56 protein-coding genes and 2 tRNA genes (1 of these 58 only partly in view) are annotated in these 54,786 nt (G+C 70.1%); 26 read left to right on the top strand and 32 right to left on the bottom strand.

Translation table 11 applies throughout. The features are described 5' to 3' along the window. Nucleotides 1-22 carry the 3' end of a PEPxxWA-CTERM sorting domain-containing protein gene (locus tag A2790_RS17770; RefSeq protein WP_293394298.1) on the top strand. The gene continues 878 nt to the left of window position 1, outside the view, so only the last 22 of its 900 coding nucleotides appear in the window; the start codon falls outside the window, past its left edge; the stop codon is at nucleotides 20-22. Between the two features lie 101 nt (nucleotides 23-123). Then, on the top strand, nucleotides 124-573 hold the full coding sequence (locus A2790_RS17765) for a MaoC family dehydratase (RefSeq protein ID WP_293394295.1): 450 nt from the start codon (nucleotides 124-126) through the stop codon (nucleotides 571-573). A 98-nt stretch (nucleotides 574-671) separates the two neighbouring features. Here A2790_RS17765 and A2790_RS17760 read toward each other — a convergent pair whose 3' ends face one another. Both A2790_RS17760 and A2790_RS17755 read right to left on the bottom strand, forming a co-directional pair. Further along, a complete protein-coding gene (locus A2790_RS17760; RefSeq protein WP_293394292.1) occupies nucleotides 672-1,364 on the bottom strand; it encodes a PEPxxWA-CTERM sorting domain-containing protein in 693 nt (230 codons plus the stop codon). A gap of 131 nt (nucleotides 1,365-1,495) precedes the next feature. After that, the gene (locus A2790_RS17755; RefSeq protein WP_363081204.1) at nucleotides 1,496-2,329 is read right to left on the bottom strand and encodes a serine protease; all 834 of its coding nucleotides are present in this window, start codon (nucleotides 2,327-2,329) and stop codon (nucleotides 1,496-1,498) included. A gap of 198 nt (nucleotides 2,330-2,527) precedes the next feature. Here A2790_RS17755 and A2790_RS17750 point away from each other — a divergent pair, with 198 nt between their 5' ends. The 4 genes from A2790_RS17750 (at nucleotide 2,528) to fixJ (A2790_RS17735) (ending at nucleotide 7,418) form a co-directional block, all read left to right on the top strand. Beyond that, nucleotides 2,528-4,612, top strand: a complete 2,085-nt coding sequence (locus tag A2790_RS17750; protein ID WP_293394286.1) for a S9 family peptidase — start codon at nucleotides 2,528-2,530, stop codon at nucleotides 4,610-4,612. Continuing rightward, complete coding sequence (locus A2790_RS17745) at nucleotides 4,609-5,154, top strand: GNAT family N-acetyltransferase (RefSeq protein ID WP_293394641.1); 546 nt, start codon at nucleotides 4,609-4,611, stop codon at nucleotides 5,152-5,154. The genes A2790_RS17750 and A2790_RS17745 overlap by 4 nt, the downstream gene beginning before the upstream one ends. A gap of 199 nt (nucleotides 5,155-5,353) precedes the next feature. Beyond that, on the top strand, nucleotides 5,354-6,841 hold the full coding sequence (locus A2790_RS17740; protein ID WP_293394283.1) for an ATP-binding protein: 1,488 nt from the start codon (nucleotides 5,354-5,356) through the stop codon (nucleotides 6,839-6,841). Further along, on the top strand, nucleotides 6,825-7,418 hold the full coding sequence (fixJ, locus tag A2790_RS17735) for a response regulator FixJ (protein ID WP_293394280.1): 594 nt from the start codon (nucleotides 6,825-6,827) through the stop codon (nucleotides 7,416-7,418). Before A2790_RS17740 ends, fixJ (A2790_RS17735) begins: the two co-directional genes overlap by 17 nt. A 15-nt stretch (nucleotides 7,419-7,433) precedes the next feature. Here fixJ (A2790_RS17735) and A2790_RS17730 read toward each other — a convergent pair whose 3' ends face one another. The 5 genes from A2790_RS17730 to A2790_RS17710 form a co-directional block, all read right to left on the bottom strand. Continuing rightward, nucleotides 7,434-8,768, bottom strand: a complete 1,335-nt coding sequence (locus A2790_RS17730; protein ID WP_293394277.1) for an MFS transporter — start codon at nucleotides 8,766-8,768, stop codon at nucleotides 7,434-7,436. A 113-nt stretch (nucleotides 8,769-8,881) separates the two neighbouring features. Then, nucleotides 8,882-9,715, bottom strand: a complete 834-nt coding sequence (locus A2790_RS17725) for an ATP-binding protein (protein ID WP_293394274.1) — start codon at nucleotides 9,713-9,715, stop codon at nucleotides 8,882-8,884. 196 nt (nucleotides 9,716-9,911) lie between these two features. Next, the gene (locus A2790_RS17720; protein ID WP_293394271.1) at nucleotides 9,912-10,619 is read right to left on the bottom strand and encodes a response regulator transcription factor; all 708 of its coding nucleotides are present in this window, start codon (nucleotides 10,617-10,619) and stop codon (nucleotides 9,912-9,914) included. Nucleotides 10,620-10,624: 5 nt separating this feature from the next. Then, nucleotides 10,625-11,026, bottom strand: a complete 402-nt coding sequence (locus A2790_RS17715; RefSeq protein WP_293394268.1) for a response regulator — start codon at nucleotides 11,024-11,026, stop codon at nucleotides 10,625-10,627. A gap of 278 nt (nucleotides 11,027-11,304) precedes the next feature. Continuing rightward, a tRNA-Gln gene (locus A2790_RS17710) sits at nucleotides 11,305-11,378 on the bottom strand. Between the two features lie 142 nt (nucleotides 11,379-11,520). Here A2790_RS17710 and A2790_RS17705 point away from each other — a divergent pair. Beyond that, nucleotides 11,521-11,597: transfer RNA gene (locus A2790_RS17705), tRNA-Pro, on the top strand. A gap of 110 nt (nucleotides 11,598-11,707) precedes the next feature. Next, on the top strand, nucleotides 11,708-13,489 hold the full coding sequence (gene sppA / locus A2790_RS17700; protein WP_293394265.1) for a signal peptide peptidase SppA: 1,782 nt from the start codon (nucleotides 11,708-11,710) through the stop codon (nucleotides 13,487-13,489). 6 nt (nucleotides 13,490-13,495) lie between these two features. Here the strand turns inward: sppA and A2790_RS17695 are convergent, their stop codons facing one another. The 4 genes from A2790_RS17695 to A2790_RS17680 form a co-directional block, all read right to left on the bottom strand. Then, nucleotides 13,496-14,530: a retroviral-like aspartic protease family protein gene (locus A2790_RS17695; protein WP_293394262.1), complete on the bottom strand. Its 1,035-nt coding sequence runs from the start codon at nucleotides 14,528-14,530 to the stop codon at nucleotides 13,496-13,498. Continuing rightward, nucleotides 14,527-16,245: a tetratricopeptide repeat-containing sulfotransferase family protein gene (locus tag A2790_RS17690; RefSeq protein WP_293394259.1), complete on the bottom strand. Its 1,719-nt coding sequence runs from the start codon at nucleotides 16,243-16,245 to the stop codon at nucleotides 14,527-14,529. The genes A2790_RS17695 and A2790_RS17690 overlap by 4 nt, the downstream gene beginning before the upstream one ends. A 63-nt stretch (nucleotides 16,246-16,308) precedes the next feature. Then, nucleotides 16,309-17,910, bottom strand: a complete 1,602-nt coding sequence (locus A2790_RS17685) for a sulfotransferase (protein ID WP_293394638.1) — start codon at nucleotides 17,908-17,910, stop codon at nucleotides 16,309-16,311. A gap of 262 nt (nucleotides 17,911-18,172) precedes the next feature. Next, the gene (locus A2790_RS17680; RefSeq protein ID WP_293394256.1) at nucleotides 18,173-21,187 is read right to left on the bottom strand and encodes a TonB-dependent receptor; all 3,015 of its coding nucleotides are present in this window, start codon (nucleotides 21,185-21,187) and stop codon (nucleotides 18,173-18,175) included. Nucleotides 21,188-21,546: 359 nt separating this feature from the next. Between A2790_RS17680 and A2790_RS17675 the strand changes: the two genes are divergently transcribed. Beyond that, nucleotides 21,547-22,080 (top strand): hypothetical protein, encoded by a 534-nt coding sequence (locus A2790_RS17675; RefSeq protein WP_293394253.1) that lies wholly within the window; start codon nucleotides 21,547-21,549, stop codon nucleotides 22,078-22,080. On the opposite strand, the gene A2790_RS17670 is transcribed toward A2790_RS17675, so the two are convergent. After that, nucleotides 22,081-23,256, bottom strand: a complete 1,176-nt coding sequence (locus A2790_RS17670; RefSeq protein WP_293394250.1) for an aspartyl/asparaginyl beta-hydroxylase domain-containing protein — start codon at nucleotides 23,254-23,256, stop codon at nucleotides 22,081-22,083. Nucleotides 23,257-23,415: 159 nt separating this feature from the next. On the opposite strand from A2790_RS17670, the gene A2790_RS17665 reads away from it, so the two are divergent. Both A2790_RS17665 and A2790_RS17660 read left to right on the top strand, forming a co-directional pair. Continuing rightward, nucleotides 23,416-23,826: a TIGR01244 family sulfur transferase gene (locus A2790_RS17665; RefSeq protein ID WP_293394247.1), complete on the top strand. Its 411-nt coding sequence runs from the start codon at nucleotides 23,416-23,418 to the stop codon at nucleotides 23,824-23,826. Beyond that, complete coding sequence (locus A2790_RS17660) at nucleotides 23,823-24,722, top strand: MBL fold metallo-hydrolase (protein WP_293394244.1); 900 nt, start codon at nucleotides 23,823-23,825, stop codon at nucleotides 24,720-24,722. Before A2790_RS17665 ends, A2790_RS17660 begins: the two co-directional genes overlap by 4 nt. Here the strand turns inward: A2790_RS17660 and A2790_RS17655 are convergent. After that, the gene (locus A2790_RS17655; protein WP_293394241.1) at nucleotides 24,719-26,101 is read right to left on the bottom strand and encodes a PLP-dependent aminotransferase family protein; all 1,383 of its coding nucleotides are present in this window, start codon (nucleotides 26,099-26,101) and stop codon (nucleotides 24,719-24,721) included. The two genes, A2790_RS17660 and A2790_RS17655, sit on opposite strands and share 4 nt — an antisense overlap. 77 nt (nucleotides 26,102-26,178) lie before the next feature. On the opposite strand from A2790_RS17655, the gene A2790_RS17650 reads away from it, so the two are divergent. Next, nucleotides 26,179-26,607, top strand: a complete 429-nt coding sequence (locus tag A2790_RS17650) for a DUF983 domain-containing protein (RefSeq protein ID WP_293394238.1) — start codon at nucleotides 26,179-26,181, stop codon at nucleotides 26,605-26,607. Here the strand turns inward: A2790_RS17650 and A2790_RS17645 are convergent. From A2790_RS17645 to pdxH, 4 genes are all read right to left on the bottom strand, one after another. Next, nucleotides 26,604-27,005 (bottom strand): DOPA 4,5-dioxygenase family protein, encoded by a 402-nt coding sequence (locus A2790_RS17645; protein ID WP_293394235.1) that lies wholly within the window; start codon nucleotides 27,003-27,005, stop codon nucleotides 26,604-26,606. The two genes, A2790_RS17650 and A2790_RS17645, sit on opposite strands and share 4 nt — an antisense overlap. A gap of 74 nt (nucleotides 27,006-27,079) precedes the next feature. Beyond that, nucleotides 27,080-28,726, bottom strand: a complete 1,647-nt coding sequence (locus A2790_RS17640; protein WP_293394232.1) for a long-chain-fatty-acid--CoA ligase — start codon at nucleotides 28,724-28,726, stop codon at nucleotides 27,080-27,082. A gap of 82 nt (nucleotides 28,727-28,808) precedes the next feature. Further along, complete coding sequence (locus A2790_RS17635; protein ID WP_293394229.1) at nucleotides 28,809-30,305, bottom strand: bifunctional aminoglycoside phosphotransferase/ATP-binding protein; 1,497 nt, start codon at nucleotides 30,303-30,305, stop codon at nucleotides 28,809-28,811. Further along, nucleotides 30,302-30,967, bottom strand: coding sequence for a pyridoxamine 5'-phosphate oxidase (gene pdxH, locus A2790_RS17630; protein ID WP_293394227.1), 666 nt, complete (start codon nucleotides 30,965-30,967; stop codon nucleotides 30,302-30,304). The genes A2790_RS17635 and pdxH overlap by 4 nt, the downstream gene beginning before the upstream one ends. Nucleotides 30,968-31,048: 81 nt before the next feature. Here pdxH and A2790_RS17625 point away from each other — a divergent pair, with 81 nt between their 5' ends. Then, the gene (locus tag A2790_RS17625) at nucleotides 31,049-31,741 is read left to right on the top strand and encodes a DnaJ domain-containing protein (protein ID WP_293394224.1); all 693 of its coding nucleotides are present in this window, start codon (nucleotides 31,049-31,051) and stop codon (nucleotides 31,739-31,741) included. Between the two features lie 45 nt (nucleotides 31,742-31,786). Further along, nucleotides 31,787-32,218 carry a hypothetical protein gene (locus A2790_RS17620; RefSeq protein WP_293394221.1) on the top strand — a complete coding sequence of 144 codons (432 nt, stop codon included), beginning with the start codon at nucleotides 31,787-31,789 and terminating at the stop codon, nucleotides 32,216-32,218. A gap of 6 nt (nucleotides 32,219-32,224) precedes the next feature. On the opposite strand, the gene A2790_RS17615 is transcribed toward A2790_RS17620, so the two are convergent. From A2790_RS17615 to trxC, 7 genes are all read right to left on the bottom strand, one after another. After that, on the bottom strand, nucleotides 32,225-32,839 hold the full coding sequence (locus A2790_RS17615) for a GNAT family protein (RefSeq protein ID WP_293394218.1): 615 nt from the start codon (nucleotides 32,837-32,839) through the stop codon (nucleotides 32,225-32,227). Further along, on the bottom strand, nucleotides 32,836-33,315 hold the full coding sequence (locus A2790_RS17610; RefSeq protein WP_293394215.1) for a GNAT family N-acetyltransferase: 480 nt from the start codon (nucleotides 33,313-33,315) through the stop codon (nucleotides 32,836-32,838). The genes A2790_RS17615 and A2790_RS17610 overlap by 4 nt, the downstream gene beginning before the upstream one ends. Before the next feature lie 45 nt (nucleotides 33,316-33,360). Continuing rightward, nucleotides 33,361-34,326 (bottom strand): oxidoreductase, encoded by a 966-nt coding sequence (locus tag A2790_RS17605; RefSeq protein ID WP_293394212.1) that lies wholly within the window; start codon nucleotides 34,324-34,326, stop codon nucleotides 33,361-33,363. Nucleotides 34,327-34,331: 5 nt separating this feature from the next. Then, the gene (locus A2790_RS17600) at nucleotides 34,332-35,111 is read right to left on the bottom strand and encodes an enoyl-CoA hydratase-related protein (RefSeq protein ID WP_068877609.1); all 780 of its coding nucleotides are present in this window, start codon (nucleotides 35,109-35,111) and stop codon (nucleotides 34,332-34,334) included. Nucleotides 35,112-35,167: 56 nt separating this feature from the next. Next, on the bottom strand, nucleotides 35,168-36,253 hold the full coding sequence (locus tag A2790_RS17595; protein WP_293394208.1) for an MBL fold metallo-hydrolase: 1,086 nt from the start codon (nucleotides 36,251-36,253) through the stop codon (nucleotides 35,168-35,170). A gap of 81 nt (nucleotides 36,254-36,334) precedes the next feature. Continuing rightward, nucleotides 36,335-37,108 carry a calcium-binding protein gene (locus A2790_RS17590; RefSeq protein WP_293394205.1) on the bottom strand — a complete coding sequence of 258 codons (774 nt, stop codon included), beginning with the start codon at nucleotides 37,106-37,108 and terminating at the stop codon, nucleotides 36,335-36,337. Nucleotides 37,109-37,203: 95 nt separating this feature from the next. Continuing rightward, complete coding sequence (gene trxC, locus A2790_RS17585; protein ID WP_293394202.1) at nucleotides 37,204-37,650, bottom strand: thioredoxin TrxC; 447 nt, start codon at nucleotides 37,648-37,650, stop codon at nucleotides 37,204-37,206. Between the two features lie 98 nt (nucleotides 37,651-37,748). On the opposite strand from trxC, the gene A2790_RS17580 reads away from it, so the two are divergent. From A2790_RS17580 to A2790_RS17570, 3 genes are all read left to right on the top strand, one after another. Further along, nucleotides 37,749-38,903, top strand: coding sequence for a serine hydrolase domain-containing protein (locus tag A2790_RS17580; protein ID WP_293394199.1), 1,155 nt, complete (start codon nucleotides 37,749-37,751; stop codon nucleotides 38,901-38,903). A gap of 65 nt (nucleotides 38,904-38,968) precedes the next feature. Next, nucleotides 38,969-40,378, top strand: coding sequence for a M20/M25/M40 family metallo-hydrolase (locus tag A2790_RS17575; RefSeq protein ID WP_293394196.1), 1,410 nt, complete (start codon nucleotides 38,969-38,971; stop codon nucleotides 40,376-40,378). Beyond that, nucleotides 40,375-40,839 (top strand): hypothetical protein, encoded by a 465-nt coding sequence (locus tag A2790_RS17570; protein WP_293394193.1) that lies wholly within the window; start codon nucleotides 40,375-40,377, stop codon nucleotides 40,837-40,839. The genes A2790_RS17575 and A2790_RS17570 overlap by 4 nt, the downstream gene beginning before the upstream one ends. Here the strand turns inward: A2790_RS17570 and A2790_RS17565 are convergent. The 7 genes from A2790_RS17565 to A2790_RS17535 form a co-directional block, all read right to left on the bottom strand. Then, nucleotides 40,836-42,197 (bottom strand): amino acid permease, encoded by a 1,362-nt coding sequence (locus A2790_RS17565; RefSeq protein WP_293394190.1) that lies wholly within the window; start codon nucleotides 42,195-42,197, stop codon nucleotides 40,836-40,838. The two genes, A2790_RS17570 and A2790_RS17565, sit on opposite strands and share 4 nt — an antisense overlap. Before the next feature lie 44 nt (nucleotides 42,198-42,241). Beyond that, nucleotides 42,242-42,688 (bottom strand): MarR family transcriptional regulator, encoded by a 447-nt coding sequence (locus A2790_RS17560; RefSeq protein ID WP_293394187.1) that lies wholly within the window; start codon nucleotides 42,686-42,688, stop codon nucleotides 42,242-42,244. Between the two features lie 237 nt (nucleotides 42,689-42,925). Continuing rightward, nucleotides 42,926-44,185, bottom strand: coding sequence for a DUF4010 domain-containing protein (locus tag A2790_RS17555; RefSeq protein WP_293394185.1), 1,260 nt, complete (start codon nucleotides 44,183-44,185; stop codon nucleotides 42,926-42,928). Nucleotides 44,186-44,256: 71 nt separating this feature from the next. Next, the gene (locus A2790_RS17550; protein WP_293394182.1) at nucleotides 44,257-44,571 is read right to left on the bottom strand and encodes a hypothetical protein; all 315 of its coding nucleotides are present in this window, start codon (nucleotides 44,569-44,571) and stop codon (nucleotides 44,257-44,259) included. 28 nt (nucleotides 44,572-44,599) lie between these two features. After that, nucleotides 44,600-46,231, bottom strand: a complete 1,632-nt coding sequence (locus tag A2790_RS17545; RefSeq protein WP_293394179.1) for an MBL fold metallo-hydrolase — start codon at nucleotides 46,229-46,231, stop codon at nucleotides 44,600-44,602. Between the two features lie 12 nt (nucleotides 46,232-46,243). Beyond that, entirely contained in the window at nucleotides 46,244-46,567 is a 324-nt protein-coding gene (locus tag A2790_RS17540; protein ID WP_293394176.1) for a helix-turn-helix transcriptional regulator, read from the bottom strand. A gap of 7 nt (nucleotides 46,568-46,574) precedes the next feature. Further along, nucleotides 46,575-47,048 (bottom strand): host attachment protein, encoded by a 474-nt coding sequence (locus tag A2790_RS17535; protein WP_293394173.1) that lies wholly within the window; start codon nucleotides 47,046-47,048, stop codon nucleotides 46,575-46,577. 164 nt (nucleotides 47,049-47,212) lie between these two features. Between A2790_RS17535 and A2790_RS17530 the strand changes: the two genes are divergently transcribed. The 9 genes from A2790_RS17530 to A2790_RS17490 all read left to right on the top strand — a co-directional run bounded on the left by A2790_RS17530 (nucleotide 47,213) and on the right by A2790_RS17490 (nucleotide 54,336). Further along, nucleotides 47,213-47,866: a helix-turn-helix domain-containing protein gene (locus tag A2790_RS17530; protein WP_293394170.1), complete on the top strand. Its 654-nt coding sequence runs from the start codon at nucleotides 47,213-47,215 to the stop codon at nucleotides 47,864-47,866. Nucleotides 47,867-47,929: 63 nt separating this feature from the next. Next, nucleotides 47,930-48,799 (top strand): universal stress protein, encoded by an 870-nt coding sequence (locus A2790_RS17525; RefSeq protein ID WP_293394167.1) that lies wholly within the window; start codon nucleotides 47,930-47,932, stop codon nucleotides 48,797-48,799. A 52-nt stretch (nucleotides 48,800-48,851) separates the two neighbouring features. Then, entirely contained in the window at nucleotides 48,852-49,214 is a 363-nt protein-coding gene (locus A2790_RS17520) for a c-type cytochrome (RefSeq protein WP_293394164.1), read from the top strand. A gap of 18 nt (nucleotides 49,215-49,232) precedes the next feature. After that, a complete protein-coding gene (locus A2790_RS17515) occupies nucleotides 49,233-50,081 on the top strand; it encodes a universal stress protein (protein WP_293394161.1) in 849 nt (282 codons plus the stop codon). Then, entirely contained in the window at nucleotides 50,057-51,160 is a 1,104-nt protein-coding gene (locus tag A2790_RS17510; RefSeq protein WP_293394158.1) for an AI-2E family transporter, read from the top strand. The genes A2790_RS17515 and A2790_RS17510 overlap by 25 nt, the downstream gene beginning before the upstream one ends. Then, entirely contained in the window at nucleotides 51,157-51,723 is a 567-nt protein-coding gene (locus A2790_RS17505; RefSeq protein WP_293394155.1) for a DUF308 domain-containing protein, read from the top strand. The genes A2790_RS17510 and A2790_RS17505 overlap by 4 nt, the downstream gene beginning before the upstream one ends. A gap of 32 nt (nucleotides 51,724-51,755) precedes the next feature. Further along, a complete protein-coding gene (locus A2790_RS17500; protein ID WP_293394152.1) occupies nucleotides 51,756-53,291 on the top strand; it encodes a PAS domain-containing sensor histidine kinase in 1,536 nt (511 codons plus the stop codon). Next, on the top strand, nucleotides 53,284-53,889 hold the full coding sequence (gene fixJ / locus A2790_RS17495) for a response regulator FixJ (protein WP_293394149.1): 606 nt from the start codon (nucleotides 53,284-53,286) through the stop codon (nucleotides 53,887-53,889). The genes A2790_RS17500 and fixJ (A2790_RS17495) overlap by 8 nt, the downstream gene beginning before the upstream one ends. A 54-nt stretch (nucleotides 53,890-53,943) precedes the next feature. Beyond that, nucleotides 53,944-54,336: a response regulator gene (locus A2790_RS17490; protein WP_293394146.1), complete on the top strand. Its 393-nt coding sequence runs from the start codon at nucleotides 53,944-53,946 to the stop codon at nucleotides 54,334-54,336. A gap of 20 nt (nucleotides 54,337-54,356) precedes the next feature. Here the strand turns inward: A2790_RS17490 and A2790_RS17485 are convergent. Then, nucleotides 54,357-54,786 (bottom strand): aminotransferase class I/II-fold pyridoxal phosphate-dependent enzyme (locus A2790_RS17485; RefSeq protein ID WP_293394143.1); only part of this gene is annotated, 430 nt, incomplete at its 5' end.

The following is a 54,786-nucleotide window of genomic DNA, read 5'->3' as shown; positions in this document are numbered from 1 at the left end:
GCTGGCCGCGGTCGCCGCCTGACGCGGCGCGGCGGGCGCCCGCTGACGTCGCGGGCGCCTTGCCCTCATCCGAACAGATGTTAGAGGCTCTTGGTCGAACGCAAACGCGAGGGAGCCAAGAGAATGAACCCGGTCGAGATCAAGGACCTGCCCGGACTGGTGGGCCAGGAAGTGGGCGTGTCGGACTGGATCGAGATCACCCAGGAGCGCGTGAACCAGTTCGCCGAGGCCACCGGCGACCACCAGTGGATCCACGTGGACGTCGAGCGCGCCACGCGTGAGATCGGCGGCCCGATCGCCCACGGCTATCTCACTCTGTCGCTGATCCCGTTCCTGGGCCAGGGCATGCTGCCGGTGAAGGGCGTGACCCGCGGCATCAACTACGGCTCGGACAAGGTCCGCTTCATCAACATGGTGCGCGTCGGCAAGCGCGTGCGGATGCGCCAGAAGCTGATCGGCGCCGAGCCCAAGGCCGGCGGCATGCAACTGAAGAACGAGTGCACTATCGAGATCGAGGGCGAGACCAAGCCCGCCTGCATCGCCGAGACGATTTCGGTCCTCTACGGCGCCTGAGCCAGCTTCATCCGGGGCGGCGCCCGCCCCGGACTATGGCGCAAGAAAAAGGCCCCGGCATCGCCGGGGCCTTTACGTTTCGTGGGACGCAGCGGCCGTCAGGCGGCGGCGAGACGGCGACGGCGGATCATGGCGCCGGCGCCGCCGAAGCCCATGATCATCAGGGCCCAGGTGGTCGGCTCGGGGACCGCGGCCGTAGTGACGTAGACCCGGTCGACCAGCACATCGACGGCCGGATAGCCATTGGCCTTGAAGGTGAAGGTGCTGGGCACATTGGCCTGGGCCGGGTTCACGTAGACCTTGGCCGAATAGTGGGTCCAGACCTGGGGCGCGCCGGCTCCCGACTTCAGCAGAACGGGCGTCCAGGTGTAGGTGCCGACCGTGGCCGTGAAGGTGGCGTCGTTCGGGTTGTTGTAGCCGTTCAGCGGGAGGTAGGCGTCGAAGCCGACCTCATACCAGCCGGCGGCGAGCGCGATGGACTGCGAGAGCGTCTCATCCGGCACGTCCGAAGAGAAATAGGCCGCATAGCCGCCGCCGTCCCCGGCAAACGGGCCAGGCGCGTTGTCGGCGGGCACGCCTTCACCGAACGCACCATTCGGATAGCCGCGTCCGACACCATCGGTGGCGATGACGACGGTCGGCGAATAGCCCTGGCCGGCGCCGGTCGAGCTGAGCGTCCAGCCCGAAAGGCCGCTTTCGAAGCTGCCGTTGGTCAGCAGATTGGTGGCCGCATCCGCACTGCCGGCGAACGCCAGGCCCGCCGCGACCGCGGCGACGGCAAGCGTCTTCATGAGAGATCCCCCTAAATTCCCCGAGCGGTCAGGCTCGTCGAGGCCCTACGACATATCGACGTTCGAAAAACGATGATTCTCCCGACGCGGGAGTCGGGCGCCCGGCGATCTCGGAAGAGGCGCCGGGAAGATCAGTTGCGGGCGGCTTCTTCCGCGGAAGCCGTCCGGCCGCCGCTGACGGCGGTCATGCCCTCGGCGACCGTCGCGGGCGCCAGCGGGTTCTGCAGCAGGGCCAGGGTCTCGCGCACGTACTTGGCGTGGGTGACGATGCCGATCTCCAGCCGCTCGCTGTTGAGCTCGACCTGCTGGGTGAGCAGGCCGGCGATGAAGCCGGTGTCGCCGCCCGGCTTGTCGGCCACCTGGGTCATGCCATCGGACTTGGCCGGATGGCTGACGAACACCGGGCCGCCCGAGTTGCCCGGAAACACCGAGAAATCGAGCAGGAAGGTCGGGAAGATCTTGGCCGGGGCCACCGGATAGGAGGCCACCTTGCCCGAGCGCAGGATCGGGAAGCCCGCGGAGTTGGCCGACAGGCCGCGCGGGAAGCCAAGGGCCATCATCTCGTCGCCGGCGCTGACCTCCTCCTTGTCGAAGGTGTCGTCGGCCGCCAGGTAGTTCAGCGGCAGGGCCGCGCGGGCGAACTCCGGCGGCGCCTTGATCGAGATGGCGGCGACGTCGCGGCTCGGGTGATGGGTCCAGAGCTCGCCGCCGTCCTTGTCGCGGATCTTCACCTGCTGGGGCGAGTAGCTCCACGAGCCGTCGGCGTTGGCGATGCGGTAGCCGATACGGGCGGTGGCGCCCGGCATCTTCTGGAGCACGTGGTTGGCGGTCACCAGCACGGTGCGCGGCTGGCCATCCGGGCCGGGCGCGGAAATGAGGAAGCCCGTCCCCACCGTACGCGTCCCGTCGCCGAGCGGTTGCTCAAGCTGAACAGTCGCGTGGATCAGCTCAACAGCAAGATCCATGACCATGATGGTTTCCTAAACTCGATGCGGCACTCGCGTCTTTGATGCGCGATGTGGATGCACAAGTAGTGAATCACGGAAAGCGGTCGGCCAACAAGTCGCCACAATCGCCTGCGGTGGAAGGTCGCGCGCGCTGACGCACAGGCGCCACAGGTCTCGGCGCTTGAGTGCGCCCCGCAGGCGTCGCATCTAGCGGCCATGAGCCTTCCCGAACCGCCCGTCGCCGCCAAGGCGCCCCACCGCATCGAACAGCTGGGCCGCGTCCGCATGGACGACTACGCCTGGATGAAGGACGACAACTGGCAACAGGTGCTTCGCGACCCGAAGGCCCTGCGCGCCGATGTCCGCCAGCATCTCGAAGCGGAGAACGCCTACACGAAGTCGGTCCTGGCCGGGACCGAAGCCCTGCAGGCGACGATGTTCGCCGAGATGAAGGGGCGGATCAAAGAGGACGATAGCTCCGTCCCCACCCCGGACGGGCCCTGGGACTACTACTCCCGCTACGCGATCGGCGCGGAGCATCCGATCCACGCGCGGCGGCCACGGGGCCGCGAGGACGGCGAAGAGACCCTGCTGGACGAAGACGCCCTCTCCAAGGGCAAGGCCTATTTCCACGTGGGCGGCGCGAGCCACAGCCCGGACCACGCGCTTTACGGCTGGGCCGCCGACGAGCAGGGCTCGGAGTACTATCAGATCCGCGTGAAGGACCTCGCCACCGGCCGCGAGGTGGGGCCGCCCATCGAAAGCGCCTACGGCGACTTCTGCTTCTCGCCCGACAGCGCCTGGATCTTCTGGATCTGGCGCGACGAAAACGCCCGGCCCGCCAAGGTCTTCCGCCGCCCGGCCAGGGGCGGCGACGACGTCCTGGTCTATGAGGAAGCGGACGACGGCATGTTCCTGGGCGTCGGGGTGGCGGCCGACGACAGCCACATCCTGATCCACGTGGGCAATCAGGAGACGACCGAGATCTGGCTGATCCCGGCGGCCGATCCGACCGCCGCGCCCGTGGTGGCCGAGCCTCGCCGGGTGGGGGTGAAGTACGGCCTCGACCACTGGACCGACCGCTGGGTGATCCGCACCAACGATGACGGGGCGGTCGACTTCAAGCTCTGCGTCTCCGAGGCCGCGGTTCCGGCCAAGGCCAGCTGGCGCGACTGGATCGCCCACCAGCCGGGCCGCTACATCACCGGCTTCGCAGCCTATGCGGGCCACCTTGTGCGCGCCGAGCGGGTGGACGCGCTGGACCGGCTGGTGGTCACCGCGCGCAACGGGGCCGAGCACGTGGTGGCGTTCGACGAGGAAGCCTATGCGCTGAACCTCGAGGGCGGGTACGAGTACGAGACGACGCTGTCCCGCTTCGTCTACCAGTCGCCGACGACGCCGCGACAGTGGTTCGACTACGACCTCGCCAGCCGCCAGCGCACCCTGCGCAAGACCCAGGAGGTCCCGTCCGGCCACGACCCTTCACGCTATGTGGCGCGGCGCCTCTACGCCCGCGCGGCCGACGGCGCCGAGGTTCCGATCACGTTGCTGATGCTGAAGGACACGCCGCAGGACGGCTCGGCGCCGGTGCTGCTGTACGGCTACGGCAGCTACGGCCACGCCATGGAGCCCAGCTTCTCGATCCGCAACCTGAGCCTGGTGGACCGGGGCTGGATCTGGGCCACGGCGCACATTCGCGGCGGCTCGGACAAGGGCTGGGGCTGGTTCCTGGACGGGCGCAAGGAGAAAAAGCCGAACACGTTCACCGACTTCATCGCCTGCGCCGAGCACCTGGTCGGCGAGGGTTATGCCGCAAAGGGCCGGATCGCGGCCTATGGCGGCTCGGCCGGCGGGATGCTGATGGGGGCGGTGGCCAACCTACGGCCGGACCTGTGGGGCGCGATCATCGCCGCGGTGCCGTTCGTGGACGTGCTGAACACCATGAGCGACACCACCCTGCCCCTCACCCCTCCCGAGTGGCCCGAGTGGGGCAATCCCATCGAGGACGCCGCCGCCTACGACCTGATCGCCAGCTACAGCCCCTACGACCAGGTCGGCGCGAAGGCCTATCCGCCGATCCTCGCCACCGGCGGCCTTTCCGATCCGCGCGTGACCTACTGGGAGCCGGCCAAGTGGGTGGCGAAGCTGCGCGAATCCACGACAGGCGACGCCCCGATCCTGCTCAAGATCAACATGGAGGCCGGGCACGGCGGCGCATCGGGCCGTTTCGACTTCCTGAAGGAGATCGCCCTGGATTACGCGTTCGCGGTCTGGGCGCTGGAGAAGGGGTGGGCCAAGTGATCATCCGGGCGGCGGAGGCGGACGATGCGCAGGCGCTGGCGGCCATCTACGGCCACCACGTGCTGCACGGCTTCGGCACCTTCGAGACGGAGCCGCCGGACGCGGCCTGGATGGACGGGCGACGGCGGGAAATCCAGGGCTACGGCCTGCCCTTCTTCGTGGCCGAGGACGGCGGACGGGTGCTGGGGTACGCCTACGCCGGGCCCTTCCGCCCGCGGCCGGGATACCGCTTCACCGCCGAGGACAGCGTCTATGTGGCGCCGGACGCGGTGGGCCGGGGCGTCGGGCGCGCGGTCCTCTCGCGCGTCATGGAGGCCTGCGAGGCGTTCGGCCTGCGCCAGGTGGTGGCCGTGATCGGCGACAGCGGCAATGCGGCCTCCATTGGACTGCACCGCTCGCTGGGCTTCACCGACGCGGGCGTCGGCCGCAGCTTCGGGTTCAAGCACGGGCGGTGGGTGGACATCGTCTGGATGCAGAAGTCCCTGAACGGCGGAGATGAGACACCGCCAACCGGGCTAGGCGTCAAATTGTCGGGTAGCTGACCAAAGTCGTCGCCCCAACAGTGAAAGGTGTCGCGGGAATTCGCCCGAAACGCGAACTTCCCTGCATGTACCTACCCTTATGTAGTTGTACGTAATTGCTTAGCTCGCAATTTTTCCGCACAACACGTTTGTCGGAACGGGGCCGACACGGAATGTAGAATACATGTTCAGGTTGTGGACGGGAAATCGCACAACCGGGATGGCGCGTTCGAACCCTGGCCTCCTCTTTCTCAGGGGCCAGCTTCTGGCGATAGGCGTTTCGGCGGCCGCGCTGGCGGTCCTCTTCGCCCTGCGCCCGATGTTCAGCCACTCGGTCTATCTGCTCGGCGCGCCGGTCCTGCTGGTCTGCGCCGCGTATGGCGGCGCCTGGCCGTCCCTGACGGCGGCGCTGTTGATGACGGCGGGCGGCGTCTATCTTGAAAGCCAGACCGACCTGACGCTCATGGAGCGCGTGGTCCGGGCCGGCCTGTTCCTAGCCTTGGGCCTTGGGATCGCCGGCTGGGTCCGCTCGCTGATGGCCCAGCGCCTGGCGGCGGCGGAGATCATCGCCGACCAGGCCGAGCGCGAGGAACTGCTCCAGGCCAGCCTCGAGATCGTCGCCGACGCCCTGGTGCTGATCGACGACCGCGGCGTCATCCAGAGCTTCAGCCACCCGGCCGAGCGCCTCTTCGGCTGGAACGACCACGAGGTGATCGGTCAGAATGTCAGCCTGCTGATGCCCCCGGGCGAAGACGGCGCCCTCACCGGCGACGGGACCGCGGGCGACGGCGCGGACGTGAGCGGCAGCTACCGCAAGCTGACCGGCCTCAGGAAAGACGGCGCCACCTTCCCCATGGAGGTCCGGATCGGCGAGGTGACCATCGCCTCGCGCCGCCTGCTGACCATGGTGGTGCGCGACATGACCTCGATCCGGGAGGCCGAGCGCAGGTCCGAGGAACTGCGCGAACAGCTCACCCAGGTGTGGAGTGCGAACTCCATGGGCGAGATGGCCTCGGTGCTCGCCCACGAACTCAACCAGCCGTTGTCGGCCGTGGCCAACTACCTGCGCGCCGCGCGCAACCTGATCGCCCGGATGGAGCTGGAGGACGACGACCTGATCGACGCCGTGGCCCGCGCCGGCGACCAGGCGGTGCGCGCCGGCGAGATCATCCGGACCATGCGCGACCTGGCCAACCGCGGCGGCACGCTGCAGAAGCCTGAGAGCCTCTCGGGGATGATCGGCGAGGTCGACTTCATCATCGCCCTGATGGCGCGCGATGCGAACGTCCGGCTGGTCTACGATCTCTACAAGGGCGACGACACCGTGATCGCCGACCGCATCCAGATCCAGCAACTCGTTGTCAATCTCGCACGCAACGCGATTGAAGCTGTGACCAAGTACCCGAACCGCCAGATCAACATCTCGACCCGGCTGGAACCTGGGGACAAGCTGGTCACCACTGTCGAGGACAGTGGTCCTGGAATTGACGAAAGCGTGATGGACCGACTCTTTCAGCCGTTGGCCAGCACAAAGCCAGAAGGCATGGGGCTAGGCCTCTCCATTTCCAGTGCTATAGTCGAAAATCACAGGGGACGGATCTGGGTGGAACCCAGCCGCCTGGGTGGCGCCGCTTTTAGTTTTGTTCTGGCGCGGGCAGGGGAAGATGGCGAGCGGAGCGGCGGATCGAACGGTGTTCGTCGTCGATGATGACGACGCTGCTCGCGATTCCCTGCTCATGCTGCTGAAGTCGGACGGCCTGCCCGTCCGCGGCTTCGCCTCCGCCCACGAGTTCCTCGCCACCTTCGACCCGGCCGCGCGGGGCTGCATCATCACCGACCTGCGCATGCCCAGCATGGACGGCATCGAGCTGATCCGGGCGCTGAAGGGCGTCGGCTGCATACTACCGGTGATAGTGATAACCGGCCACGCGGACGTCGGCCGCGCCGTGGACGCCATGAAGGCCGGCGCCATCGACTTCATCGAGAAGCCCTACGAGAGCGAGGTCATCCTCAAGGCGGTCCGGCACTGCCTGGAGGAGAACGACGCGGCGGTCGACGCCGGGGCGGCGCGCACGCGCATCCTGCGCCGCCTGGAAAGCCTGACGCCGCGCGAGCGCCAGGTGCTGGATCTCATCGTGGACGGCGCCAGCAACAAGGTGATCGCCGCCACCCTCACCATCAGCCCGCGCACGGTCGAGATCTATCGCGCCAACGTCATGTCGAAGATGCGGGCCGAGAGCCTGTCCGACCTCATCCGCTCGACCATCACCGCCGGGGCGGCGTAGGCCGGCGACCGCGTCTCAGCTGACGATTTCCTCGCGCATGGTCTTGCGCGCGCTCCAGAAGAGGTAGGCGCAGGGCGCGGCGAGGAGCGCGAAGGTCGTCAACGACCACTTGATGGCGTCGGCCTCGGAGTGGCCCTGGGCGGACAGGACGTCCGACAGGATACCGACGAAGAGCGGGCCGAGACCAAGGCCGATGAGGTTGGCCACGAACAGCAGCACCGCGGTGGCGGTCGCCCGCGTCTCGGGCCGCACAAGGCTCTGCACGACGCCGTACGCCGGGCCGAGCCACATCGAGCCGAGCAGGCCGGGCGCGAGCAGGAACGCGAGAGCCAGGATCAGGGAGTCGGAGTTGAGCGCCGCCAGCGAGAACGGCAGGCCGGCGATCGCGCCGACGGCCGGGATCATGGCATAGGCCCGCGCATCCTTGCGGGCGAGGTGGTCCGCGATCCGCCCGCCCAGCAGCGTGCCGATCATCGCCATGACGCCCGAGGTCACCCCCAGCGCGAGCCCCAGGAACCCCGCGCTCTTCAGGCCGAACATCGCAGCGTACTGGGCCAGCTCGGCCGGGAAGTTGCGGAAGAAGAAGGATCCGGTGAAGGCCAGCGCGCCGTACGAGGCGAAGGACTTGATCGTCACCCCGCCCACCACGCGCCAGTATGTCCGCTTCCCGGCAAGCTCCTTGAGCGCCTCGCGGAAGCTGGGCACGCCATCGTCCGCCCGCGCGAGGACGGGCCGGCCACGGCGGGGCTCGCGCAGCGTCAGGGCCGCAAGCCCGGCCAGCAGCAGGCCGGGCAGGCCGACCAGGACGAACGCCATGCGCCAGCCCAAGGCATCCGCGATGAGCCCGCCGAGGGCGAGGCCGAGCAGGCTGCCCACGGGCGCGCCCAGCATATAGACCGAGACGGCGGACGCCCGCTGCTCCCGGGGCACGGTGTCGGCGATCAGCGACAGCGCGGGCGGCGTGCAGCCCGCCTCGCCGACCCCCACGCCGATCCGCGCAAGCACGAGGTGGGTGAACGTCTGCGCCAGGCCCGAAATGGTGGTGAAGCCGCTCCAGACAGCCACCGCCACGGCGATGATCAGCGGCCGGTCCCCACGCTCGGCCAGCCGGGCGATCGGCAAGCCCAGCACCGTGTAGAGCACGGCGAAGGCGAGACCCGTCATCAGACCCAGCTGCCAGTCGGCAAGGTGGAGATCCTGCTTGATCGGCTCGGCCAGGATCGAGACCACCTGGCGATCCACGAAATTGACCACGTAGATCAGCATCAGCAGGCCGAGCGCATAGCTGCGGTACGCGCGGCCGGGTAGCGCAGTGGGGGCGGCGATCGGCTCCTGCGCCGAGACGGTCATGGCCGATCCTCCCGCGTTACGTGAACCGCGGTCGCGCGGCTTGCGATCACGCTATGGGCGGCAGGAGGCGAGTCAATGCCGCCGCCACGTAAGGCAGGACAGGTAAATCCGATCTAGGCCCGCGGCAGATAGATCGTGGCGGTGGTCCCGCGGCCGGGTTGCGAGACCAGGCGCAGAGCGCCACCGGAGCGTCGGGCGAAGTCGCGGACGCCGGCCAGGCCCAGGCCCGTACCCCCGCGGCCCGCGCGGGTGGTGAAATAGGGGTCGGTCGCGCGGGCCAGGACCTCGGGCGACATGCCGACGCCAGGATCGGTGACCGAGAACGTCACATAGCGGCCGGGGTCGAGATCGAGGGTCGCGGCCGCCTCGCCATCGAGGCGCGCGGGCGCCGCGGCGATCTGCACCGCGCCGCCGTCCGGCATCGCGTGGCCGGCGTTGACGCAGAGATTGAGCAGCGCCGATTCCAGGCCTCCGCGGTCGGCGCGGCAGGACAGGGCGTGAGGCTGGGCCATCGCCACCACGGTCACGCCGGGGCGCGTCGAGACCTGGGCCAGGCGCGCGGTCGTCAGGGCGACCTCTGCGGCATCGATCACCACGGGCTCTGCCGCATCGGGACACGAAAGCTCGACCATGCGGGCGAGCAGGTCCGCGCCCTTCTCGGCGGCCTCCTGGCTGATGCGGGCCAGTTCGTAACCGTCCGAGCCCGGCGGCAACTGGGCGGCCAACGCCTCGTTCGCCGCGAGGATGACGCCGAGCAGGTTGTTGAAGTCGTGGGCAAGTACGCCGGCCCGGCGGTGCAGCGCCTCGAGGCGCTGGTCGGCGGCGGCGCTGCGGGCCTCGCTGCGCCTCACCGGGCGCTTGACCTGGCGGCGGGCCGCCAGCGCGCCCTTGCGGTTCGCCTGCCGGGCGCCCTGCCCCTTGGAAGCCTTGAAACCGTCGGTGCTCATGGCGCGCCGCGATCCTGCCTCATCCATGGCCAAAATGTGGCCGAGCGAATCAAAAGCACACAGCCGGGCCGCAGGCATCCCGAGGTCTCTACCTAGGTACTCCTACGTAGCGGCGGCTCGCCGCGGCCGGGTGCGCACGGGGAAACGGCCGGCCCCCGAAGGTCCGGCCGCTCTGTCAGCCTCCGGAGCCCCTGGATCAGGCCGCCAGGGCCTGCGGCTTGGCGTCGGCCTTGGCGTCGCGCAGCATGTAGCCGCCGCCCCAGACGGTCTCGATCTGGCTGTCGCCGCCGGCCGCCGCAGCGATCTTCTTGCGCAGCTTGCAGATAAAGACGTCGATGATCTTGATCTCGGGCTCGCTCATGCCGTTGTAGAGGTGGTTCAGGCACGCCTCCTTGGTGAGGACCGTGTTCTTCCTGAGCGAGAGCAGCTCCAGCATCTTGTATTCGCTGGGCGTCAGGTGGATCGGCTGGCCGGCCACCTCGGCGCTGCGGGTGTTCAGATTCAGCGCGATCACGCCGGTGCGGATGATCGAGTCCGTATGGCCGCGCGAGCGGCGCACCACGGCGTTGATGCGCGCGGTCAGCTCGGACTTGTGGAACGGCTTGGTCATGTAGTCGTCCGCGCCGGCGGCCAGGCTCGCGACCTTGGTTTCCACGTCGACCGTGCCCGACAGGATGATGACGGGCGTGGCGTTCTTCTTCAGCCGCAGCTCACGCAGGGCCTCGATCCCGGTGATGTCCTCCAGGTCGATATCCATGAGGACGGCGTCGTATTCGTAGATCTCGGCCAGCTCGACGGCTTCCTCGCCCGAGGCCGTCATCGAGACGTTGTGGCCCTCGGCGCCCAGGATGAGCTTGACGCTCTTGGCGGTGGCTTCGTTGTCTTCCACGAGAAGGATGTGCATCGGATCTAACCCCTGAGATCTGTCGCGTTGACGGTTTGCTTGGCGATGACGGACTTGGAAATCTTCATGAGCTCGGACATGCGGAAGGGCTTGGCCAGCACCTCGTCCGCGCCCAGGTGGCGGGCCCAGCTCAGGTAGTCCGCGCCCCGCGCCCGACCGGCGCCCGAGATCGCGATCACCTTCGGCGGGCGGGCCCCCTGCTTGATGGCCCGGATGGCGCCGATGCCCTCGATGTCGGGCATGACGATGTCGGTCACCACCAAGTCGGGCCTGTGGGCGCCGGCCATGCGGATGCCGGACCGCCCGTTGTCTGCGGCGACGGTCTGAAACCCCGCCGCCTGAAACGCCATCGACATGAGGCGCAGCAACGCTGCGTCGTCGTCGATGATCAACACCTTGCCACCCATGATCGCCCCTAAAACCCCCTAGGACCGCGTCTCGAAACGGCGCCCCAGCCCCCGGGGTGCGCGCGCTTCTGAGAGGTGTCCTGGGATCATCTGCGGCCCGTCTTCAATCGCTGTTCACTATGGTTAACGACTAAGAACCACAGTGATTCGGGGCCTGGAAATCCGGGGAGAATGCTTAAGTAGAATCCCCGAGTGACGGGGTGTCGCAGCAAGTGGGGGTTGTCTTGCGCGTCAAGCTCTGCCTTGGGCCGGCGGCGCCGGGGCAAGGAGGACGTCCGTGGCTGGGGAACTAGGACTCGAACCTAGAATGACGGTACCAAAAACCGCAGTGTTACCATTACACCATTCCCCAGCAGGAACGGCCACCGAGGCGCTGAGCGCTCGGGAGCGGGGGAAATAGCGCAGCGGACCGGTTGATGCAACGCCCCTCGACAAAGGTCTTTTTCGACCGCTTGCGGGGCCGCCGACCCTCCTCTATAAGCGCGCCTCCAAGTCGGAGTGTGGCTCAGTCTGGTAGAGCACTGCGTTCGGGACGCAGGGGTCGCAGGTTCAAATCCTGCCACTCCGACCATCTTCTCCCGAGTTCCATGGCCCATCGTCGCGGTCCGCCTAGGCGGGCGCGGGATTGTGTGCGAGAGCGCCCCTTGAGAACGCGCGGGCGGCGCACGACCCTATGGTGAGATGAAACAGTTCCTGATCACGGCGGCCGGGGTCTTCGCGGGCCTGGTGATTTTCCTGGTCGGCGTGCCGATCGTGCTGATCGGCATGGCCATGCAGGCCGCCGCGCCGGCGCCGATTCCTGCAAACACGGTGCTGGAGCTGGACCTGCGCGGCCCGCTGACCGACCAGGCGCCGCACAATCCGCTCTGGGGCATCGGGCGCAACTCGACCTCGGTGATGTCGATCATCTCGACCCTTCGCCGCGCCGAGGCGGACGACAAGGTCAAGGGCCTGCTGGTCCGCCTGCCCGAGGGCGGTCTCGAGCCGGGCATGGCCGACGAGATCCGCCTGGCGTTCAATCACTTCCGGGCCGCCGGCAAGCCAGTCTACACGCACAGCCAGGGGCTCTATCCCGCGGGGATGGTGACCACGACCTACATGCTGGGTCGGGCGTCGGACCAGTTCTGGATGCAGCCGGGCGCCTCGCTGCAGGTGACGGGCGTCGCCACCGAAGACCTGTTCCTCAAGCGCTTCTTTGAGAAGTACGGCGTCGTGCCGCAGTACGAGCAGCGCTACGAATACAAGAACGCCGTCAACGGCTACCTCTATTCCGACTACACCCCCGCCCATAAGCAGGCGACGCTGAGCTGGATGGGCTCGGTCTATGCGTCGAACCTGGCCTTCGCCGCCGCCGACCGGAAGGCCGATCCCGCGGCGCTGCGCCGGACGCTGGAGGCCGGCCCGCACCTCGCCGAAGACGCCCTGGCCCTGCGGCTGATCGACCACATCGGCCAGGTGCGCGAGGCCGAACAGGCGCTGCTGGACAAGGCCGGCGACGACGCGCGCACGGTGGACTTCGACGACTATGCCGACAACCGCCCGGCCCGCGAGCGGCGCGGCGGCGGCGACGCCATCGCCGTCATCGAGGCCGAGGGGCCGATCATGACGGGGAAGGACGAGGGCGGGAACCCGTTCACCGGCGGGGCGACCATCTATTCCGACGACCTGGCCGATGCGATCGTCCGCGCGGCCAAGGCCAGCTCGATCAAGGCCATCGTTCTGCGGGTCAATTCGCCCGGCGGGTCCGACACCGCCTCCGAGCAGATCCTGGACGCCATCCGCTTCGCCAAGTCCAAGGGCAAGCCGGTGGTCGTCTCCATGGGGACTTACGCCGCCTCGGGCGGTTACTGGATCAGCTCCGAGGCCTCGGCGATCGTGGCCCAGCCCACCACCCTGACCGGCTCCATCGGCGTGTTCGGCGGCAAGTTCGCCCTTGGACCCGCCCTGGCCAGGTTTGGCGTGGACGTCCGCGAGACGGGCGTCGGCGGCGAGTACGCCGGCGCGTTCGGACTGGGGCAGCCGTTTACGGCCGAGCAGCGTGCGGCGTTCGCCGGCTGGATGGACCGCATCTACGGCAACTTCATCACGCGCGTGGCGACCGGCCGCAAGATGCCGCCCGAGCGGGTGCGGGAGATCGCCAAGGGCCGGGTCTGGACGGGCGCCCAGGCCAAGACCCTGGGCCTGGTGGACGAGGTCGGCGGCTTCTACCAGGCCGTGGACAAGGCCAAGCAGCTGGCGAAGCTGGAGGGCGAGGTGCCGCTGCGGCGGATGACGCCCGCCGACGGCGCCTTCGAAGCGCTGCAGAAGGCGCTGGGCGTGTCGGCGGCCTCGGCGCGGACCCTGGCGGCGGCGGCCTGGGTGTTCGGCGACCCCCGCGCGCAGGCGATCATCGACCAGGCGGCCGAAGCCCGGCTGCGCAGCGGCGGCGGCGGAACCGTCCTGGCGCCGACCCCGATCCGGTAGCCGTCTTCAGACGACCGCCGGTCCGGCGTTGCGGGCCCGCGTGAAGGTGACCTCGCGCCGGCCGAAGTCGAGGGTGACCTCGTCGAAGTGCCGCAGCACGTCCACGCCCACCAGCATGGCGGGCCGGTCGTTCAGCCCCCAGAGGCTGAAGATGTGCAGCGGGGCGAAGGCGGCGCGGATGTTGTTCAGCCCAAGACCGCCCAGCCGCAGCCGCGGCAAGGGGCCGATCTGGGCGGGCGAGGTCTGGCCCGTCGCGCTGATGAGCTGGCTTTCGACCATCCGGGCCGCCAGCTCCGGCCGCTCGCGCAGCAGCACGTCGCGCAGCGCCTCGTTGCCGCAGGTGATCTGGGCGCCGGAGTCCAGGAACGCCCGCACCGGCACGCCCGCCACGTCGGCGTCGAAGATCACCAGCTGGCCGGAACGGTACTGCGCCGGCACGACGATGCCGCGGGAGGGATCGGGGATCCGGGTGCCGCCCCCGCCGCCCAGGGCCTGTACCGACGCGCCCTTGCCCGAGGGGCCGATCTCGAAGGTGTTGCCGCGGAAATTCAGCCGCATCCGGCGGTTCCGCAGGACGTCGATGCCCAGCAGGCCATCGGCGCCGAGGCTGGCCTTGGGCAGGACCGGCAGGCTGAGGTTGGACGACTGGACCATGCCCACGCGAAGCATGGGCACCTTCACCAGCGGCGCCGGCTGGGTTCCTACGATGCCGTGCACCGGCGCCATGCCGTCGCCGACGAGGCTGCAGCGCTGGGCGGTCTCGACGCCGATCACCGTGCGGTTCGCGCCGGTGTCGACCACGAACTGGAACGGCCCGCGCTTGCCAAGCCGGACCGGCACCGTCATCCGCCGCGCCTGGTCGAAGGCGGTTTCCACCCGCGTACCGGTGGCCGGCGCTGGGGGCGGCGCCACGTCGGCCAGGTTGATCGAGACCAGGGGTTCGCGGATGGGCCCCTCGCGGAGCCCCGGCGCGGTGGCGCAGGCGCTGCCCAGTCCGCCCAGCGCGAGCGTCTGCAGCGCGCGCCGGCGGGTCAGGGTCATTCGGCCTCGTACCCGAACGCGGCGACCCAGGGCGCCAGGGTCGGCAGCACCGGGGCGAGCTGGTCGCGGTAGCGACGCCAGGCGCCCACGCCCTCGGCGCTGAGGCCGCGCGAGAGCTGGGCGCCGCTGGGCGTGGCGACCGCCCGGTCGCGGGCCTTGTCCGCGAAGTTTCGCACCTGGTCCGACCAGGGCAGGCCCAGGAACGCGACCACCTCGCCCACCGCCGCGTCGAAGTCGGCCACCAGGGACTCGTGGCGCACGACGAGGGTGCGCGGCGCCATGGGCGCCTCCAGCTTGTCGGCCAGCAGCATCGCCGCGTCGTAGTATCCGGCCGCGCCGGGCAGGGTCAGCATCTGGTAGGCCGAGCCGCTCATGGCGAAGCGGCGGCGATAGCAGCTCAGCACCACGTCGCGCGGATCGCGGCGGGCGAACAGGATCTTGGCGTCCGGGAAAAGCTTCAGGATCAGGGGCAGGCGGAAGGTGTGCAGCGGGTGCTTGTCGACGAACACCTTGCCGGCCACGTCCGCGCCCTCGGCCTTCACGCGGGCCCAGTAGGCGTCGCGCAGGGGCGCCAGTTCGGCCTCGGAGGCGCGAGCCAGGCGGGCCACGTCGGCCGGCTGCATCTGGAAGGCGCGCTGGGCGTCGGCGAGCGTCTCCCGTTCCTCCAGCGCCTCGACATCGGGATGGCTCGCCAGCACCTGTTCCAGAAGGGTGGTGCCCGAGCGGGGGAACCCGAGCAGGAAGACATGCGCCTTCTGCCCGTCGGTGGGCCGGGCGATCGGCTTCGACGTCCAGGCCTCGGGCGGGATCTGGTCCAGCTCGGCGATCATGGCGCGGGCGAAGTCCAGGGCGCTGATCCCCTGCCCGTGGACCGGCGCATAGGCGCGCCAGAGGCCCATGTTGCAGGCGGCATAGGCCTGAAACGCCTCGGCGGTGAGGTTCTGGGCGTCCAGCACGTCACCCAACTGCCCGCGCGCCAGGGCGCGCTGATGTGGCGTCAGACGCTCGTCGCCGGCCAGCAGCTCCAGGCGCTTCTGGGCGCGCTCGCCGTGGCCCTCCGCGGCGTCGGCGGCGGCCAAGACCATCACCGCGTCGGGGAAGTTGGGCTCGGCCTCCAGCACCGCCTCGGCCAGGGGCCGCGCCTCGGCGTGGGCGCCCCGCCGGCTCAGCAGGTTGGCCAGGCCCTGGGTCGCGCCCAGGTTCTCGGGCTCCAGCTCCAGGGCGTGGTTGTAGGCGGCCTCGGCCTCCTTCAGCCGGCCCATGGCCTCCAGCGTCGCGCCGCGGGCGCAGTGGGCGCCGGCGAACCCGGGCTCCAGCGCGATCACGCCTTCGAAGGCAGCGAGCGCGTCGGGGTATCGTTCCAGGCGGGTGAGCACGAGGCCCATGGCGTTGCGGGCGCCAAGGTCCTGGGGCGCGATTTCCACGGCCCGCTGGAGCACCGCCAGCGCATCGTCGAACCGCCCCTCCTGCTCGGCCTTCAGCGCCGCCAGGTTCAGCACCATGGGGTGCTCGATCCCGTCCTTCAGCGCGGCCTCGGCCAGGGTGGCGGCGCGCGGGAAATCGCGGGCCTGGGTGGCGGCGTGGATCGCCTGCAGCCGGGCGCGATCGGCCTCCGGGCTACGCGCGGGCGGCGCGGCGGGAACCGCAGGTCTGGCCGTCGGGGCGGGGGTGTAGCCCGCCTTCACGTTGATCTGTCCGACTTTCCACTGGCTCAAGTCACGCACCTTCGCGGCAAATTCCGGCGCGTAATCTAGCAGCGGCGGCCGCGCAACGCGCGTCTAGATCGCTGGCGGCGCCGGATAGGCGTCCAGCGCCGGCCCGAGGGCGGCCTTCAGCGGGCCCAGCCACGGTTCGAAGTTGCGCCAGTGGTCGGCCGCGTCGGTGAAGATCGGCTGGCGCACCTGCTCGGAGCTGGCGGTCCGCACCGCGCGGTCGTTCTCGTAGAAGCGCAGGCATGAGTCCTCGAACGGCAGGCCGCAGTGGTCCAGCAGGCGCCGGACCTCGGCCTCCGGTTCGGCGACCATCCGCTCGTAGATCACGCGGTGGATACGGCCAGGGAGGTTTGCGTCGAAATGGGCCATCAGCTCGACGTAGTCGGCGTAGTAGCGGCCGATGTCGACGAGGTCGTAGGTGAACGGCTGGCCGACCGCGAAGTGCTGCTTGAAGCCGGACAGGCAGCAGCCCAGGGGATGGCGGCGCGCATCCACGATCTTGGCGTTCGGCAGGATCAGGTGGATCAGCCCCGTGTGGGCGAAGTTGTTCGGCAGCTTGTCGATGAAGAAGGGCCGTCCGGTCTTCCGGTGGGTTCCGGCGCGGGCCAGGTATTCCTCGCCCAGGGCCGCGAATTCCTCGGACGACAGGGCCGCCAACACGTCCGGGTAGGCGCCTTCGCTCTCGCGCCGGGCGCGGCCGGCCAGCCGCGCCGCCAGGGCGGGGATGTAGGGCAGTTCCTGGGTGCCCTCGACCTGGCTGTGGCTAGCCAGGATCTGCTCCACCAGGGTCGAGCCCGAGCGCGGCAGGCCCACGATGAAGATCGGGTCGGGGTGCGGCGCCCCCTGCCCCGCGCGCGCGGCGAAGAAGCCGCGGCCCAGCAGCGCCTTGGTCCGCCGCATCTGGCCCGTGGTCTCGGCGGCGTCGTAGTCCAGCCGCGCACGCTGGATCGCATTGCCCCGCGCATAGTGTTCGAAGGCCTCAGCAAACGCGCCCGCGTCCTCGCGCGCCTTGCCCAGGGCGAAATGGACCTGCAGCCGGTCGGCGTCGGGGAGCTCGGCGGCGAGCGCCTGTTCCATCGCAGCGAGGTCGGCGTCGGCGAAGCGCACGGTCTTGAGGTTGGCCAGGCTCCACCAGGCCTCGCCCTGGCGGGGGTCCAGCGCCAGGCATCGCCGATAGGCCGCCACGGCGTCCGCCTGCCGGCCTAGCGTCTTCAGCACGTGGCCGTAGCTCATCCAGCTCAGCGCCTGGTCGGGGTGCGCTTCCAGGATTGCCGCGTAGGCCTCCGCGGCGGCCGCGTCCTCGCCCAGCCGTGAGAGCGAGGAGGCCCGCAGGTGGCGATAGAGCGCGTTCGCCGGTTCGGCCTGCAGCAGCCGGTCCGCCTGGGCGAGCGCGGCCTCCACCTTGTCGCGCCAGGTCAAGACCATGGCGTAGGCGGAGCGTGCGGCGGTCAGGCCAGGGGCAAGGTCTAGGCAGCGGGCCAGCAAGGTCTCGGCGTCGTGGTTACGCCCCCGCCGGGACGCCACATCGCCGGCCATCCAGAGCGCCAGCGCATCGGCGGGCCGCCGCGCCAGCACGCCGCGCAGCAGGGCGTCGGCCGCGGCGAGATCGCCCGCGATCAGCGTATCGGCCGCACGGACGAGCTCGGGATCGGTGACCGTCGCGCGCATCTGGCGGGCATAGGCGCGGTCGGCGCCGGCCACGTCCCCGGCCAGGCGCAGCCGGTCGCCCTCGGCGCCCCAGCGGGCGGCCTCGGCGGCATCGCCTGGCGCGGCCGGAGGGCGGGACGCTAGGGGGGCGCCGAAGCTGACGCTAAAGCGCCCGGTGTTCCACGTGTTGCTCACCGGCAGAACCTAGCAGCGGCCGCGGCAAAAAGAATGGGGCGGCGGATTGCTCCGCCGCCCCACGCAGTCGTCTGACGTGACGTTCGACTTAGAAGTCGGCGGTCAGGCCGATGAACAGGTACCGGCCGAAGGCGTCGTAGATTTGCGGCCAGGTGTTGCCGTTGCAAGGACCGGTCGGGCAGTTCGACGAACCGTTGAGCGGCGGGTCCTTGTCGAACAGGTTGTTCACGCCCGCCCGGAAGTTGAGGTTGTCGCGCATCGTCCAGGACGCCGTCAGGTCGAAGTAGTCGCGCGAGGCGAGCGTCTTGTCCGTGGCGTACTGCAGGCCCGGGTTGTTGAGCGCCGGGTCGTCCGAATAGGCGTCGAGCGTCACCTTGTTGAAGTGGCGCCATTGCAGCGAGAGCGAGAAGTCCTTGAACCAGTCGCCGTATTCGAACGGCGTGGTCCAGGTCACGCGGGCCTTGTGACGCCATTCGGGGTTCGGCGACGACAGACCGCCCGAGACCGAGCAGATCGTGCCGTAGTAGCCGGCGCAGTTGAAGAAGTCGTCGCCCGGCAGGTTCTGGATCGACAGGTCGTCCAGCCAGGTGCCGACGAAGTTGAAGCTCAGGCCGCCACCGTTGCTGATGCCGAAGTTCTCGAGATCGGTCCGGTAGCTGACGTTGAAGTCGATACCCTTGGTGCGCAGGGCGCCCGTGTTCAGGGTAGTGTCGACGACGTAGCCTTCGTTCGAAAGCCAGATCGAGCCGTCCTGGTCGCGGTTCACGAGGCCGCAGAAGAACGAGTCCAGGGTGTTGACGCAGCGGTTGATGATCGTGTCCGCGCCGATGCCCGAGATGAAGTCCTTCACCTTGATGGAGAACCAGTCGGCCGAGAAGTTGAAGCCCGGCAGGAACGAGGGCTGGTAGACGAAGCCGACGGTCCAGGTGTCGGCGGTTTCCGGATCCAGGTTCGGGTTACCGCCGATCTGGCCGTTGTACTGGTTGGCCGGGTTCGCTTCGATGGCCAGGACCTGGGCGGCCGTCAGGTTGAACGCCTGGGCGCAGCGGGCGACCAGCGGATCGCTGGCGGCCAGGCCGGCGCAGGGATCCTGCGTGCCGTCGAGGACGACGTTCTGCGGGCTGAACAGCTCGAGGACGTGCGGCGCACGGACGGCGCGGTTGTAGCCGCCGCGCAGGCGCAGACCGTCGATCGGTTCCCAGTCACCGGCGATCTTGTAGGTCTCGGTGGTGCCGATCGAGGAGTAGTCCGAGTAACGGAAGGCCAGTTCCAGGGTCAGGGACTTGGCGAAGGCCATGTCCTGGACGATCGGGATCCGGGTTTCGGCGAACAGTTCGTACACGTCGAACGAGCCGTTCACCGGCGGGTTGGCGCCGCCCGAGCCGTTCAGGTCGCCCGAGGACGAGATGAAGTCGGCGGCGAAGTCCAGGGTCTCGCGGCGGTACTCGGCGCCCATCGACACGCCCACGCCGTCGTTGGCCCACGGCGACTTCACGCCGTACTCGGTGAGGTCACCGCCCAGCGAGAAGTTCACGATGCGCTCGAACAGGTTGCCGTTCTGCGTGGAGGGGGTTTCCAGGAAGTCGAGCGCGTCCTGGGTCACGCCGCCGAGCTGGAAGATGTTGTAGGGCACGCAGCCGCCGGCGGGGTTGGCGCAGGCCGGGCCGCTCGGCGTCTGGACGACGTTGAGGGCCTGGTTGATCGCCGAGGTACGGTAGAAGCCGGTCTGGACCTGGTTGAACGACACGCGACCGTACTGCATCGCGAAGTCGTAATTCCAGTTGTCGTTCAGGTCGCCACGGACACCCACCACGTAGCGGTACTGCTGGTGCTGGGTCCGGCCCTGACGGCCGCCGCCTTCGACGTTCCGGCGCGAGATCGTGCCGGTGAAGGTGCCGGCCGGATTGGTGGCGCAGGTGCCGCCGCCCGAGGCCGCCGTGGCGTTCAGCAGGCCGCGCTGCTGGGCCGACAGGAACGGGTTGGCGCAGTTGACCGAGAAGGTGCCGGCGAAGATGCCGCCCGGCGCGATCTGGTAGGTCGACGTGTCGTCCATGAACATCACGTCGGCGTAGGCCGTGGCCCAGTCGTTGATCTCGTAGTTCGCGAACGCGCCCAGCACATAACGGTCGTCGGGGCGTTGGTAGTAGTTCGTCGGACCGAAGTTGTAGACGTCGGTCGCGGCGTTGCGCAGGCGGAACGTGTTGCCCGGGCCGGCCGGGTCGACGACGTAGGCGCCGACACGGGCCGGGAAGGCCGTGCCCGAACCGCCGCAGCCGGCGTCGGCGAAGGTGTCGCCCGAGTTGAACGTGCACGACGAGAAGTCGCGGTTGCCCTGCAGGATCGGCTCGACGTGACGATAGCCGGCATAGGCGGTCACGTTGCCCTTGCCGTCCGGCGAGTTCACGCCGATCACCAGCGTCACTTGCGACATTTCACCGTCGCGGACGTTGTCCTTCGGCAGCTGGAAGAACTGCGGATTGGCCGAGGCGTTTTGGGCCGCCTGCACCACGCCGGCAACGTCGTTGCCGTTGTCGTGCTGATAGATGCCGTACTGGGCGTCGACGCGGACGCCCTCGAAGTTCTTGGCCATGATGAAGTTGACGACGCCGCCGACGGCGTCGGCGCCGTACACGGCCGAGGCGCCGCCCGTCAGGACGTCAACGCGCTCGATCAGGGCCGAGGGGATGAAGTTGATGTCGGCGGCCAGCGAGCCGCCCAGGGTGTTCGGCGTGCCGGGCATCAGGCGGCGGCCGTCGATCAGGACCTGGGTGCGGGTCGCGCCGAGGCCGCGGAGGCTGACGGTGGCCGTGCCGGTCGAGCCGTTGGACAGAGCCGCGCCCTGGGCCGCGAAGGCTTGCGGCAGGCTGTTGATCATGTCCTCGACGCGGGTCACGCCCGTCGCCTTGATTTCAGCCGCGCTCACCGCGGTCACCGGGCTGACGCTCTCCAGGTTCGGCGACGGAATACGCGTGCCGGTGACGACGACTTCGGAGATTTCATCCGAAGCGGTCTGGGCCGCGGCTTGCGACGAAAGGCCCAACAGGGCCGCGCCGCAAATCATAGACGACGCCAAAAGGCGTTCCCGCATGGACTTGAATTTCACGGTCTTGATCCTCCAGCGGTCCTGCCCGGCGGGCGGCCGCTCCCCACAAAAAGAGATCGGTCCCGAAAGCGGGATGCGCCCTCGGTTACGGCGGAGTTACGGGGCTGCGAGAGGACTGGTCAACGCAGATTAGCGTTTGGCAATGTTTCGGACGCCCACCTGTCGCATTCTGGTCACAGATTGCCGCACCGTTCCTGAAAGCGGGCAAGGTTTGGCCTCCGATTGTGACAGAGCGCAGAGGCGCAACCTCCGGACCTCGGCGGAATCGCGGCGTCGTCGTGACCGCTGCGCACGGGCGTTGCGCCGGCCGCCGCGCCCCGCTTAATGGGCTCAGAAGAGTCATTCCTGAGGTCGGCGACATGAAGACGGTGGCGATGTGGGCGGTGGGCGTCGCCGTGGCGGCGAGCCTCGGCGGGTCGGCGTCGCAGGCCCAGCCGAAGGGCGAGTCGCGGTCCGCCATGCTGCAGAAGCTGGTGGACTGCCGGAAGCTGACCGACGAGAGCCAGCGCCTCGCCTGCTACGATCAGGCTACCGTCGCGCTGGACCAGGCCGAGGCCAAGGGCGACATCGTGGTGGTCGACCGCGAACAGGCCCGCAAGGTCCGCCGCCAGGCCTTCGGCTTCTCCATGCCCTCGCTCAGCCTCTTCGAGCGCGGCGAAACTCAGGAGGAGCTGGAGAATGTCACCGGCGTGGTCGCCCTGGCCCGCGTCAACGGCGCCGGCAAATGGGTGATCAAGCTGGAGGACGGCGCGGTCTGGACGCAGGTCGATTCGAAGGAGCTCTTCAAGGAGCCCAAGCCCGGGATGCCTGTGAAGATCCGCCAGGCGTCGCTGGGCAGCTTCCTGATGACGGTGGACACCATGGGCGCCTTCCGCGCCCGCCGCACCGAGTAGTCAGCCGCTGTAGAAGGCGTTCCGCGCGGCCATCATCGCGCCGATGCGCTCCCGCTCGCCCGGCTCCAGGAACGGGTTCCAGATGTCGAAGATCAGGATGACGCGCAGTTCGTCGGCGTCGTTCCAGGCCTCGTGCTCGATGGTGTCGTCGAAGACCCAGGCCTCGCCCATCCGCCACTCGCGCACCTCGTTGCCGACGCGGAAGCGCGCTGGCCCCGGGAGGATCAGCGGCAGGTGGCAGAGCAGCCGGGTGTTCGTCGATCCGGTGTGAGGCGGGATGCGGGTTCGCGCATCCAGCGCCGAGAACATCGCCGTCGGCGCGAAGTCCGCCTGATGGGCCATGGGCAGCCGGTCCAACAGGGCGCTGGTCTGCGGGCAACTCGCGCAGACCTCCGCCTGCCGGTGGCCGTCCTTCCAGAGGAACAGCGAACTCCAGCGGCGGGAGTGGTTGAGCTCCTCCCACTGGTTGACCGGCTTCTCCGGGGAAAAGGCGATGTACGGCGCGAACGCCTCCATCCGACTGGCCATAACGGCCTGGAGTTCCTCGACGATGACCGGCGTCGCGGCTTCGAGCTCGGCCAGCCAGGGGAACAGCTCGCGCGGATAGAAAGGGATCGCCGGCAGCCGCGGATAATGCAGCAGGAGCGGCTCGTGGTTGAACACCTTGCGCCGTCCGGCATAGACCCCGATCGCTTCGTCCAACCGGCTCCGCACCAGCTCTCCGCCCGCCTCGTCGAGGGGGCCGACACTGTCGCGAAGATAAGCTTCCAGCGCCGCGTGGGTCTTCTCGACCACCTCCCGCGCGCGGGCGACCGGCGTCTTCAGCCCGGGTAGAAGGTTCGCTTCGTCGGGGGCGAGCTTGAGGGCGTTCTCGTAGACCTTTGCGGCCAGGCGCTCGCCCGACAGCTTCTCGATCACGGCGCCCTTCGAAAGCAGGGCCAGGAAGTTGTACGGCTCCAAGGCCAACGCCTCGTCCAACGCCGCCAACGCCGCCGGCAGGGCCCCATTGGCCCGGTGGATCATCGCCTTCTGCATCTTCACGTGCGGGTCGAACGGCGCGACGGCCTCCGCCCGGGTGACGCAGTCGAGCGCTGTGGCGCGATCGCCCCGCCGCATCGCCGAAGCGGCGTCGGCCAACAGCTGTTCCGGCGAAATGGCTTGCCCCCCGGCGACCATCAGCCGTTCCCTACGGTCGGTTTACGCCGCCAGATGTCCCGCCGCATTCCGCTCGCAACGTCCCTCTGCCCGCGGCCTTTTCCGGGGCCGCCCGTTGCGAAACTTCCACCCACCCCCGATGATGTCAACGACAGGCCCACCAGCGTTTTGCGAGCACCGATGTCCGACTTCCGACGCGTCACCGACGACTTCACCACTGCCCCGCAAATCAGCATCGCGGACGTCGCCGAGGCGGCGCGGCAAGGCTTCCGGACGGTGATCAACAACCGCCCCGACGACGAGGAGCCGGGCCAGCCCTCGTCGGCCGAGATCGAGGCGGCGGCTGAGGCCGCGGGGCTCGCCTATTTCCACATTCCGGTTCGTGGCGGCCCGACGCCGGAGCAGGTCGAGCAGACCAAGGCGCTGCTGTCGCAGGTCGAAACGCCGATCCTGGCCTTCTGCCGCTCGGGCACACGCTCGATCGTCACCTGGTCGCTGAGCCAGGCCCAGTCGGGCGCCCTGCCCCGCGGTGAGCTTGTCACCCTCGGCCGCAACGCCGGCTACGACCTGTCGGGCGTGCTGGGCGGATGATCCCCTACGTCCGCGAGATCGACATCGAGTACGGCCGCTGCGACCAGGTCTCGCCGCTGATCCGGCGGGTGACGGCCAACAACCCCGGCCCATTCACCTTCCTCGGCACCGGCACCTACATCGTCGGCCGCGGCGAAGTGGCGGTCATCGACCCCGGCCCGGACGATCCGGCGCACCTGGACGCGATCCTGCAGGCGGTGAGCGGCGAGAAGATCACGCACATCCTGATCACCCATCACCACTCCGACCATTCGCCCCTGGCCGGGCCGCTGAAGGCGCGGACGGGCGCGACCATCTACGGCTGCGCCGTGGCCGGTCACGAGGAGGCGGACACCGGCGAGGTCAGGATGGAGGCCGGGCACGACCACGACTTCCGGCCCGACATCAGCCTGTGCGATGGCGGCGTCGTGCTGGGCCGCGGGTGGACGATGGACGCCATCCCCACCCCCGGCCACACCTCCAACCACATCTGCTACGGCCTGCGGGAAGAGAACGCCTGCTTCTCAGGCGATCACATCATGGGCTGGTCCACCACCGTGATCACCCCGCCCGACGGCGACATGACCGCCTATCTGGCGAGCCTGGACGACATCCGGTCTCGCAAGTTCGACGTCCTGTGGCCGACCCATGGCCCGCCGATTCGCGATGTCGACGCCTTCATCGCCGCCTACATCGAGCACCGCCAGGAGCGGGTCGACCAGATCCTGGGGGCGCTGAAGGCCGGGCCGGCGCGCATCAACGAGCTGGTGCCGCGCCTCTACGCCGACGTGGATTCGCGGCTGCATCCGGCCGCGGCGCGCTCGATGCTGGCGGCAATGATCCACCTGGTGCGGCGCGGCCAGCTCAAGACCGACGGTGCGCCGGGGCCCGACAGCACCTACCGCCTCGCAGGCTAGACGACCGCCTTGGGGGCCGGCGCGGCGCTCAGCAGCCGGGCCACGCTTTCCAGCGCCCCGCGCAGCACGCCTTGCGTCCCCGGCCCACCCAGCGAGATTCTGAGACCGTTGGCGTGGTCCGGCCCCGCGGCGAAGGCGTCGGCGGTGACCAGGGCAAGGCCCTTCTCCTGGGCGAGGCGGTGGACCCGGTCCGCCCGCCACTCCGGCGGCAGCTCCAGCCAGACGTGGATCCCCTCGGGCGCGCCCCGCGCCGCAGGCAGGACTTCGGCGGCGATCGCCCGGCGCAGGCGCGCCTCCTTCCGCACGCCGGCCAGCAGGCGCTCGGCGGTCCCCTCGCGAATCCAGGTGGACACCACCGCCGACATGATGGGCGACGGCATCAGGGCCAGGGTGCGCAGCGCCTCGGCGGTACGTTCCGCCAGCGCCTCCGGCGGAACCAGGAAGGCCGTGCGCAGGCCGGGCGACAGGCATTTCGAGAGCGTGGCCAGGTGGAACGTCCGCTCCGGCGCCAGGGTCGCGATGGCCGGCAGGGGCGCGTCGAACAGGCGCGCGTAGGGGTCGTCCTCCACGACCCAGAGACCGGCGGCGCGCGCGACCTTGGCCAGGGCTTGGCGCCGGGCGAGGTCGAGGGTCACAGCGGTCGGGTTGTTGGTCGTCGGCGTCAGGTAGAGGGCCGCCGGGCGCTCGGCCGCACACAGGCGCGCGAGGGCGTCGGGGTCCAGCCCGCCCGCGTCGGATGGGCAGACCCGCACCGCCAACCCGAACTGCCGGGCCGCGGTCAGCACGCCCGGATAGACCAGCGGCTCGGTGACAAGCGCGCCGCCGCCCGCGCCGGCGATCGTCGCCAGGATGGCGGCCAGGCCGGTCTGCGCCCCCGGCGTCACCAGCATCCGCGTGGGCGCCACCTGACCTAGGCTGGGCGCCAGCCACGCCGCGGCCGAGGTCCGCTGGCCGAGGCTGCCGCCGCCGGGGTGGTAGGACATCAGCGTCGCGACATCGGTCCGGTCGACCACCGCCGCCACCGCCTCCTTCAGCAGGACGCCGAGCGACAGGCCCTGGGGCGGCGGCGGCAGGTTCATGCCAAGGTCCACCAAGCCGGCCTCGTCCTCCGCCGCCCGGGCCCGGACGAAGGTGCCCCGCCCCACGGCGCCCTCGATCAGGCCGCGGGCGCGGGCGGCGGCATAGGCCCGGGTCACGGTGGTCAGGTCGACGCCCAGGATCTGGGCCACCGTTCGCTGCGGCGGCAACTGGTCGCCCCCTTGCAGTTCCCCGTCGCGGATCGCCGCCTCCAGGGCCTCGACCACGCGGACGTACATCGGTGGGCCAGCGGCCGGCAGGCGCGCCAGCCAGCGGGCCGAAGGGTGCGTCAGGGAGTCCATTGCGATTCTCGCGTCTGACGCATACATTACACAAGTATTGTATGCGTTCAATATCCGCATTGTATGGAGCTGACGCCATGGACCTCAACGGCTGCGAACCGTCCACCCTCAGCGCAGGCCTGCGCTGCCGCTGCCCACGGTGCGGCGAAGGAAAGCTGTTCTCGGGGTTCCTGACGGTCGCCAAGTCCTGCGACCAGTGCGGGCTGGACTATGGCTTCGCCGATCCGGCGGACGGGCCCGCGTTCTTCGTCATGAGCGGCGTCGGCATCGCCGTGGTCGGCCTCTGGGCCTGGTCGGTGGTCGTGTTCCACCCGCCGCTGTGGCTGCAGTTCGCGACGGTGTTCCCGGCCCTGATCGGCGGCTGCCTGGCGTGCCTGCGTCCGATGAAGGCCTGGCTGGTGGCTGAGCAGTACGTCCACAAGGCCGAGGAGGCCCGCTGGGCCAGCCTGGGCGGCCACGGCGAAGGCGGCTTCGTCTACGACCGCCGCAAGGCCTCCGAACGCTAGAAGTCGCGGCGGCCGAAGCGTGGCACGCCCTGGTTCTCGCCCGGCGGATCCATGACGCTGAGGTCCAGGTCCAAGGGTCCGCCCCCGATCCATTGCGCCAGCGTCGTATGATCGGCGAGGTCGTCGTCGGTCAGGGGATGCACCAGGGCGCGCAAGCCCGACGCTTCGATCAGCGCCAGGATCTGCGGCAGCGCCCGCTGCAGGAAGTGGATCTCGAACTGCGGAAGCGGATGCGGCCCGACGGGACCTTCGCGCAGGTTCCCCACCATCAGCAGGTCACGCGCTTCGCCGCTTTCCATCATCGCGGTCAACCGGGCGTGGAGCGCGTCCGACGCCGGCCGTTGGTGGGCTTCGTGATAGATGTGCGCGTGGAAGGGCGCGGTCCCATCGCTCGTCATGCGACCGCGCTATAGCGCCTTCTCCAGCTCGTCGAAACGGAAGCCCTGGTCGGCCGACCGAAACGCGCGTTGTCCTACACGCTCTCCTTCGCCTTCGCCGACGGTAGGACGTAGTCCTTCATCCGGTCGCGGATCAGCTTCTTGTCGATCTTGCCCGTGGCGCCCAGGGGAATGTCGTCGACGAAGACCACGTCGTCCGGCGTCCACCACTTGGCGATCTTGCCCTCCAGGAAGGCCAGGAACTCGTCCTTGGTGGCCTCGACCCCCTCGCGCAACTTCACCAGCAGGACGGGCCGCTCATCCCACTTCGGGTGAGCCGCTCCGATGACGGCCGCATTGGCCGCCTTCGGATGGCCCATGGCGATGTTCTCGATCTCGATCGAACTGATCCACTCGCCGCCCGACTTGATGACGTCCTTGGCGCGGTCGGTGATCTGCATGAAGCCCTGATCGTCGATGGTCGCCACGTCGCCCGTGTCGAAGAAGCCTTCGGCGTCCAGGATCTCGCCGCCCTCGCCCTTGAAGTACTCGCCGACGACGAAGGGCCCCTTCACCTTGAGCTTGCCGAAGGTGGACCCGTCGTGGGGCAGCCGCTCCTCGGCGTCGTTCACCAGCTTCATCTCGATGCCCAGCGGCGGGCGGCCCTGCTTCAGCTTGAAGGCCAGCTGCGCCTCGGGGTCCATTTCGGCGATGGCGGCGTTCGGCGCGGAGATTGTGCCCAGCGGCGACAGCTCGGTCATGCCCCAGGCGTGCGTCACGTCCACGCCGAACTCGTCGCGGAAGCCGCGCACGATGGCCTCCGGCACGGCGGATCCGCCGATCACCACCCGCTTCAGCGTCGTGAGCTGGGACTTTGTATCGCGCAGGTGGGCCAGCAGCATCTGCCAGACCGTCGGCACCGCGGCCGAGAAGGTCACGCCCTCGCTCTCGATCAGCTCATGGACCGACGCGCCGTCCAGCTTCTGGCCGGGCATCACCAGCTTGGCCCCCGAGGCCGGGCACGACAGCGCCAGGCCCCAGGCGTTGGCGTGGAACATCGGCACCACGGGCAGCACCACTTCGGTGGCGCCCAGGTTCATGACGTCCCGGGTCATGGTGATGATGGTGTGCAGGAAGTTGGAGCGGTGAGAGTAGAGCACCCCCTTGGGATGGCCCGTGGTGCCCGAGGTGTAGCAGAGGCCGGCGGCGGTGTTCTCGTCGAAGCCGCCCCAGACGCAGTCGGCGGAGTGCTGCTCGATCAGGTCCTCGTAGCAGAGGGCGCCCGGCAGGCTGACGCCCTTCATCCCCTCGCGATCGGTGAGCACGACGACGTGCTTCACGGTCGGCAGCTTGGGCAGGTTCTCGGCCAGCACCGGCACGAAGGTCAGGTCGGTGAAGATGATCCGGTCTTCGGCGTGGTTGATGATGTAGCAGAGCTGCTCGGCGAACAGCCGCGGGTTCAGGGTGTGGCAGACCGCCCCGATCCCCATGATCCCGTACCAGGCCTCAATGTGGCGCGCGGTGTTCCAGGCCAGGGTGGCGACCCGGTCGCCCGGCTGGACGCCCAGCCCCTTCAGCGCGTTGGACAGCCGCTTCGCCCGGGTGTGGACCTCGCCATAGGTCGTGCGCACGATCGGCCCCTCGACCGAGCGGGTCACCACTTCGCGGTCGCCGTGCCAGGCCTTCGCGTGGTCGAGGATCTTGTCGACCGTAAGCGGCCAGTTCTGCATCAGGCCCAGCATCTGCGCGCCTTCTCCCCTAAGTTATCGGCTGTTAGTTATCGATCACGATTAGAGAGACGATGTCGCTTCCGCAACGGGAGCGTCAACTTGTCCTGTCGATCCAGGTCCTTGCCGCCTGCGCCGTCGGAGCCTGGGCGTCGACCGTGGGCCACCCCGGCGGCTCCAATAGCCGGCCGACCTGATCGTGCAGCACCGCCACCGTGGCGTCCGAGGCGTCGCCCGTGCGGTTCGCCACGCGCGCCTCCAGCACCTCGACCGGCGCATCCATCCAGGCGCCGCGGAACGGCACGCCGCATTCGGCCGCCAGCGCCTCCACCCGGGCCCGCAGGCCGCCATCAATGAAGGTCGCGTCCAGCACCACCGCGCGACCGGCTTTCAACAGCGCACGGGCGTTGTCGATCATGGTGTCGTAGGTGCGCACGTAGAACTCGGCCGTATAGGTCGCCGGGTCCATGGTGGTGGTCGGCGGGATGTTCATCAGCCGCTTGCGGATCTCGTCGGTGCGCAGGATCACGGCCCCCGGCGAGGCGCCAAGCGACGGCGCCACGGCGCGCGAGAAGTGCGACTTGCCGGACCCCGACAGGCCGCCCACCGCGGCCAGCACCGGCGGCGGGGGCGACAGGTGGGCGATGGCGGCCTCCACATAGGCCCGCGCCGCGGCCGGGTCCGACGAATGCGCCGACACGTGCGCCCTTACCCCCGCGCGCACCGAGAGCATCAGGGGCAGGCTGGCGAGGCCGTCCCAGATCTCGGGCGGGAACGTCCGGGCCGCCTCGTCCACATAGCCGGACAGGGCCCGCACAGCCGCGTCGCGCCGGCCCCGGAAGTCGAGGTCCATCAGCAGGAAGGCCAGGTCGTATTGCACGTCGAGATCGGACAGCAGGTCGCTGAACTCGATGCAGTCGAACAGGACCGGCCGTCCGTCTTCCAACAGGATATTCCCGAGGTGCAGGTCACCGTGGCAGCGCCGGGAGAAGCCGCTCGCCGACCGGTGCGCCAGCAGCGGCGCCTGCCGTTCCAGCTCGGCTTCGGTCAGGGCGATCATCGTCTCGACCCGGTCCTGGTCCAGGCCCTCGCAGGTCTCGCGAAGGAGCTGGGCGTTGGAGCCGACCGTGAAGCTGAGGGCGGTCAGGCCGCCGGCGGGGCGAAGGGGCGCCTCGGCGTGGAAGCCGGCGATCATCCGGCCCAGGGCTTCGGCCAGGTCGCCGGTGACGGCCTCTGGCCGAGCGGACAGAACACAACGTTCGTCGAACCTGCGCATCTCAAGCACGTGGCCGATGGCCTCGCCGGCGCCTTCGAGGGCCAGCCCGCCGCCGGCCTCGCGGGTGATCGGCCGCACGGCGCGGTAGATGTCGGGCGCGGCCGCCTTGTTGAACTCCAGCTCGCGGTCCAGCGCCCACTTCCGGCGCTCCATCGTCGAGAAGTCCGCGTAGCCCAGATCGGCGTGGCGCTTGAGCTTCCAGGCCGCGTCCTTGCCGAGGAAGACGTGCGCGCACGCCGTCTCGATCGCCTTGTCCGTGCGGGCCGCCAGCCAGGCCATGATCTCGGCCTCGACCGGCGTCGTCCGGGGGCCGCTCAAGGAAACAGCCTGCGCGTCGCCCAGCCGCCCCCGGCGCGTTCGAACACCAGCCGCTCGTGGAGGCGGAACGGGCGATCGCGCCAGAACTCGATCGACTGCGGCGCCACGCGGAAGCCGGACCAGTGCGGCGGCCGCGGCACCTTGCCCAGGCCGAAGCGCAGGCCGACCTCGGCGATCTTCTTCTCCAGGGCCAGGCGGTCCGGCAGGGTGCGCGACTGGGCGCTGGCCCAGGCGCCGAGCTGGGCCGGCCGGGCGCGGGTGGCGAAATAGGCGTCGGCTTCTTCCGGCGTCGTCGGCGTCACCTCGCCGCGCACCCGCACCTGCCGCCGCAGAGACTTCCAGTGGAACAGCAGCGCCGCCTTCGGATTGGCGGCCAGTTCCTGGCCCTTGGCGCTCTCGAGGTTGGTGTAGAAGACGAAACCGCCGGGATCGACGTCCTTGAGCAGCACCATCCGCACGTCGGGCAGGCCGTCGGCGTCCGCCGTGGCGAGGGCCATGGCGTTGGCGTCGTTCGGCTCCTTCTGCAGGGCTTCCTTCAGCCAAGCGTCGAAGAGCGCGAAGGGGTCGGTCTCGCTGAGCAGCGGCGGCGGCTCGGCGCTCGCCACCTGGCGGACGTATTCGTCCTCGGTCGGGGACGCCGGGATGAGGGTCTTTTCGGTCACGCAGGGGATATAGCGCGGCCGTGCGCGACCTTGCGAGCGCTTAACGGTGTGTTGACGGCGTTTACCCTACGGTCCTGGCTCATGAGTCGGACGGCTCCCGACATGACCCTGAAGATGGCGCGCGAGGTGCTGGGCGTGAGCTCCGCCTCGACGCCCGCCGAGGTGCGCAAGGCGTTCCGCGCGGCGGCCAAGCGCGCGCATCCGGACCAGGGCGGCGACGAGGGCGCCTTCCGCCAGGTGATGGACGCCTACCAGCGTCTGCAGGACCCGCTCGGCGACCGCTTCGTGCAAGCGCCGGTCAGGGCGCGGCCGACGCCGGATCCCGACCTGGAGATTTCGCCCAAGCTGGCCCTCGAAGGCGGCGACGTGGACCATCGAATGCCCGATGGCCAGTTCATCCGCATCACCCTGCCGCCCGGCCTGCGTTCGGGGGACAAGGTGCAGGCGGCCGGTCACGAGTTGTCGGTCTACATCCGCGCCCACGACGGCGTGCTGGTGCGCGGCGACGACGTGTGGATGACGGCGAAGGTGGCTCCGGGCCTGCTCAAGAAAGGCGGCCGGATCACGGTAGACACCCCGCTTGGCCGCCGCAGCATCTGGATCGACCGCAAGGCCGCCGAACGTGGTCTGGTCCGCGTGGAAGGCGAAGGCCTGCCGGCCCGCGGCCGCCGGGAGGCCGGGCACCTGTTCGTCCGGCTGGCCGCCAACCCCGGGCTGGCCGACAGCGCCGCCCTGTCCCTGCTCCGCCGCTTCGCCGCCGCCTGGGCCGCCTGACTGGTACAGTTCTTGCTTAACTAGGCCCAACGCAAGGAGGGCCAGATGGCTATGAACGGTATCGGCGCGATGCTTTCCCTCGGACTGCCGACCGCCACGGGCGGGGTGGAGCAGCCCGGCAGGGCGCCGGAGAACCCGGCGGACGCCGCCAAGACCCGCGCCGAGGCCGCCGCCGCCCGCAACAAGGCCACCCTCGACGAGGTGCGTGAGAAGGGGCTTTACGCCTGGGCCAAGGAACAGAAGTTCGAAGCCCTGAAAGCGAAGATCGAGAAAGAGATGAAGGCCGCGAAGGGCATCAGCGACGCCTCGCTGGCCGCCATGACTCCCGAGGAGCGGGCCGCGACCCTGACATCGCTGGAAGCCGAGATTTCCAAGCGCATTCAGGAGGTCATGCAGGACGCCCTGAGCGGCGAGGCCCAGAAGGCCGCCAAGGAAGGCCGCTCCGCCCAACCCATGATCATCGATATCGCGGTCTAGCGCCGCCTAGAGCCGGTGGCGCTGGCGCCACTCGTCGCGGGTCAGCTCCCAGTAGACGGAGCGGCGGGTGGTCCCGTCGGGACGGACCGCCTCGCGCTCCCCCATGCGCCGGAAACCCGCGGCGTCGATGCCCTTCTGCGAGCGGACATTGTCGAGGGCGGCGGTCAGGCACATCAGCCGCACGCCCAGGGTCTCGAAGATCCAGCCGAAGGTGTGCGACATGCCGACGCCGCCCTGGCCCTTTCCCTGCAGGTCGGCACGCATGGCCCCGGCAAGCTCTGCCGACGCATGCTCGGGCCAGACGGTGATCCGCGAATAGCCGGCCACATCGCCATCCTCGTCGAGGGTCACCAGCAGCAGGGCGTCGCCCGCCAACGCCTGGGCCTGGTTCTCGGCCACCCAGCGGGTGACGCTGTCTTCCGTGATCGGCCGCGGCAGATCGTAGATGGGCCCCGACACCCGAATGTCGCTGAGCAGCGCGGTCAGGCCGGGAACGTGCTTCAGCTCGGCCCGGGCGCGGCCCAGACCCAGGGCGGAGACGTCGGCGGTTCGCACGGCCTGGCGGATCGCCTCTGCCTCTTCCGCGGAGGCGTGGATGACGGTTTTCGGCGGCGCGCTCATGACGCTGCGAGGCGCTCGAGCGCCTCGCCATCCAGCCGCCGAACGGTCCACTCGGTCATCGCACCGGCTCCCAGGCTGTCATAGAAGGCGATCGAGGGCGCGTTCCAGTTGAGCACCGCCCATTCCAGCCGCCCCAGCTCGGCGTCGACGCAGCGCTGGGCCAGCTTGCGCAGCAGGGCCTTGCCGGCTCCCACGCCGCGCGCTTCCGGGCGGACGAAGAGGTCCTCAAGATAGATTCCCGCCCGGCCGCGGAACGTCGAGTAGTTGTAGAACCAGAGCGCGAAGCCCACCGGCTGGCCGTTGTGCTCGGCGATCTCGCAGAAGCTGCGCGGGTTCTCTCCGAACAGGTCGCGACGGATGTCGGCCTCGGTCGCCTCCACCTCGTGCAGCAGCCGCTCGTACTCCGCCAGCTCCCGGATGAAGGACAGGATCAGCGGGGCGTCGGCGACGGTCGCCACCCGGATATTCACGCTCATGTCACAAACCTAGGCGCTGACCCAACCCAAGGCCAAGCCTTCTGCCTAGACGCGGGCGCCGGTGGTCTCCTCCGACACCGCCCACAGGCGCTCGGCCGTCTCGGGGTCCAGGGCATGGGGCATGACGCCCTCGAACGGATTGTCCTGCGTCCACGGCAGCGCCTGGGCGCAGTTCTCCAGGTAGAGGCCGCCCACGCCCTCCAACTCGTCGCCCAGCGCGGCCCAGACGCTGGTGGAGGCGCCCTGCTCGGTCGACTTGAAGCGGTCGTTGGTCTTGCCGCTCTCGTCCATCCAGCCGAAGGCGATCATCTCTTCGCGCGGAAGGTGCCGCTGCAGCGGCGTCATGATGCCGCCGGGCATGACGGCGTTGGCGTTGATCCCCAGGTCGGCGAAGCGGGCGTCGAAGCCGACGGCGAACAGGGCGTTGGCGGTCTTGGCCTGGCCGTAGGCCTCCCATTTATCGTAGGGCCGCTGGCGATAGTGGATGTCGTCGAAGTGGATGCCGCTGCGGCGGTGGCCGATGGACGACAGCGAGACCAGCCGGCTCTGGCGCCCCTCCTCGGCCGCGTTCATCAGGCTCCGCGCCAACAGGATCGACAGCAGGAAATGGCCGAAGTGGTTCGTGCCGATCTGCATCTCCAGATCCTGCGCCGTGTAGCTCTGCGGGCAGGCCATGACGCCGGCGTTGTTGATCAGAATGTCGAGCGGCTGATCGCCCCAGGCCGAGGCAAAGGCCGCCACCGAGGCGAGGTCCGAGAGGTCCAGCCGGCCGACCGAGACCTTGCCCGGCGCGGTCCGGCCGATGTCCGCCGCGGTGACTTCACCCGCCGCCAGGTTGCGGACCGCGAGCATCACCTCGGCGCCCGCCTCGGCCAGCGCCCGGGCGGTCTCGACGCCGATGCCCGACGCGCCGCCCGTGACGATGGCCCGGACCCCGTTCAGGTCGTGACCGGCCGCGACCTCGCGCGCGGTGGACTTGGCGCCGAAGGCCGAGGTGATGCGCTCGCTCATGGTCCTCAGGCCACCTTGCTGAAGTCAGGGGCGCGCTTTTCGGCGAAGGCGGTCAGCGCTTCCTTGGTCTCCGGCGAGCGGAGCTGGGCGGCGAAGATCCGGCCTTCCTGCTCCATCTGGGCGGTGATGGCCGCCGGATCGCGCATCAGCGCCTTGGTGGCCTGGACCGCGGTGGGGGCGCGGCTGGCCACGGCCTCGGCGGCCGCACGGGCCTTGGCGCGCAGCTCGGCGGCGGGGACGGCGGCGTTGGCGATGCCCCAGGCGGCGGCGGTCTTGCCGTCCACCGCCTCGTTCAGCACGAACATCGAGAAGGCGCGGGCGTGACCGATCCGCGCGGGCAGCAGCAGCGAGGAGGCCGCCTCGGGCACGAGGGCCAGGTTCACGAACGGGGTGGTCAGCAGGGCGTCCTCGGCCACATAGACGAGGTCGCAGTGCAGCAGCATGGTCACGCCGACCCCCACCGCCCGGCCATGGACGGCCGCGACGATCGGGGTCTTGGCCCGGGCCAGCGCCGCCAGCAGCGGATTGCCGCCCTCGCGCGCCTGATTGGCCTGGGGATCGCCCGAATTGACGGCGGCGAAGTCACCCAGGTCGTTGCCGGCGGTGAAGATGTCGCCGTTGGCCTGGATCAGGACGCAGCGGATGGACGGATCCTCGCTGGCCCGGTCGATCCCGTCGCCCAGGCCCTGGTACATGGCCCGCGTCAGGGCGTTCTTCTTGTCCGGCCGGTTGATGGTCAGGGTCAGGACGCCGCCCGACACTTCGCTCAAAATGTGATCCGTCATTCCGCTTTCGGCCGCAGAGAGCCGTCCTCTGGTTCTTCCCACCCTATTCGTGAAGCTTAGGCCGCCGCCCGGTACCAGTCGACGCCGTTCTCGTCCCGCTCGCGGATCGCCTGCCCGCGCGCCATCAGGCAGTTGAGGTGGGCCAGGCTCTCGCCCGTGGCCAGGCCCAGCAGGTTCTCGTCGATCCGGCGGCGGAACAGGACGTGGAAGACGTCGACCACCCGCTTCGGCTCGACCAGCAGCTCGTGGAGCCGCGTCAGCCCGCGCTCGTGGCCGCCGACCAGATGGTCGATGCGCGCGTGCAGGCCGTGGAAGGGGTCGTTGTGGGCTGGCAGCACCAGCACCTCGTCCGGCACCTTGGTCTTGATCCGCTGCAGCGAGGTGATCCAGTCGGTCAGCGGGTCGCCGTCGGGCTCGGTGGGGAACACCGAGACGTTGGACGAGATCTTGGGCAGCACCTGGTCGCCGGAGATCATCAGCTTCAGGTCCGCGCAATGGAGGCTGGCGTGCTCGGGGCTGTGGCCGGAGCCGACCACCACCGTCCAGACATGGTCGCCGATCTTCACCGCATCGCCGTCGTTGAGGCGATGGAAGCTGTCCGGCAGGGCGTAAAGCCCGCGGCCGAACCCGCCGAACTTGGCGCGGTAGCTTTCGAGGGCGTCCTCGTCCCAGCCGGCGCCCTTGAAGAAGGCCAGGGCGTCGGCCGGCGCCTCGCGCCCGGTGTCGGCGGCCAGCGAGCGGCAGGTGACGAACTCCAGCCGGGTGATCCAGAGCCGCGCGTCGAACTTGCGGGTGAGATACCCCGCCATGCCGATGTGGTCGGGGTGCATGTGGGTCACGAAGACCCGCGTCACCGGCTTGCCTTCCAGCGGGCCTTTCAGCGCCGCGCGCCAGGCGTTGCGGCTCTCCAGTCCGCCGAGGCCGGTGTCGACGATGGCCCAGCCGTCGCGGCCGTCCGCGGTCTTCTCGGCGATGGCCCAGACGTTGATGAAGGCCAGCGCCCCGCCCAGCGGCATCCGCAGCCACTTCACGCCCGGGGCGATGTCGACCGCTTCCTCGCCGACCTTGGGGCCATGCTCGAACGGATAGACCAGCTTCGGCCGGTGGCTTTCCCAGCCGCCCTGTTCGATCCCGTCCCGCAAACGCCCGACTCCTGACAGTTCAGGCGTCCATTATCCGGTGCGGACCTTACGTAGGGCAACGCCTTCGTAAGGTCCGGCCCGTCAGCCGAAGATCCAGTCGCCGGTGAGGCTGGACTGCTGCACGCCGACCAACACCATCTGCGTGCCGCTGCCGAGGTCGATGACCACGTCGGCGCCGGACTGGCTGACCGTGTATCCGCCCAGCACGAACACCCGGTCGCCGTCGGCGCGGCTGAAGTCCAGCACACGGTCCAGGCCGGCGCCGGAAAAGGTGTGGAAGATGTCGCCGCCGGCGCCGCCGCTGAGGGTATCCGCGCCGCGGTCGCCCGAGACGAAGTCGGAACCGGCGCCGCCCGAGATCGAGTCGTCGTCCCGGCCGCCACGCACCACGTCGTTGCCGTCGCCGCCCGACAGGGTGTCGGCGCCCGCGTTGCCGTTCATGATGTCGAGGCCGCCCGCGCCGCTGAGGTTGTCGGCCCCGGAGAAGCCCTCGAGCAGATCGTTCAGGACCCCGCCGTTCAGCACGTCGTTGCCGCCCAGGAAGACCGACAGGTTGCTGAAGTCGGGCGCGCCCTGGCCGTAGGGCAGCGAGAAATCGGTGATCGAGAGCAGGGTCTGGTTGTTGAGATCCACCTTGAGACTGGTGAAGGTCCCGCCGGTCGGGAAACCCGCCAGCAGGGTGAAGTTGCCGCCGTAGACCACGTCCAGCGTCCCGGTGATCGTGCCCGAGATCGTGGCGCGAAGGGCCAGCGTCGTGGCGTTGGCCGTGACGATCTGCGTCGACCCGATCGTCAGCGACGCAATGTCGCCGAACGTGACCGTGCGAAAATCGGAACTGTACGAAAGCACCGCCATGGAACGCCCCCTCCAAGCCACAGATGACTGGCGTCCCTAGTGCCGGGCGGGCGGCGGCGGCTCATCCCCCTTTTGGGGGTGTGACCCGCGGGGGGTCAGGCGCCGGCGGGCGCGAATTGCTGGACCCAGCGGCGGAAAAGGCCGGGGTCGGACAGGCCCGCCTGCTGGGCCGCAACCTTGCCGCCGACGAAGCAGAACAGCGCGGGGATGCCCTGCACCCCGAAGCGCGCGGCCAGGGCGGGGTTTGCGTCCACGTCGATCTTGATGAACCGCGCCCCCGGCTCCAGCTCCGCCGCCGCCCGCTCGAAGATCGGCGCGATGGCCCGGCAGGGTCCGCACCAGCCGGCCCAGAAGTCCACGATCAGGGGCAGGTCGCTCTTGGCGAGATGCCGGTCGAACCGGGCGCCCTCCAGCGGGACCGGCGCGCCGGTGAACAGAAGCCTTTGGCATTTCCCGCATTTTGCGCCATCCCCGAGGCGGGAGGGCGGCAGCCGGTTGACGGCGTCGCAGTGCGGGCAGACCACATGCAGAGCGTCGGCCATGGAACCTCCTCGCCGATGACAACGGCGCAACGCCCATTCGGTTGAATGACGCCGCGTCGGGATGCCTATCTATGGGCGACGATAGCGCGGAGACGTCCATGGGCCAGATCAAAGACCAGCCGGATTCCAGCCTGGCCGCCCGGCTGGACCCCATCGTGGACGCCGCGCTGGCCGAGCAGCGGATCGCGGGCGCCGTGATCCTGGTGGCGCGCGAGGGGCAGCGCACCTACGCCCGCGCCGCCGGCCAGGCGGACGTCGAGGCCGGCCGGCCCATGACCCTGGACACCATCTTCCGGGCCTCGTCGCTGACCAAGCCCATCGTCACGGCCGCGGTGCTGTCGCTGGTCGAGGACGGCGTCATCGGGCTGGACGACCCGGTGACCCGCTACCTGCCCGACTTCCAGCCGAAGTGGCAGGGGCAGGCGCCGACCATCACCCTGCGCCAGCTGCTGACCCATACCGCCGGCCTCTCCTATGGCTTCATGCAGCCGGCGGACGGCCCGTACCTGAAGCTCGGCGTGTCCGACGGCATGGACCAGCCGGGCCTGGGCTTCGCCGAAGAGTTGAAGCGGATCACGGAGGCAGGCCTGTTCTTCCCGCCCGGCGCGGCCTGGCTCTATTCCGTGGGCCTGGATGTCCTGGGCGCGGCGGTGCAGGAGGCGACGGGCCGCACCCTGCCCGAGGTGGTGCGCGAGCGCGTGACCGCCAAGCTCGGGATGGCCGACACCGGCTTTTCCGTCACCGACCGGGCGCGGCTGGCCAGGGCCTATGCCGACGGGCCGCCGCCGGTCGCCATGGGCGCCACGCACACCGTTCCGTTCGCAGAGCTCTCCGGCATCCGCTTCGCCCCCGACCGCATCTTCGACCCGGGTTCCTTCCCCTCGGGCGGCGCGGGCATGGCCTGCACGGCCACCGACTTCCACCTGTTCCTCGAGACGATCCTGCACGGCGGCGCGCCCGTCGTCAGCGCCGAGACGGCGCAGGCGATGTGGACCAACCAGACCGGCGGCCATGCCATCGTGACCAGCGGCCCCGGCTGGGGCTTCGGGTTCGGCGGCGCGGTGATGCTGGACCCGGCCGCCTCCGGCTCTCCGCTGCCGGCCGGCGCCTGGATGTGGGGCGGGGTCTATGGCCACAGCTGGTTCGTCGACCCGGCCGGCAAGACCAGCTTCGTCCTGATGACCAACACCTCCACCGAGGGCATGAGCGGGCGCCTGTCGCAGGACCTGATGGCCGCGGTCGCCGCCGCCTGACGCCCCGCCTTGCCGTGGGGCGCGGCGCGGGGAATAGTCCCGGCCGCTTCTCGGGGAGGGTTTCCATGCTCAGGTTCGCCGCGGTCCTGACCGCCGCCACGCTCGCCGCCGGCTCGGCCGCGGCCCAGGCGCCGCAGCCCGGCGAGGCCGCGTTCCGCGCGCTCTACAAGGAGCTGGTGGAGACCAACACCACCTTCTCGGCCGGAAGCTGTACCCTGGCGGCGGAGCGCATGGCCGCCCGCCTGAAGGCCGCCGGGTTCGCCGACAGCGCCATCACGGTCTTCACCCCGCCGGGCGCGCCGAAGGACGGCGGCCTGGTGGCCGTCTATCCGGGCACGGACCCCAAGGCGAAGGCGATCCTGCTGTTGGCCCACATCGACGTCGTGGAGGCCAAGCGCGAGGACTGGACGCGCGATCCCTTCACCCTCGTGGAGGAGGACGGCTACTTCTACGGGCGGGGCGCCTCGGACGACAAATCCCAGGCGGCCATCTGGACCGATCTGCTGATCCGCCTGAAGCAGGAGGGGTTCAAGCCCCGGCGGGGGATCAAGATCGCCCTTACCTGCGGCGAGGAAGGCGGCGGCCAGGTCAATGGCGCCGCGTGGCTCGCGCAGAACCGCCGCGAGCTGATCGACGCGGCCTTTGCGCTGAACGAGGGCGCCGGCGGGGCGCTGGACAAGGCCGGCGGCAAGCCGGTGGTCCACAACATCCAGGCCGGCGAGAAGACCTCGGTCAGCTTCCGGCTGGAGGCTGTCAATCCCGGCGGGCATTCGTCACGGCCGGTCCCGGACAACGCCATCTATCACCTGGCCAAGGCCATCGACCGTATCGCCGCCTATCAGTTCCCGGTGCAGATGAACGACACCACCCGCGCCTACTTCGGCAAGATGTCGGGTGTTGTGGGCGGGGAGATGGGCGCGGCCATGAGCGCCATCGTCGCCAATCCGAACGACGCGGCCGCCAACGCGGTGCTGAGCCGCGACGCCAACCACAACGCCATCCTGCGCACGACCTGCGTCGCCACCCAGATCTCGGGCGGCCACGCGCAGAACGCCCTGCCCCAGCGGGCCAACGCCACGATCAACTGCCGGATCTTCCCGGGGGAATCCCCCGCCGCCGTTCGCGAGGCCCTGGTGAAGGCCGTGGGCGACGCCACGGTCGAGGTGTCCCAGCCGCCCAAGGGCCGCGGCGACACGCCCGCCCCGCCCCTGACGCGGGAGGTCATGGGCCCGATCGAGAAGGTCTCGGCCCAGATGTGGCCGGGCGTGCCCGTGGTTCCGATCCTCCAGGCCGGCGGCACCGACGCCAAGCCGCTGATCGAGGCCGGGATTCCCACCTATGGCGTCACCGGCATTTTCTACGATCCCGACCTCGGCCGGCTGCACGGCCTGAACGAGCGGATCGCCGTGAAGTCGCTGATGGACGCCCGCGAGTTCAGCTACCGGCTCGTGAAGCTGTACGCCCAGGCCAAGTGAGCGCCATCCGCCTCTGGATCGCCGCCAGCCACGACGCCGCGCACCGCAACGGCGGCTGGACCTATGTACGGGCCGGCGCGGGCGAGCCTGTGGCCTGGGCGGGCGGGGACCGGCGCACCACCCGCGCCCGGATGGCCCTGACCGCGTTCCTGGCTGCGCTCAAGGACCTGCCGCCGGACGCGAGCCTGTCGGTGGTCGCCCCGCGTGCCGACGCCCTGGTGCTGCACACCCTGCTGAAGCCGCCCGCGGACCCACCGGCCGACGACCTGGACCTGCGCGCGGTGCTGCAGGCGGCGCTGGCGGGGAAGACCTGGACCCTGGCCGTGGGCGATCCGGCCGGCCCGACGCCCGCTGCCTTCGCCGCCGCCTGGGCCGACACGGCCAGCGAGAAGGCCAAGATGTCGGGCGCCTTCACCAACGCCATCCCGAAGACCAACCTTGCCCGGGCCAAGGGCCTCTAGGCCAGCCGGCGGAAGCGGAACGCGTACGCGGCCGTCAGCAGGACCAGGAACGGGACGCCGTAGGCCAGCGTGAGGCGGAACGGTTCGGTGAAGGCCGTGGTCGCCAGGATCGCCGCCATCAGCCCGGCGCCCAGCAGGCTGCCATAGGGGTGGCCCCAGACGCGGAAGGCCAGCGTCTGCGCCGCCACACGCCGCCGGAACGCCAGGTGCGTCACAAAGATCATCATCCAGGTGAACATCGCCCCGAACATCGAGATGGCGATCATGCTGGTGAAAGCCTGGTCTGGCAGAAGGGCGTTCATGGCGGCGGCGACCGCCACGCCCAGGCTGGAAAGGCCCAGCGCCGCGACCGGGGCGCCCTGGCGGTTCAGACGGCCGAACACCGCCGGGGCCTGGCCCGCGCGGGACAGGGAGAACATCATCCGGGTCGAGGCGTAGAGCTGGCTGTTCATGGCCGACAGCGCCGCCGTCAGGATCACGAAGTTCATCACGCCCGCCGCCCCGGGCACGCCGGTGGCGGCCATCACCCGCACGAAGGGGCTGCCGCCGGCGCCGGCGGTCGTCCACGGAATGATGGCCAGCATCAGCGCCAGGCTCGCCAGGTAGAACACAACCAGCCGGAACAGCGTCGCCCGGAACGCCCGCGAGACGGCCACCCGCGGCTCCCGCGCCTCGCCCGCCGCCACGGCGATCACCTCGATGCTGAGGTAGCTGAAGATCGCCAGGATGACCGCGACCCACAGGCCCCAGAGGCCGTTGGGCATGAAGCCGCCGTGCGAGACGTAGTTGTGGAAGCCGATGTCCGACCCCGCCGGCGCGCCGAACACCACCACCGCCCCCAGGACGATGAACGCCAGGATCGCTGCCACCTTGATCAGGGAGAACAGGTACTCCAGCGCGCCGAACACCCTGACGCTGGTGGCGTTGATGGCGACCAGGCCGCCGGAGAAGCCGAGCACCCACCACCAGCCCGGCGCGTCGGGCAGCCAGTACTTCATGTAGAGGGCGACGGCGCTGACCTCGGTCCCCACCGCCAGCACCAGGCACGACCAGTAGGCGTAGCGAACCAGGAAGCCGGCCAGGGGGCCCAGGTATTCCTCGGCATAGACGCCAAAGGAGCCGGGCGTCGGCTGGGCGATGGTCATCTCGGCCAGGGCGCCCATGAGCAGCAGCGCGATGACGCCGCCGATCGCATAACTGACCAGCACCGAGGGCCCCGCGAGACCGATGGCGAAGGTGCTGCCGAGGAACAGTCCGGTGCCGACGGCGCCGCCGATGGCGATCATCGAGAGCTGGCCGCTCGTCAGGCTTCGGTGCAGACCCGCCTCGCGCGCGACCGGATCGTTCGGATCATCCATCGCAGCAGACGTGGACCGGCCGGCCCGGCGCGGTCAAGCCACGCTCAGTGCGCCTCGTTCATCCAGACCCTCAGCGCGCGCAGGAAGGGCAGCGCTTCACGGAATTCCTTTTGGGTGAAGCCCTCGCGCAGCTTCTCCACCTTAGGACGGATCGCGGCCATCGCGCGGCCATAGGCCTCGCGGCCCTCCGCGGTCATCCGCACCCGCTTTCGGCGACGGTCGGCCTGGCAGGGATCCACCGAAACCAGGCCCGCCCCCTCCAGACGCTGCAGCGTGTTGGTGATGGCCCCAGGGGTCATCTTCAGGGCTTCGGATATGTGCGCCGGCGTCAGGTCGTCGCCACGCCGGGCGATGAGGTTCAGCACCTCGTACTGGGGATAGCTGAGCCCCACCGGCAGGGCGCGGGAGATCGCGGTCCTCACGCCGTGCTCGATGAGGCTGATCTCGTCGAAGACCTGGACTTCCGGATGTTCCTCGATCACCGCGCCCATGCGGCCTCCTCCTCGCGAATCGTCGGCAGGCGAAGGATGTCGTTCGATCTTGAACGATTTATTTCGAAATTGAAGGAACGCGACCGCACCTGGCACGTCGCCGCGCAGGCGTCGCCTCGCCCCTGGCCGTCCAAGCCGATCGTCCCTGCCACCCAAGCCGTCCTGCGTCCCAGATGACTGGGCAGATGGTGTGGGCCGGCGCAGCTTGCAAGAACAGCGTCCGCCGAACGTGACCCGTTACGCGCCGGTGGCGACAAACGCCACGGCGGCTGCGGCGGCGGCGAGGCCCGTCCCGACGGCGAACAGCCGCCCGAACCGCCGGCCCCCGACCGCGACCGCGATCCCCGCCTTCGATCCGCTGTCGACAAGTGCGGCGAGCAGGGCGGCCTGGGCCGCGACGGCCGGGGCCAGGCCCTCGTTCGTGGTCATCCGCGCCACCGCCAGGGTTACGGCGTCGACGTCCACCAGGCCGGCCAGCGCCGAAAGCGGCAGGAGCCCCTGCGACCCGTAGACCGCCGACAGTGCCCGTGCCGCCGCCATGACCACGCCCAGCACGACGGCCAGCTTGATAACCAGGCTGAACTCGAACGGGCTCTTCATTGGCCAGCCCTCGCCCGACGCCGACGGGCGCGCGCGTCCGATCGCCACCACCCCGACAATCGCGGACACCACGACGAACACGCCCAGCGGCCAGGCCAGCCGCATCAGCAGCGGCGGCGCCATCACGGCGGCGACGACGAGCATCCGTAGCGCCATCACGCCGCCCGCGAACAGGGCGCCGGCGGCGGCGAGGCGCACCTGTCCCGAGTCCTGCCGGGCCACGCGCGCCAGGTTGAGCGTGACCGCCGTCGACGACACCAGCGCGCCGGCCAGGCTGGCGGCGATCAGCCCCCGCGACGGGCCGAACACCTTGACGAGGGCGTAGGCCGCGAACGAGACCCCCGCCAGGACGATGGTCAGCAGCCAGAGCTCATGCGGGTTGACCACCCCGTAGGGGCCGTACGCGCGGTCGGGCAACAGCGGCAGCACCACGAAGCTCATCGCCAGCAGCACCAGGGCGCTGCGCAGCTCGGGCCAGGTCAGCTTGCGAAGCCAGCCGTGCAGCGCGTCCTTGAAGGCCAGCAGGCCGGTAACCACCACCGAGGCGCCCGCCGCCACGCGCCAGTCGCCCACCGTGGCGTAGGCGCCCAGGGCGAAGACCAGCAGGGCCGCCACGATGGCGGTGACGGAATGGTCGTGCTCGTCGGCCTGTTCGCGCTGCTTGAACCAGATGAAGGCGGCGGCGTAGGGCAGGGCCAGCCCTGCGAACACCCACCCGCCCAGCGCCACGCTCAGGAGGCCGGTCAGCCCGCCCAACAGGCCGGTGAGTCCATAGGTGCGGAGCCCAGCGGTCCGGCCGCCCTCGGCCACGTCGCGCTCGCGCCAGCCCCGCTCGATGCCGACCAGCAGGCCGATGGCGAGGGCGAGCGCGAGGCGTTCAGGTTGATCGGCAGGCACGGCGACTCACCTCGGGCTGGGTTCGACCGGGGTGAGAATAGGCCGTATCGCCTGCCGAATTCAGGGGCGGATCAGGCCTTGGCGGGCTTCTTGCGCGCCACGCCGAGCAGGGTGATCAGGGCCGCCGCCGCCGACAATGCCGCCGCCGTCGTGGCGATCGGATGGGCCTTGGCCTCCTGCACCGCCTTCTCGGCGATGTAGCGAGCTTCCGGAGGCGTCTTTTCCGCCAGGGCCTTGGCCGCCTCGCGGAGGGCCTTGGCCGCCTGGGCGACCGCCTTCTCCGCGTCGTCGCTCAGGTCGTCCGCGGCGTTGTGCAGGGCCTTGGCGATGTCCTCGAGGCCGTCCTCGAGCTCATGCTTGACCGTCCGGGTGAGCGACTTCGACATGGTCTTCTCCTGGTCTGGGTTTCGAACCTCAGACTGCGGCCGGCGCAGGCGCGCCGCCTTGACCCACGTCAACAGGCGCACCGGCCGCGACCGAGCGGGCCAGGGCGGCAAGCATCGCTTCCCGCGCGGCGTCGTCGGGCAGGGCGTCCAGCCGCGCGTTCAGGTCCAGCAGCAGGCGGGCGCGGGCATTGTGCCAGTCCGGACGCGCCGCGGCCGCGGGCAGGATGCGCGCCTTGCCCGCGACGGCGGTGGCGCCGGCCTTGGTGAGCCGGAACCGCTCGTCGAGCGCCGGGATCGCCAGCTTGTCGGGCGCGAACCCTGCCTCGGCCAACGCGCCGCGCAGTCCCTCCAGCCCGTCCGGTTCGCCGTGAGCAAGAAACACCATCCCACTGACGGGCTGGCGCGCCTTGGCCCAGGCCACCAGGCCGCCCTGGTCGGCGTGCCCCGAGTAGATGTCGAGCGAGCGGATGCGCGCCCGCACGGAGATGTCCTCGCCCTGGATCCGAACCGAGCTGGCGCCCTCGGCGAGGTAGCGCCCGAGCGTGCCTGAGGCCTGGTAGCCCGGCAGCAGCACCGTGGCGTCGCGCCGCCAGAGCAGGCGCTTGAGGTGCTTGCGCACGCGGCCGGCGTCGCACATGCCGCTGGCCGCCAGGATGATGTGCCAGCCGCGCAGCCGCTCCAGCCGGTCGCTTTCCCAGGGCTCCTTGAGGAACATCAGCCGGCCGCTGTGGCGCAGGTCCTCGAAGGGATTGCGCTCCATCACCGGGCTCCACCCCCGTTCGCGGAAGACCTCGGTCGCCTCGATGGCCAGCGGCGAGTCCAGGAAGATGTCGGCCTCGGGGATCTCGCCGTCGCGGGTCAGGATCTGCAGGTCGGCCAGCAGCTCCTGCGACCGTTCCACGGCGAACGCCGGAATAAGCAGCGGCCCCCCGGCCTTCTGGGCATCACGCAGTTCGTTGGCGAGCAGACGGCGACGCGACGCGGGATCCAGCGTCGGCCGCACCCGCGAGCCGTAGGTCGATTCGATCACGAGGTAGTCGACCCCGGTCGGCCCTTCGGGATCCGGCAGGAAATCGCGCCCTCCCGGGCCCAGGTCCCCGGAGAACAGAAGGGTGACGGGCCCCTCCTCCGTCTCGACCCGCACCTCGATGGAGGCCGAGCCGAGGATATGGCCCGCTTCCCAGAAGGTGGCGGTGATCCCGGGCGCGACGTCGACCTCGCGGCCGAGCTTCACGGTCTTGAACAGCTCGAGGGTCCGCTTGGCGTCGCGCACCGTGTAGATCGGCTCGACCAGGTCGCGCCCACGCTGCTGGTTGCGCCGGTTCAGCTGGCGCACCTCGCTTTCCTGGATGTCCCCCGCGTCCGGCAGCATCACGGCGCAGAGGTCCCGGGTTCCGGCGGTGGCCAGAATCGGCCCCTTGAACCCGGCGCGAAGCAGCTTCGGCAACAGGCCCGAATGGTCGATGTGCGGGTGGGTGAGCAGGACGGCGTCCACCTCTTCGGCGTCGAAGGGGAAGCGCTCGTAGTTCAACGCCTTCAGGGTCTTCGATCCCTGGAACATGCCGCAGTCGATGAGCACATTCGCCCTGTCGGTCGTCAGGCGGGCGCAGAAGCCGGTGACGCAGCCGGCGGCGCCGTGGAAAGTCAGGTCGAACGGCATCGAAGTTTCCATCTACGAAGGTCCACCGGCAGGACTGCGCCCGGCCGTGGCGCGCCCAACGTCAGGGGCTGGGGCTCGCTCGGCCGGGCGGGCGGTGTCGGCGGGCGGCGGCGCCAGCTTCGCCTCCAGGCCAGCGTAGAAGTAGCCGACCTCGACGCCAAGCGCCTGGGCCAGACGGCCGATCATGCCGGCGGACATCTTGTTGGCCGCGGCCTCGTACTTCTGGATCTGCTGGAAACGCACGCCGCAGATGCTGGCAAGCTCGCGTTGAGTGAGACCGAGCAGCCGACGCCGCCGACGCACCCGCAGACTGAGCTGGCGGTCGAACTCGTCCATCAAGCGATCAACTCCCGGCCGGGCCGGGCTCCCAGGTCCGGGCGCGGGCTTCGCGCAGATGACGCCGCAGTTCCTCGACGTCGTCGCGCTTGCGCTCGTGCGGGTCCGTGGCGTCGACCCGGGCGGCGACCGCCGCCGGCAGCGCCTTCTTCAGCGCGCCAAGCGCATGGGGCGGCCCCATCAGGACCAGCCGGTCATAGTCGCCGCGCCCGGCGCTCACCATGAGCTGGGTGGCGACGCGCTTGAGGAAGCGCTTCTCCGCCTCGTGCTGCGGGTCCGCTTCGCCCCCGCCGTGGCGACCCGAACCGCTGCGCTGATGCACCGTGACCGATTGCCCGCGGCCGGCCTCACGCTCGGCGTCCGTGGCGCTCATCCGCAGCTCCGGCAGTTCCTTCAGGGCGCCCGAGCGCACACGCTCGGTGAAAAAGCGCGCTTCGATCGCATCCGCCGTGACGATCCAGGTGACGCCGCCTTGGTCCATGGTGTCCTCCACTCTTCTAGGCCCGAAGGTGCGCCGTTGCGCCGCGGCCGGCCCTGACACAGATCAAAGCCGGGCGCCTCCGTGCTGCTACTTAGGGGACGCTCCCAAATGTCGTGTTCGAGGGGGGAGGCGTAGCTGTTGGGTCATCGACCTAGGAGCCCGCGATGACCCTGGCCTACCCGCTCTCGGACCCCCGCACCGCCCGCCCGGCCTCGGCCCTGACCAACGCTTTCGAGCGTCACGGCGTGCGGATGACGTACGCCAGGAACGAAGAGATCTACGCCCAGGACGATGAGGTCGAGCACCTCTACCGGGTGGTGAAGGGCGTCGTGCGCACGAGCCGCCTGACCGCGGACGGCCGCCGCCAGGTCGGCGACTTCTACTACGTGGGCGATCTCTTCGGCCTCGAGCCGGGCCCCGATCATCGCTTCGCCGCCGAGGCGCTGGACGACTGCGAGATCCTGGTCGTCCGCCGCAGCGCCGTTCGCGCCTTCGCCGGCGACGCCGAACTGGACCGCGCCATCCTCGAAGCCCAGCGGGTCGAGATGGAACGCCTGCAGGAACATGTGGTCATGCTGGGCCGCAAGAGCGCCCGCGAGCGGGTCGCCAGCTTCCTGATGTCGATCGCCCAGCGGCAGTCCGAGGATCATGCGGACCTCGCCATGGGCCGCCAGGACATCGCCGACTACCTCGGCCTGACCATCGAAACCGTCTCGCGCATGCTCACCCAGCTGCAGGGCGAGGCGATCGTGGAGTTCCCCTCGTCGCGCCGCTTCCAGATCCGGAAGTGGACCGCACTTGAGGCGCTCGCCGCGTAGGGCGGGCAGCGCCTGTGCGGCCGCAGGCTTAGCGCCGGCCGCGACCTGCAACGGAGCCATCCCATGACCAAGACAATGGAACGGGTCGCCGCCGACGTGGTCGTCCATCCGGACACCTACAAGACGCTGCTCATTCACGCCGAGCCCGGTCTCGCATCGTCGCATCGGGTCGAAGCCGCCGTGCGCCTCGCCCGCGACCTGGATGCGCGCCTCGTCGGCCTGGGGGCCGAGGCGCTGGAGCCGATGCCGGCGTCGGATCCCTTCTTCGGCTACGGGGCCGGGGAGTGGGTGGCGGTCATGCAGGAGCAGGTCGGCAAAGACCTGGCCGCGGCCGAGGCCGCCTTCCGCCGCGACGCCACGGGCGTGGAGATCGAGTGGCGGGTCGTTCAGGACTATCCCCACCTTGCCCTCACGCGCCTTGCGCGGGCCGCGGACCTCATCGTGGTCGGTCCTCGCAGCCAGGTGAGCAGCACCCGCTCCGCGGACCCGGCCGATGTCGTGATGAGCGCGGGCCGGCCCGTGCTGGTGGTTCCGGAAGGCCGCCATCACCTGCACGCCCAGGCCGTCGTGGTCGCCTGGAAGGACACTCGCGAATGCCGGCGCGCGGTCGCCGACGCCATGCCCTTCCTGCGCCGGGCCGAGGACGTGATCGTGCACACGGTCAGCAAGCCTGAGCATGCCGACCAGGCCGTGTTCGAGATCGACGACGTGGTCGCCAACCTCAAGCGCCACGACGTCGAGGCGCGGTCGCTCGTGACCTCCGTGGCGCCCGAGGGCGTCACCGGCGAGATCGAGCGTGTCGCCCAGCTCAACAACGCCGACCTGATCGTCTGCGGCGCCTACGGCCACAGCCGCGTCCGAGAATGGGCGTTCGGTGGCGTGACCGACGACCTCTTGCACCGCCCCACGTTCTTTGTGCTGATGAGCCACTAGTGCGGCTGGCGCGGAGCCGTGGCGGCTCCGCGCGGATTCCAGGGAAACGACCATGCGCGTGACGCAAGCCCTCATCTGCGCCGCGGCTCTCGCCCTGGCGGCCTGTGCGACGACGCCGCCTCCGGCCGCCTCGGGCGCCGTGCCGCCGCTGCCGCGCCTCGACGCGGCCCAGCAGCGCGGGCACGACTTCGCGGTGCGACGCTGCTCCGGCTGCCATACGGTGGGCCTCGACGACGGCGGCGCCCAGGACGGTCCCGCCTTCTCCAAGCTGGCCCGCCTCTACAACCCGATCTCGCTGGAGCGCAGGTTCGCCGAGGTCTCCGCCCACGGCTTCGACCGGATGCCCGCGGTCCCCTTCACCCGCGCCGAGGCGGAGGACCTGGTGGCCTATTTCGACGCGCTGCACGGCAACTGACGCTGACGGAACTCGACCATGGCTTACGCCGACCTGCTGCTCACCGCGCTGACCTACCCTGACGCGACGCCCGACCGCGCCGTGCGCAGCGGCGTGGCGCTCGCCAAGCGCATCGGCGGCGCCGCCACCTTCCTCGCGGTCCAGGTGGATCTGCCCAAGCTGCACAACCCCCTCGCCAACGCCCTGATCAAGCTCGACAAGCTCAGCGAGCTGGAAGAAGCGCGGAGCCGCGCCACGGCGCAGTTGGAGAGCACCTGCGCCCGCATCGCCGCCGACATCGCCCACGAGTCGCTCCGCACCGAGATCCTGGTGGCCCGGCTTTACGAAGAGGCCGATGCGGTCGCCCGGGCGGCCCGGACGCGCGATCTTACCCTCGTGCCGATCGGCCCCGCCGTGCTGGCCGACCGCGACCTGGCCGAGACCGTCCTGTTCGGCTCCGGACGGCCGGTGATCGTCTATCCCGAGGCGGCGGAGATCGCCCCGGCCGACCGCTTCGACACCATCGCCATCGCCTGGGACGGCGGGGCGGCCGCGGCGCGGGCGGTGTCCGACGCCCTGCCCCTGCTGGCCAAGGCGCGCGAGGTCCGGATCTTCATCGCGCTGGGCGACAAGCCCCAGGCGGTCAAGGGCGCGGGCCACGAACTGGTCCGTCACCTCGCCGCCCACGGCGTGCAGGCCGGCGTCGACGAGCGTCTGGCCCACGACCAGTCGACCGGCCACCGCCTCGCCGACTACGTCGACACCACCCGGCCGGACCTGCTGGTGATGGGCGGCTATGGCCACGCCCGGCTGCGGGAGTTCGTCCTGGGCGGCGCCACCGACGCGATGCTCGAAGCTCCGCCATGTCCCGTACTGATGTCGCACTGAGCCGCCGCCGCATGTCGCCGTCCACGGGCGCGCCGCGCGGCCGCAACCTCCTGAATCCCCTTCGCGCGCCGGCCCAGATCGCCGCCCTGATCGTGCTGGGGATCCTGGCCTGGCGGCTGGCCGACGTCCTGCTCATGGCCTTCGGCTCGATCCTGACCGCGATCCTGCTGCACGCCCTGGCCCAGCCGCTGGTCCGGCGCCTTGGGCTTCCCCGGCCCGTGGCCCTGGCCCTGGCGGTGGCCGGCCTGACCGCCGCCATCGCCGGGACGATCTGGCTGTTCGGCCAGCAGATCGCGCTTCAGCTCGTGACCCTGAGCGAGCTTCTGCCGCGCGCCTGGGCCGCCCTGCAGGCGCCGCTCTCCGCCTCGCCGCTCGGCGCCTACGTGCTCGACGATCTGCAGCGCCTGCGACACGCCGACGGGCTGGTGGTGCAGACGGCCTCGCGCCTCGTGCAGGGGTCCGCCAGCGCGGCCGCCGCGTCGGTGATCGTCCTGTTCGCAGGCCTCTATCTCGCGTTCCACCCCGCGACCTACCTGCGCGGCCTGTTGCATCTCGTCCCGCTGCCCAGCCGCGAGCGGACGGCGGAAGTGCTGGCCGCCTGCGGCGAGGCCCTCAACCGCTGGCTGCTGGGTCAGCTCATGTCGATGCTGCTGGTGGGCTCCACCGTCGGCCTCGGACTCTGGTGGGTGGGGACGCCCTCGCCGCTGGCGCTGGGCATCCTGGCGGGGCTCGCCCAGTTCGTCCCGGTCGTAGGGCCCATGGCCGCCACCATCCCGGGGCTGATCATCGCCGCCAGCGCCGGCCCGCAGACCTTCGCCTGGACGGCCGCGGTCTACCTGGCGGCCTCCCAGTTCGAGGCCAATGTCGTGACCCCCCTGGTGCTGCGCCAGATGGTCGAGCTGCCGATGGCGGTCACGCTCTTCGCCGTCCTGGCCACCGGCGTGCTGCTGGGCCCGCTGGGCGTCCTCTTCGCCACGCCGCTGGCCGTCATCGCCTATGTGGTGATCCGCCTCGTCTACGTGGAAGACCTGCTCGGCGACCGGCTGGGCGCCGCGCCGGCTCCGGGAGCTGCGCCATGAGCACGTCCGACACCGGCGAGTTCCGGGCCCTGGCGCACCTCTCCCAGGACCATCGGCGGACGGCGCTGGCCGTGGGCGTCGGCATGATGGGGCTGGCCGGGGCCGCCGCCGCCTTTCCGGCCGAGACCACGCTCGCCGTCGGCGCGGCGAGCGGCTGGCTGCTCTGGCTGGCCGGCGCCCTGATGCTCGGCGTCTCCCTGGTGCTGTTCAACGGCCGGCTCCGGCTTCTGGGCGTGGCGGCCGCGCTGCCGGCGGTGGCCCTGGGCGTCTACCTGACGCTGAACCCCACCCTCGGCGCCCTGGCCGCGGCGCTGATGCTGGCCGCCGCACTGGCGATGGACGGCGGCTTCCAGCTCGCGGCGGCGCTCCACCTGCGCCCGCTCGCGGCCTGGCGCTGGCTGTTCGCCTCGTCCCTCACCAGCCTCACGGCCGCCGCCCTGCTGGGCGCCGGATGGCCCGAAAGGTCGCCGCACGCCGTCGCCTACCTCCTGGGCCTTGCCTTCCTCACCACGGGCGCGGCGCTGGTGGCGACCAGCCTCGCCCGCCCGGCGCCCGTTCGCTGAGCCGCCGCCGCCCGCGAAGTCGGAAGGTCGCCTTGCCACAACGCAACTTCGGCCCTACCGCTGGGTCCATGCCGCCCGCGCCGGATCCGCAGGTCGGCGAGCCCGGCCGCTTCGGCTGGATCTCGGGCTACGCCATCGCAGCGGCCGTGACGGCCGCTTGCGCGGTGCTGCGCCTGCTCGTCGAACCCTACGTGCACAGCGACGCGGCGCTCCTGCTCTTCGTGCCCGCGCTGCTGGCCAGCGGCGCCATGGGCGGGATCGGACCGACCCTCTTCGCCGGCGGCCTCTCGCTCCTGCTGAGCCTGACCTTCCTCGGGTTCCCCGCCGCGCCGACGCCGTCCTTCCTGGTGCTGGCCGGCGTCTTCGTCGGGCTGACGGTGGCCATCGGCATGGTGGGATCGCGCATGCGCCGGGACTCTTCGGAGATCCGGAACTTCGTCGGCGATCTGCAGGCCCGTGAAGCGCACCTGAAGTCGATCCTCGACACCGTGCCCGACGCCATGATCGTGATCGACGAGCGCGGGGTCATGCAGTCCTTCTCGACCGCGGCGGAGCGGCAGTTCGGCTGGACCTCGGCCGAGGTCGTGGGGAAGAACGTCAGCATGCTGATGCCCGCGCCCTACAAGGCGGCGCACGACGGATACCTGGAGCGCTACCTGGAGACCGGCGAGCGGAGGATCATCGGCATCGGCCGCGTCGTGGTCGGCGAGCGCAAGGACGGCTCGACCTTCCCGATGGAGCTCTCGGTCGGCGAGATGCACTCGGGCAAGCAGCGCTACTTCACCGGGTTCATCCGCGACCTGACCGAGCGCCAGGCGGCCGAGCGCCGGCTGCAGGACCTGCAGGGCGAGCTGGTCCACGTCTCGCGCCTGACCGCCCTGGGCGAGATGGCGTCGGCCCTGGCGCACGAGCTGAACCAGCCGCTCACGGCCGCCAGCAACTTCATGAAGGGCTGCCTCGTCCTGTTGAAACGCAAGCCGATCGACGAGGAGCGGCTCGCCGACATGATCGGCCAGGGCGCGGAGCAGGCCCTGCGGGCCGGGCAGATCATCCGCCGGCTGCGCGGCTTCGTGGCCAAGGGCGAGGCGGACCGGCGCATCGAGAGCCTGCCGCAGGTTCTGGAGGAGGCCGGCGCCCTGGCGATGATCGGCGCCCGCGAGCGCAGCGTCCGCCTGCGCTACGACATCGACCCCCGTGTGAACCTCGTGCTCATCGACAAGGTCCAGGTCCAGCAGGTCGCGCTGAACCTGATCCGCAACGCCGTCGAGGCCATGGAGGACACGCCGAAGAAGGACCTCTTCGTCGGCGCCCGCCCGGTGGCGGACGAGATGGTCGAGGTCTATGTGAGCGACACGGGCCATGGAATCGGCCCGGAGGCGGCGGAACAGCTGTTCCAGCCGTTCATGACCACCAAGGTCCACGGGATGGGCATCGGCCTGTCGATCTCGCGGACCATCATCGAAGCGCATGGCGGTCGGATCTGGGTCGAGCCGAATCCCGGAGGCGGCGCCGTTTTCCGCTTCACCCTGCCCGGCGTGCGGGAGGAGGAACTGACGCAAGATGAGTGAGCCGATCGTCCACCTGATCGACGACGACGAGGCGGTGCGCACCTCCCTCGCCTTCGTCCTGGAGATGAGCGATCTGCCGGCGAAGACCTATCCGTCGGCGATCGAATTCCTCGAGGTCGCCGAGACCCTGACGGGCGGATGCATCGTCACCGACGTGCGGATGCCCGAGATGAGCGGCCTCGACCTGGTCCGCCGCCTCAAGGAGCGCAACATCAAGCTTCCGGTGATCGTGATCACCGGCCACGGGGACGTGCCCCTCGCCGTCGAAGCCATGCGCGCCGGGGTGATCGACTTCATCGAAAAGCCGTTCGACGACGAGGTCCTGCTGCGGTCGATCCGCATGGCGCTCGACACCACCGCCGAGTCCGACGCCCAGGCCCAGGAGCGCCAGCGCTTCGAGGAGATGCTTTCGACGCTTTCGGGCCGCGAGAAGGACGTCCTGCGCGGCGTCATCGCCGGCAAGATGAACAAGGTCATCGCCTTCGAGCTGGGCATCAGCCCGCGCACGGTCGAGGTCTACCGCGCCAACGTGATGAGCAAGACCAACGCCAACGGCCTGTCGGAACTGGTCCGGATAGCATTGCTCGCCGGCTTCTGATCGGCTTGCGCCAGATCAAAGCGGCTGCTGCGGGCGCGCGGCAGGGTGAGTTCCATGGATCAGAGGCTGCCCCCCCACGCCCCCGTCATCTGTGTCGTGGATGACGACGACGCCGTGAGGCGCGCGCTGGAGTTCGCCCTCGATCTGGAAGGATTCGCCGTCGAGACCTACGCGTCCGGCGAGGCGCTGCTGCTGCGGACGCAGACCGACGAGCCGGCGTGCCTGGTGATCGACGAGCGGCTGCCCGGAGTCTCCGGCTTCGACACCCTGCGTCAGCTGCGGGCGCGACATCTGGGCGTGCCGGCGATCCTGATCACCAGCCATCCCAAGCCGGCCATCCGCGCCGCGGCCGCCGCGGCCGGCGTGCCCATCCTGGAAAAGCCGCTGCTGGGCGAGACCCTGGTCTCCGCGATCCGCGAAGCGATCGAGACCCGCCCCCCCAACTGACCCTTCGGCCGGCCGCCGCCTCAGGCGGCGTAGCCGCCGATGCGCTTGACGTTGCAGCGGGCCCAGAGGGCGTCGAGGGCCTCGGTGAGGTCGTCCATCATGCCGTCGGTGTGGCCGGGGCTGGGCGTGAAGCGCAGCCGCTCGGTGCCCCGGGGCACGGTGGGATAGTTGATCGGCTGGACATAGATGCCGTGGTCGTCCAGCAGGATGTCCGAGATCATCTTGCAGTGGACGGGATCGCCCACCAGCACCGGCACGATGTGGCTGACCGACGGCATCACCGGCAGGCCCGCCTTCTTCAACCGCAGCTTCAGCGCCGCCGCCCGCTCCTGGTGGGCCGCCCGCACCTCGGGGTGTTCCTTCAGGTAGCGGATCGAGGCCACCGCCCCGGCCGCCAGGGCCGGCGGCAGCGAGGTGGTGAAGATGAAGCCGTCGGCATAGCTGCGGATC

This window comes from Phenylobacterium sp. RIFCSPHIGHO2_01_FULL_69_31 (assembly GCF_001824475.1).
GTDB lineage: Bacteria > Pseudomonadota > Alphaproteobacteria > Caulobacterales > Caulobacteraceae > Phenylobacterium.
Note: the sequence above shows the minus strand (reverse complement) of the source record. Positions and strands in the feature narration are given on the sequence as shown.

Bases quoted from the DNA above. Each gene is read 5' to 3' on its own strand.
- A2790_RS17610 (WP_293394215.1), bottom strand. From the start codon at position 33,315: ATGAGCGTGAATATCCGGGTGGCGACCGTCGCCGACGCCCCGCTGATC.
- A2790_RS17560 (WP_293394187.1), bottom strand. From the start codon at position 42,688: ATGGGCGCGGTGATCGAGGAACATCCGGAAGTCCAGGTCTTCGACGAG.
- A2790_RS17620 (WP_293394221.1), top strand. From the start codon at position 31,787: ATGGCTATGAACGGTATCGGCGCGATGCTTTCCCTCGGACTGCCGACC.
- A2790_RS17615 (WP_293394218.1), bottom strand. From the start codon at position 32,839: ATGAGCGCGCCGCCGAAAACCGTCATCCACGCCTCCGCGGAAGAGGCA.
- A2790_RS17505 (WP_293394155.1), top strand. From the start codon at position 51,157: ATGAGCACGTCCGACACCGGCGAGTTCCGGGCCCTGGCGCACCTCTCC.
- A2790_RS17750 (WP_293394286.1), top strand. From the start codon at position 2,528: ATGAGCCTTCCCGAACCGCCCGTCGCCGCCAAGGCGCCCCACCGCATC.
- A2790_RS17580 (WP_293394199.1), top strand. From the start codon at position 37,749: ATGGGCCAGATCAAAGACCAGCCGGATTCCAGCCTGGCCGCCCGGCTG.
- A2790_RS17490 (WP_293394146.1), top strand. From the start codon at position 53,944: ATGGATCAGAGGCTGCCCCCCCACGCCCCCGTCATCTGTGTCGTGGAT.
- A2790_RS17540 (WP_293394176.1), bottom strand. From the start codon at position 46,567: ATGGACGAGTTCGACCGCCAGCTCAGTCTGCGGGTGCGTCGGCGGCGT.
- A2790_RS17765 (WP_293394295.1), top strand. From the start codon at position 124: ATGAACCCGGTCGAGATCAAGGACCTGCCCGGACTGGTGGGCCAGGAA.
- A2790_RS17545 (WP_293394179.1), bottom strand. From the start codon at position 46,231: ATGCCGTTCGACCTGACTTTCCACGGCGCCGCCGGCTGCGTCACCGGC.
- A2790_RS17695 (WP_293394262.1), bottom strand. From the start codon at position 14,530: ATGACCCTGACCCGCCGGCGCGCGCTGCAGACGCTCGCGCTGGGCGGA.
- A2790_RS17730 (WP_293394277.1), bottom strand. From the start codon at position 8,768: ATGACCGTCTCGGCGCAGGAGCCGATCGCCGCCCCCACTGCGCTACCC.
- A2790_RS17715 (WP_293394268.1), bottom strand. From the start codon at position 11,026: ATGGGTGGCAAGGTGTTGATCATCGACGACGACGCAGCGTTGCTGCGC.
- A2790_RS17670 (WP_293394250.1), bottom strand. From the start codon at position 23,256: ATGGTCGCCGGGGGGCAAGCCATTTCGCCGGAACAGCTGTTGGCCGAC.
- A2790_RS17535 (WP_293394173.1), bottom strand. From the start codon at position 47,048: ATGGACCAAGGCGGCGTCACCTGGATCGTCACGGCGGATGCGATCGAA.
- A2790_RS17520 (WP_293394164.1), top strand. From the start codon at position 48,852: ATGCGCGTGACGCAAGCCCTCATCTGCGCCGCGGCTCTCGCCCTGGCG.
- A2790_RS17725 (WP_293394274.1), bottom strand. From the start codon at position 9,715: ATGAGCACCGACGGTTTCAAGGCTTCCAAGGGGCAGGGCGCCCGGCAG.
- A2790_RS17530 (WP_293394170.1), top strand. From the start codon at position 47,213: ATGACCCTGGCCTACCCGCTCTCGGACCCCCGCACCGCCCGCCCGGCC.
- A2790_RS17515 (WP_293394161.1), top strand. From the start codon at position 49,233: ATGGCTTACGCCGACCTGCTGCTCACCGCGCTGACCTACCCTGACGCG.
- A2790_RS17575 (WP_293394196.1), top strand. From the start codon at position 38,969: ATGCTCAGGTTCGCCGCGGTCCTGACCGCCGCCACGCTCGCCGCCGGC.
- A2790_RS17760 (WP_293394292.1), bottom strand. From the start codon at position 1,364: ATGAAGACGCTTGCCGTCGCCGCGGTCGCGGCGGGCCTGGCGTTCGCC.
- A2790_RS17525 (WP_293394167.1), top strand. From the start codon at position 47,930: ATGACCAAGACAATGGAACGGGTCGCCGCCGACGTGGTCGTCCATCCG.
- A2790_RS17675 (WP_293394253.1), top strand. From the start codon at position 21,547: ATGAAGACGGTGGCGATGTGGGCGGTGGGCGTCGCCGTGGCGGCGAGC.
- A2790_RS17600 (WP_068877609.1), bottom strand. From the start codon at position 35,111: ATGACGGATCACATTTTGAGCGAAGTGTCGGGCGGCGTCCTGACCCTG.
- A2790_RS17720 (WP_293394271.1), bottom strand. From the start codon at position 10,619: ATGCACATCCTTCTCGTGGAAGACAACGAAGCCACCGCCAAGAGCGTC.
- A2790_RS17650 (WP_293394238.1), top strand. From the start codon at position 26,179: ATGGACCTCAACGGCTGCGAACCGTCCACCCTCAGCGCAGGCCTGCGC.
- trxC (WP_293394202.1), bottom strand. From the start codon at position 37,650: ATGGCCGACGCTCTGCATGTGGTCTGCCCGCACTGCGACGCCGTCAAC.
- A2790_RS17640 (WP_293394232.1), bottom strand. From the start codon at position 28,726: ATGCTGGGCCTGATGCAGAACTGGCCGCTTACGGTCGACAAGATCCTC.
- sppA (WP_293394265.1), top strand. From the start codon at position 11,708: ATGAAACAGTTCCTGATCACGGCGGCCGGGGTCTTCGCGGGCCTGGTG.
- A2790_RS17550 (WP_293394182.1), bottom strand. From the start codon at position 44,571: ATGTCGAAGTCGCTCACCCGGACGGTCAAGCATGAGCTCGAGGACGGC.
- A2790_RS17510 (WP_293394158.1), top strand. From the start codon at position 50,057: ATGTCCCGTACTGATGTCGCACTGAGCCGCCGCCGCATGTCGCCGTCC.
- A2790_RS17625 (WP_293394224.1), top strand. From the start codon at position 31,049: ATGAGTCGGACGGCTCCCGACATGACCCTGAAGATGGCGCGCGAGGTG.
- A2790_RS17565 (WP_293394190.1), bottom strand. From the start codon at position 42,197: ATGGATGATCCGAACGATCCGGTCGCGCGCGAGGCGGGTCTGCACCGA.
- A2790_RS17755 (WP_363081204.1), bottom strand. From the start codon at position 2,329: ATGGATCTTGCTGTTGAGCTGATCCACGCGACTGTTCAGCTTGAGCAA.
- A2790_RS17660 (WP_293394244.1), top strand. From the start codon at position 23,823: ATGATCCCCTACGTCCGCGAGATCGACATCGAGTACGGCCGCTGCGAC.
- fixJ (WP_293394149.1), top strand. From the start codon at position 53,284: ATGAGTGAGCCGATCGTCCACCTGATCGACGACGACGAGGCGGTGCGC.
- A2790_RS17655 (WP_293394241.1), bottom strand. From the start codon at position 26,101: ATGGACTCCCTGACGCACCCTTCGGCCCGCTGGCTGGCGCGCCTGCCG.
- A2790_RS17740 (WP_293394283.1), top strand. From the start codon at position 5,354: ATGGCGCGTTCGAACCCTGGCCTCCTCTTTCTCAGGGGCCAGCTTCTG.
- A2790_RS17685 (WP_293394638.1), bottom strand. From the start codon at position 17,910: ATGCGCGCGACGGTCACCGATCCCGAGCTCGTCCGTGCGGCCGATACG.
- A2790_RS17645 (WP_293394235.1), bottom strand. From the start codon at position 27,005: ATGACGAGCGATGGGACCGCGCCCTTCCACGCGCACATCTATCACGAA.
- A2790_RS17590 (WP_293394205.1), bottom strand. From the start codon at position 37,108: ATGGCGGTGCTTTCGTACAGTTCCGATTTTCGCACGGTCACGTTCGGC.
- A2790_RS17605 (WP_293394212.1), bottom strand. From the start codon at position 34,326: ATGAGCGAGCGCATCACCTCGGCCTTCGGCGCCAAGTCCACCGCGCGC.
- A2790_RS17665 (WP_293394247.1), top strand. From the start codon at position 23,416: ATGTCCGACTTCCGACGCGTCACCGACGACTTCACCACTGCCCCGCAA.